At 39.2% G+C, this 57,671-nt stretch carries 46 protein-coding genes, 2 tRNA genes, 2 rRNA genes and 1 pseudogene (1 of these 51 running past the window's edge); 33 read left to right on the top strand and 18 right to left on the bottom strand.

The genetic code is table 11. From position 1 onward, the window contains the following. The 4 genes from BV902_RS00745 to BV902_RS00760 form a co-directional block, all read right to left on the bottom strand. Positions 1 to 1,575: ribosomal RNA gene (locus BV902_RS00745) — 23S ribosomal RNA — on the bottom strand; it reaches 1,307 nt to the left of the window's first position. A gap of 228 nt (positions 1,576 to 1,803) precedes the next feature. Next, positions 1,804 to 1,877 (bottom strand) — tRNA-Ala (locus BV902_RS00750). A gap of 11 nt (positions 1,878 to 1,888) precedes the next feature. Continuing rightward, positions 1,889 to 1,962: transfer RNA gene (locus tag BV902_RS00755), tRNA-Ile, on the bottom strand. 121 nt (positions 1,963 to 2,083) lie between these two features. Continuing rightward, positions 2,084 to 3,613: ribosomal RNA gene (locus BV902_RS00760) — 16S ribosomal RNA — on the bottom strand. The 16S and 23S rRNA genes sit together here with 2 tRNA genes alongside, the layout of an rRNA operon. A gap of 509 nt (positions 3,614 to 4,122) precedes the next feature. On the opposite strand from BV902_RS00760, the gene BV902_RS00765 reads away from it, so the two are divergent. The 7 genes from BV902_RS00765 to BV902_RS00795 all read left to right on the top strand — a co-directional run bounded on the left by BV902_RS00765 (position 4,123) and on the right by BV902_RS00795 (position 14,939). Next, positions 4,123 to 4,401, top strand: a complete 279-nt coding sequence (locus BV902_RS00765; protein ID WP_075990351.1) for a hypothetical protein — start codon at positions 4,123 to 4,125, stop codon at positions 4,399 to 4,401. A 465-nt stretch (positions 4,402 to 4,866) separates the two neighbouring features. Further along, on the top strand, positions 4,867 to 6,051 hold the full coding sequence (locus tag BV902_RS00770; RefSeq protein WP_237241898.1) for a Pycsar system effector family protein: 1,185 nt from the start codon (positions 4,867 to 4,869) through the stop codon (positions 6,049 to 6,051). Between the two features lie 162 nt (positions 6,052 to 6,213). Continuing rightward, on the top strand, positions 6,214 to 8,235 hold the full coding sequence (gene ppk1 / locus BV902_RS00775) for a polyphosphate kinase 1 (RefSeq protein WP_075990352.1): 2,022 nt from the start codon (positions 6,214 to 6,216) through the stop codon (positions 8,233 to 8,235). 119 nt (positions 8,236 to 8,354) lie between these two features. Beyond that, on the top strand, positions 8,355 to 9,251 hold the full coding sequence (locus BV902_RS00780) for a hypothetical protein (protein ID WP_237241900.1): 897 nt from the start codon (positions 8,355 to 8,357) through the stop codon (positions 9,249 to 9,251). Positions 9,252 to 9,253: 2 nt separating this feature from the next. Then, a complete protein-coding gene (locus BV902_RS00785) occupies positions 9,254 to 11,854 on the top strand; it encodes a hypothetical protein (protein WP_083663418.1) in 2,601 nt (866 codons plus the stop codon). Between the two features lie 12 nt (positions 11,855 to 11,866). After that, the gene (locus BV902_RS00790) at positions 11,867 to 14,230 is read left to right on the top strand and encodes a hypothetical protein (protein ID WP_075990354.1); all 2,364 of its coding nucleotides are present in this window, start codon (positions 11,867 to 11,869) and stop codon (positions 14,228 to 14,230) included. 97 nt (positions 14,231 to 14,327) lie between these two features. Then, positions 14,328 to 14,939, top strand: coding sequence for a trimeric intracellular cation channel family protein (locus BV902_RS00795; protein ID WP_075990355.1), 612 nt, complete (start codon positions 14,328 to 14,330; stop codon positions 14,937 to 14,939). A gap of 166 nt (positions 14,940 to 15,105) precedes the next feature. Here BV902_RS00795 and def read toward each other — a convergent pair whose 3' ends face one another. Next, entirely contained in the window at positions 15,106 to 15,687 is a 582-nt protein-coding gene (gene def, locus BV902_RS00800) for a peptide deformylase (protein WP_075990356.1), read from the bottom strand. A gap of 267 nt (positions 15,688 to 15,954) precedes the next feature. Between def and BV902_RS00805 the strand changes: the two genes are divergently transcribed. The 3 genes from BV902_RS00805 to miaA all read left to right on the top strand — a co-directional run bounded on the left by BV902_RS00805 (position 15,955) and on the right by miaA (position 18,867). Next, a complete protein-coding gene (locus tag BV902_RS00805) occupies positions 15,955 to 16,734 on the top strand; it encodes a hypothetical protein (RefSeq protein WP_075990357.1) in 780 nt (259 codons plus the stop codon). A gap of 64 nt (positions 16,735 to 16,798) precedes the next feature. Continuing rightward, complete coding sequence (locus BV902_RS00810) at positions 16,799 to 17,971, top strand: Gfo/Idh/MocA family protein (protein WP_075990358.1); 1,173 nt, start codon at positions 16,799 to 16,801, stop codon at positions 17,969 to 17,971. Beyond that, on the top strand, positions 17,968 to 18,867 hold the full coding sequence (gene miaA / locus BV902_RS00815; RefSeq protein WP_157625814.1) for a tRNA (adenosine(37)-N6)-dimethylallyltransferase MiaA: 900 nt from the start codon (positions 17,968 to 17,970) through the stop codon (positions 18,865 to 18,867). The genes BV902_RS00810 and miaA overlap by 4 nt, the downstream gene beginning before the upstream one ends. A 69-nt stretch (positions 18,868 to 18,936) precedes the next feature. Here miaA and BV902_RS00820 read toward each other — a convergent pair. The 5 genes and pseudogenes from BV902_RS00820 to BV902_RS00840 form a co-directional block, all read right to left on the bottom strand. Continuing rightward, positions 18,937 to 20,489 (bottom strand): annotated as a pseudogene (locus BV902_RS00820) (Rne/Rng family ribonuclease). A 304-nt stretch (positions 20,490 to 20,793) separates the two neighbouring features. Continuing rightward, positions 20,794 to 21,630 carry a tetratricopeptide repeat protein gene (locus BV902_RS00825; RefSeq protein WP_070562796.1) on the bottom strand — a complete coding sequence of 279 codons (837 nt, stop codon included), beginning with the start codon at positions 21,628 to 21,630 and terminating at the stop codon, positions 20,794 to 20,796. Positions 21,631 to 21,648: 18 nt separating this feature from the next. After that, positions 21,649 to 21,933, bottom strand: coding sequence for an HU family DNA-binding protein (locus tag BV902_RS00830; RefSeq protein WP_046673299.1), 285 nt, complete (start codon positions 21,931 to 21,933; stop codon positions 21,649 to 21,651). Between the two features lie 247 nt (positions 21,934 to 22,180). Then, positions 22,181 to 23,227: an 8-amino-7-oxononanoate synthase gene (locus BV902_RS00835; RefSeq protein ID WP_075990360.1), complete on the bottom strand. Its 1,047-nt coding sequence runs from the start codon at positions 23,225 to 23,227 to the stop codon at positions 22,181 to 22,183. 23 nt (positions 23,228 to 23,250) lie between these two features. Continuing rightward, the gene (locus BV902_RS00840; protein ID WP_075990361.1) at positions 23,251 to 24,219 is read right to left on the bottom strand and encodes a D-2-hydroxyacid dehydrogenase family protein; all 969 of its coding nucleotides are present in this window, start codon (positions 24,217 to 24,219) and stop codon (positions 23,251 to 23,253) included. Positions 24,220 to 24,492: 273 nt separating this feature from the next. Between BV902_RS00840 and BV902_RS00845 the strand changes: the two genes are divergently transcribed. From BV902_RS00845 to BV902_RS00860, 4 genes are all read left to right on the top strand, one after another. Continuing rightward, on the top strand, positions 24,493 to 26,640 hold the full coding sequence (locus tag BV902_RS00845; protein WP_075990362.1) for a TonB-dependent receptor: 2,148 nt from the start codon (positions 24,493 to 24,495) through the stop codon (positions 26,638 to 26,640). Between the two features lie 153 nt (positions 26,641 to 26,793). Beyond that, entirely contained in the window at positions 26,794 to 27,408 is a 615-nt protein-coding gene (locus BV902_RS00850) for a tetratricopeptide repeat protein (protein WP_075990363.1), read from the top strand. Positions 27,409 to 27,414: 6 nt separating this feature from the next. Next, positions 27,415 to 28,482 (top strand): sensor histidine kinase, encoded by a 1,068-nt coding sequence (locus BV902_RS00855; RefSeq protein ID WP_075990364.1) that lies wholly within the window; start codon positions 27,415 to 27,417, stop codon positions 28,480 to 28,482. Positions 28,483 to 28,608: 126 nt separating this feature from the next. Further along, a complete protein-coding gene (locus tag BV902_RS00860) occupies positions 28,609 to 29,358 on the top strand; it encodes a LytR/AlgR family response regulator transcription factor (RefSeq protein WP_075994560.1) in 750 nt (249 codons plus the stop codon). A gap of 128 nt (positions 29,359 to 29,486) precedes the next feature. On the opposite strand, the gene BV902_RS00865 is transcribed toward BV902_RS00860, so the two are convergent. The 5 genes from BV902_RS00865 to BV902_RS00885 form a co-directional block, all read right to left on the bottom strand. Next, a complete protein-coding gene (locus BV902_RS00865) occupies positions 29,487 to 29,954 on the bottom strand; it encodes a hypothetical protein (RefSeq protein ID WP_075990365.1) in 468 nt (155 codons plus the stop codon). Positions 29,955 to 29,961: 7 nt separating this feature from the next. Further along, positions 29,962 to 30,438 carry a hypothetical protein gene (locus tag BV902_RS00870; protein WP_075990366.1) on the bottom strand — a complete coding sequence of 159 codons (477 nt, stop codon included), beginning with the start codon at positions 30,436 to 30,438 and terminating at the stop codon, positions 29,962 to 29,964. 132 nt (positions 30,439 to 30,570) lie between these two features. Then, positions 30,571 to 31,701 (bottom strand): SH3 domain-containing protein, encoded by a 1,131-nt coding sequence (locus BV902_RS00875; protein ID WP_075994561.1) that lies wholly within the window; start codon positions 31,699 to 31,701, stop codon positions 30,571 to 30,573. Positions 31,702 to 31,894: 193 nt separating this feature from the next. Next, entirely contained in the window at positions 31,895 to 32,677 is a 783-nt protein-coding gene (locus BV902_RS00880) for a CPBP family intramembrane glutamic endopeptidase (RefSeq protein WP_075990367.1), read from the bottom strand. A 95-nt stretch (positions 32,678 to 32,772) separates the two neighbouring features. Then, positions 32,773 to 33,636 carry a LytTR family DNA-binding domain-containing protein gene (locus BV902_RS00885; RefSeq protein WP_075990368.1) on the bottom strand — a complete coding sequence of 288 codons (864 nt, stop codon included), beginning with the start codon at positions 33,634 to 33,636 and terminating at the stop codon, positions 32,773 to 32,775. 211 nt (positions 33,637 to 33,847) lie between these two features. Between BV902_RS00885 and BV902_RS00890 the strand changes: the two genes are divergently transcribed. The 5 genes from BV902_RS00890 (at position 33,848) to BV902_RS00910 (ending at position 40,323) form a co-directional block, all read left to right on the top strand. After that, positions 33,848 to 35,182 carry an amidohydrolase family protein gene (locus tag BV902_RS00890; RefSeq protein ID WP_075990369.1) on the top strand — a complete coding sequence of 445 codons (1,335 nt, stop codon included), beginning with the start codon at positions 33,848 to 33,850 and terminating at the stop codon, positions 35,180 to 35,182. A gap of 239 nt (positions 35,183 to 35,421) precedes the next feature. Next, positions 35,422 to 36,231 carry a hypothetical protein gene (locus tag BV902_RS00895; RefSeq protein ID WP_075994562.1) on the top strand — a complete coding sequence of 270 codons (810 nt, stop codon included), beginning with the start codon at positions 35,422 to 35,424 and terminating at the stop codon, positions 36,229 to 36,231. Next, a complete protein-coding gene (locus tag BV902_RS00900; protein WP_075990370.1) occupies positions 36,231 to 36,995 on the top strand; it encodes a methyltransferase domain-containing protein in 765 nt (254 codons plus the stop codon). Before BV902_RS00895 ends, BV902_RS00900 begins: the two co-directional genes overlap by 1 nt. A 9-nt stretch (positions 36,996 to 37,004) precedes the next feature. Then, positions 37,005 to 39,155, top strand: coding sequence for a sensor histidine kinase (locus BV902_RS00905; RefSeq protein ID WP_075990371.1), 2,151 nt, complete (start codon positions 37,005 to 37,007; stop codon positions 39,153 to 39,155). A gap of 82 nt (positions 39,156 to 39,237) precedes the next feature. Further along, on the top strand, positions 39,238 to 40,323 hold the full coding sequence (locus BV902_RS00910; protein ID WP_075990372.1) for a hybrid sensor histidine kinase/response regulator: 1,086 nt from the start codon (positions 39,238 to 39,240) through the stop codon (positions 40,321 to 40,323). Positions 40,324 to 40,423: 100 nt separating this feature from the next. Here the strand turns inward: BV902_RS00910 and BV902_RS00915 are convergent, their stop codons facing one another. Beyond that, the gene (locus tag BV902_RS00915) at positions 40,424 to 40,888 is read right to left on the bottom strand and encodes a response regulator (RefSeq protein ID WP_046673283.1); all 465 of its coding nucleotides are present in this window, start codon (positions 40,886 to 40,888) and stop codon (positions 40,424 to 40,426) included. A gap of 1,329 nt (positions 40,889 to 42,217) precedes the next feature. Between BV902_RS00915 and BV902_RS00920 the strand changes: the two genes are divergently transcribed. The 3 genes from BV902_RS00920 (at position 42,218) to BV902_RS00930 (ending at position 44,850) form a co-directional block, all read left to right on the top strand. Next, positions 42,218 to 43,033 (top strand): hypothetical protein, encoded by an 816-nt coding sequence (locus tag BV902_RS00920; protein WP_075990373.1) that lies wholly within the window; start codon positions 42,218 to 42,220, stop codon positions 43,031 to 43,033. 337 nt (positions 43,034 to 43,370) lie between these two features. After that, a complete protein-coding gene (locus BV902_RS00925; RefSeq protein WP_075990374.1) occupies positions 43,371 to 43,556 on the top strand; it encodes a helix-turn-helix domain-containing protein in 186 nt (61 codons plus the stop codon). A gap of 1 nt (position 43,557) precedes the next feature. Then, entirely contained in the window at positions 43,558 to 44,850 is a 1,293-nt protein-coding gene (locus tag BV902_RS00930; protein WP_075990375.1) for a metallophosphoesterase, read from the top strand. 471 nt (positions 44,851 to 45,321) lie between these two features. Here the strand turns inward: BV902_RS00930 and BV902_RS00940 are convergent, their stop codons facing one another. Further along, positions 45,322 to 45,759, bottom strand: a complete 438-nt coding sequence (locus BV902_RS00940) for a hypothetical protein (protein WP_075990377.1) — start codon at positions 45,757 to 45,759, stop codon at positions 45,322 to 45,324. 399 nt (positions 45,760 to 46,158) lie between these two features. On the opposite strand from BV902_RS00940, the gene BV902_RS00945 reads away from it, so the two are divergent. The 5 genes from BV902_RS00945 (at position 46,159) to BV902_RS00965 (ending at position 50,079) form a co-directional block, all read left to right on the top strand. Next, a complete protein-coding gene (locus BV902_RS00945) occupies positions 46,159 to 47,187 on the top strand; it encodes a sensor histidine kinase (protein WP_075990378.1) in 1,029 nt (342 codons plus the stop codon). Then, positions 47,184 to 47,918: a LytR/AlgR family response regulator transcription factor gene (locus BV902_RS00950; protein WP_075990379.1), complete on the top strand. Its 735-nt coding sequence runs from the start codon at positions 47,184 to 47,186 to the stop codon at positions 47,916 to 47,918. Before BV902_RS00945 ends, BV902_RS00950 begins: the two co-directional genes overlap by 4 nt. Before the next feature lie 451 nt (positions 47,919 to 48,369). Further along, positions 48,370 to 48,774, top strand: coding sequence for a hypothetical protein (locus BV902_RS00955; RefSeq protein WP_075990380.1), 405 nt, complete (start codon positions 48,370 to 48,372; stop codon positions 48,772 to 48,774). A gap of 50 nt (positions 48,775 to 48,824) precedes the next feature. Then, on the top strand, positions 48,825 to 49,436 hold the full coding sequence (locus BV902_RS00960) for a carboxypeptidase-like regulatory domain-containing protein (RefSeq protein WP_075990381.1): 612 nt from the start codon (positions 48,825 to 48,827) through the stop codon (positions 49,434 to 49,436). 37 nt (positions 49,437 to 49,473) lie between these two features. Continuing rightward, a complete protein-coding gene (locus BV902_RS00965) occupies positions 49,474 to 50,079 on the top strand; it encodes a hypothetical protein (protein ID WP_157625816.1) in 606 nt (201 codons plus the stop codon). Between the two features lie 285 nt (positions 50,080 to 50,364). On the opposite strand, the gene BV902_RS00970 is transcribed toward BV902_RS00965, so the two are convergent. Further along, positions 50,365 to 50,799 carry a hypothetical protein gene (locus tag BV902_RS00970; protein WP_075990383.1) on the bottom strand — a complete coding sequence of 145 codons (435 nt, stop codon included), beginning with the start codon at positions 50,797 to 50,799 and terminating at the stop codon, positions 50,365 to 50,367. A gap of 312 nt (positions 50,800 to 51,111) precedes the next feature. Here BV902_RS00970 and BV902_RS00975 point away from each other — a divergent pair, with 312 nt between their 5' ends. From BV902_RS00975 to BV902_RS01005, 6 genes are all read left to right on the top strand, one after another. Continuing rightward, complete coding sequence (locus BV902_RS00975; protein WP_075990384.1) at positions 51,112 to 52,245, top strand: tyrosine-type recombinase/integrase; 1,134 nt, start codon at positions 51,112 to 51,114, stop codon at positions 52,243 to 52,245. Between the two features lie 75 nt (positions 52,246 to 52,320). After that, the gene (locus BV902_RS00980; protein WP_075990385.1) at positions 52,321 to 53,403 is read left to right on the top strand and encodes a hypothetical protein; all 1,083 of its coding nucleotides are present in this window, start codon (positions 52,321 to 52,323) and stop codon (positions 53,401 to 53,403) included. A 300-nt stretch (positions 53,404 to 53,703) separates the two neighbouring features. Then, entirely contained in the window at positions 53,704 to 54,288 is a 585-nt protein-coding gene (locus tag BV902_RS00985; RefSeq protein ID WP_075990386.1) for a hypothetical protein, read from the top strand. Between the two features lie 38 nt (positions 54,289 to 54,326). Further along, positions 54,327 to 55,727: a DEAD/DEAH box helicase family protein gene (locus BV902_RS00990; protein WP_075990387.1), complete on the top strand. Its 1,401-nt coding sequence runs from the start codon at positions 54,327 to 54,329 to the stop codon at positions 55,725 to 55,727. An 887-nt stretch (positions 55,728 to 56,614) separates the two neighbouring features. After that, positions 56,615 to 57,082 carry a JAB domain-containing protein gene (locus tag BV902_RS01000; RefSeq protein ID WP_075990389.1) on the top strand — a complete coding sequence of 156 codons (468 nt, stop codon included), beginning with the start codon at positions 56,615 to 56,617 and terminating at the stop codon, positions 57,080 to 57,082. Positions 57,083 to 57,357: 275 nt separating this feature from the next. Continuing rightward, positions 57,358 to 57,630 carry a hypothetical protein gene (locus BV902_RS01005; RefSeq protein WP_157625818.1) on the top strand — a complete coding sequence of 91 codons (273 nt, stop codon included), beginning with the start codon at positions 57,358 to 57,360 and terminating at the stop codon, positions 57,628 to 57,630. Positions 57,631 to 57,671 lie beyond the last annotated feature (41 nt).

Here is a 57,671-nt window from a genome sequence, read left to right on the forward strand (position 1 = left end):
CAGCGCCACCGGAGCTTTGCTGTACTATTGGGGTTCAGCAGGGTCGGCGGATTTGCCTACCGTCCCTATACCTACGCCTTTCAACGAACTATTCCGTCAGTTCGCGGCAGTGTCACTACTCCGTCACCACATCGCAGTTATGAAGAGTACTGGAATATTAACCAGTTGTCCATCGGCTTGCCCCCTTCGGGTGCGCCTTAGGTCCCGACTGACCCTGATCCGATTAACGTTGATCAGGAAACCTTGGTCTTTCGGTGGGCGGGTTTCTCACCCGCCTTATCGTTACTTATGCCTACATTTGCTTTTCCATAACCTCCACAGTTCATTGCCAAACTGCTTCCCCGGCGATGGAATGCTCCCCTACCAGATGCACATCTTTCAGTACAAATCCATAGCTTCGGTACCGTTCTTGATGCCCGTTTATTATCCACGCCCGGCCGCTCGACTAGTGAGCTGTTACGCACTCTTTAAATGAATGGCTGCTTCCAAGCCAACATCCTAGCTGTCTGGGCAACCGGACCTCGTTAGTTCAACTTAGAACGAATTTGGGGACCTTAGCTGATGGTCTGGGTTCTTTCCCTCTCGGCCTTGGACCTTAGCACCCAAAGCCTCACTGCCGGCTATATTTGATAGCATTCGGAGTTCGTCTGGATTTGGTAGGATTTGACTCCCCCGCACCCAATCGGTAGCTCTACCTCTATCAAACTCTACGCCGACGCTGTTCCTAAAAACATTTCGGGGAGTACGAGCTATTTCCCAGTTTGATTGGCCTTTCACCCCTACCCTCAGGTCATCCGGAAACTTTTCAACGTTTATCGGTTCGGTCCTCCATTACATGTTACTGCAACTTCAACCTGCCCAAGGGTAGATCACAAGGTTTCGCGTCTACCTCATCTGACTATGCGCCCTATTAAGACTCGCTTTCGCTTCGGCTGCGTCCCTGAAGGACTTAACCTTGCCAGACAAGAGTAACTCGTAGGCTCATTATGCAAAAGGCACGCTGTCACAGGACCTGCCTGCTCCAACCGCTTGTAAGCACACGGTTTCAGGTTCTTTTCACTCCCCTGTTCGGGGTTCTTTTCACCTTTCCCTCACGGTACTGGTTCACTATCGGTCTCTCAGGAGTATTTAGCCTTACCAGATGGTGCTGGTGGATTCCCACAGGATTTCTCCGGTCCCGCGGTACTCAGGATACCACTATGTCAACATTCTTTACCTGTACGGGGCTCTCACCCTTGTCGCGCAGTTTCCCACCTGCTTCCAGTTCATAGCGCTGTACAATCTCGTGGTCCTACAACCCCGACCATGCCGTAACATGATCGGTTTGGGCTCTTTCCCGTTCGCTCGCCACTACTTGGGAAATCATTGTTATTTTCTTCTCCTACGCCTACTTAGATGTTTCAGTTCAGCGCGTTCGCGTTTTATACGACTATTCTTCAAATAGTCAGGTTGCCCCATTCGGAAATCTCTGGATCAAGTCGCATTTGCCAATCCCCAAAGCTTATCGCAGCTTATCACGTCCTTCTTCGCCTCTGAGAGCCTAGGCATCCCCCGTGTGCCCTTATTTACTTTCTTCACCGGCATAGCCTTTTGCTACTATGCGGCTGCTTTTGATATATATACTCATATGCTAGGTTCGGGATCGTTCGGCATTCACCGAGGGTCTCTCCCTTACTTCAAACACATACACGTATTGTCTCTATACTGTTGTCTTCTCTTGTAATTTTTTTTCTCTTTCAATATGTCAAAGAACTCTTTTTCCGGTATATATGAAGTATATCGCTATATACTTCCCCGGTGATGTGGAGAATAACGGATTCGAACCGTTGACCCCCTGCGTGCAAGGCAGGTGCTCTAGCCAGCTGAGCTAATTCCCCAATCGTTTTCGTAGTCCCGAGCAGATTTGAACTGCTGACCCCTACATTATCAGTGTAGTGCTCTAACCAACTGAGCTACGGGACTAGCTTATCTTGTTCATCTCTTTCTCTCGGTCCTGCTCCTTTCGGGGCGGGCACTTTCTTCTGATGTTTTTTCTTCTTGCAATCATATGTAACGTGACGAGCACCGATCTTCGATACTCTAGAAAGGAGGTATTCCAGCCGCACCTTCCGGTACGGCTACCTTGTTACGACTTAGCCCCAATTATCGGTTTTACCCTAACACGCTCCTTTCGGTAACATGCTTTAGGTACCCCCAACTTTCATGGCTTGACGGGCGGTGTGTACAAGGCCCGGGAACGTATTCACCGCGTCATTGCTGATACGCGATTACTAGCGAATCCAACTTCATGGGGTCGAGTTGCAGACCCCAATCCGAACTGTGAATGGCTTTTAGAGATTAGCATCATATTGCTATGTAGCTGCCCGCTGTACCATCCATTGTAGCACGTGTGTAGCCCCGGACGTAAGGGCCATGATGACTTGACGTCGTCCCCACCTTCCTCTCTGTTTGCACAGGCAGTCTGTTTAGAGTCCCCACCATTACATGCTGGCAACTAAACATAGGGGTTGCGCTCGTTGCGGGACTTAACCCAACACCTCACGGCACGAGCTGACGACAGCCATGCAGCACCTAGTTTCGTGTCCCGAAGGACGAGTGCGTCTCTGCACTCTTCACTAACTTTCAAGCCCGGGTAAGGTTCCTCGCGTATCATCGAATTAAACCACATGCTCCTCCGCTTGTGCGGGCCCCCGTCAATTCCTTTGAGTTTCACCCTTGCGGGCGTACTCCCCAGGTGGATAACTTAACGCTTTCGCTGGGACGCTGGCTGTCTATCGCCAACATCGAGTTATCATCGTTTAGGGCGTGGACTACCAGGGTATCTAATCCTGTTCGATCCCCACGCTTTCGTGCATCAGCGTCAATACCAGCTTAGTGAGCTGCCTTCGCAATCGGAGTTCTAAGACATATCTATGCATTTCACCGCTACTTGTCTTATTCCGCCCACTTCAAATGGATTCAAGCCCATCAGTATCAAAGGCACTGCGATGGTTGAGCCACCGTATTTCACCCCTGACTTAATAGGCCGCCTACGCACCCTTTAAACCCAATAAATCCGGATAACGCTCGGATCCTCCGTATTACCGCGGCTGCTGGCACGGAGTTAGCCGATCCTTATTCTTCCAGTACATTCAGCTCTCTACTCGTAAAGAGGTTTATTCCTGGACAAAAGCAGTTTACAACCCATAGGGCAGTCTTCCTGCACGCGGCATGGCTGGTTCAGGCTTCCGCCCATTGACCAATATTCCTTACTGCTGCCTCCCGTAGGAGTCTGGTCCGTGTCTCAGTACCAGTGTGGGGGATTCTCCTCTCAGAGCCCCTAGACATCGTCGCCTTGGTAAGCCGTTACCCTACCAACTAGCTAATGTCACGCGAGCCCATCTCTATCCTATAAATATTTAATAATTCCTCGATGCCGGGAAATTATATTATGCGGTGTTAATCTCTCTTTCGAGAGGCTATCCCCCTGATAGAGGTAGGTTGCTCACGCGTTACGCACCCGTGCGCCACTCTCACCATCTTCGAGCAAGCTCTCCGATGGATCCCGTCCGACTTGCATGTATTAGGCCTGCCGCTAGCGTTCATCCTGAGCCAGGATCAAACTCTCCATTGTAAAATGAAGTTTTTGATTCCAACTATTTATAATAATCAGAATTCTTTTTTTATATCTCTGATCTTGGATCGAATTGAACGAATTACTTGAATTTGTTCATGACTTTCGTTTGTCTACTCGTCACGCTTACATGATTGTGTTTTCTTAAAGAACTTTGTCGCTTCAACTTCCGTATCCGCTATATTCCGATGGCATTGCGCCGTCTTTATCTTTTTTGTTTTTCCCTTCGTTTCCGTTGGGACTGCAAAGGTAGAAATCTTTTCTGAACTTCCAAAAACTTTTTGAAGTTTTTTTTTCTTTTCTCTTTTTTCGATTTCCGCGTTTAAAATTAAACCGGGCGGGATTTTTGATCCTGCCAGGCTTCTCTTAAACCCTTCTTTTTTCAGGGTTCCTTCTCTCGAAGCAACCGTCCCTCCCTTGCGGAGTGGTGCAAAGATAGGGAGTTTAGGAACAAACTTCCAAGCCTTTTGTTCTTATTTATTTCATTTTTCCCATAACTACCTGTAACGGTGCGAGATTCTTTTTGGTTTCTGACCACAGGCCTGCGTCGAAGGTGGCAAAAAGGGTACTTTCCTAAGATCTGCAGCAGATTTCTGTCCTTGCCTCCCGTGCGGGCTTCCGCTCAGGACACCGGAAAAGGGAAGGGTGCGCAAGAAAGTACTAAGGTCGTACGGGAATGGCAGTGCAGCCCAATACCCGCGACAGAGAGCCAGGCACAGCAGACGGACGGGGACAGGGCGGAAAGATGGCACCGCAAGGATACCGCAGCACAGCTTATAAAAGGATGAAAGCATACAGCACTCCTGATTGACCCTTTTAATAGCTATACTTTCTTACCACTTTACTTAGGGTTTACTTAGGGTTTAGTTAGGGTTTGTTTAGGTTTAGTTTAGGTGATACCTAAATTAAACCTAACTTAAGACTAATCTAACTCTAGACAAAAACTAAACTAAAGGATAAGCAATCCAGAACTCTTCCTCCCTTAGGGAGGAACCATGAGATCTCTCGCATCATAAAACGATCCAAACCCAGTTGGCCTGAGCCTCATGACCTATATTGAAAGACCTTATCCGATTAACGATCTGTTTTAACAATCAACTATCTACTTATATAACAGGCGATTTTACAACTATTGGAATAGCTCTTTTTTCAGTAAATTTGATCTAGGTTAATAAATAACAAAAAAGAAGACCTTATTTTTAAGAAATTAAAGATATTAAATACTTTTATTGCACATAAAACCATATTGGTCCATGATAGATTATGCTCAGCTTTTAAAACAGGTAGAAGAATATGCTGAAACTTATATTACAGAAAATATTTCAGTTTGCCATTGTTTTCACAATACGATACACACACGTTCTGTTGTACGTGCTGCGGAGGAGATTTCATCGCACTATAAACTAGGAGAGGAGGATCACTTTATTGTTATTAGTGCTGCCTACTTTCATGACCTCGGCTACGTAAAATCTGACAATGCTATCGGTCATGAGAAGATAAGTGTCGAAATTGCTTTCAATTTTCTCCAGGATAAAGGAATACCGGAAGCCGTACAGGAAAAAATCAAAGGTTGTATTTTGGCAACAAGAATGCCTCAGGATCCCACAAACCTACTGGAACAAATTCTCTGCGACGCGGACCTATTTCATTTTGGGAATGAGGATTTCGTTAACAGAAACAAACTGATGAAAGCCGAAGCCGAAGCAGTATTAGGGAAGGAGATCGATAAAGACGTATGGCGGGCGGGCACAATCAAACTATTAATGAGCCATCATTACCATACTGAATATGCGCAGCAAAAGCTTAATGCCAAAAAGGAGATGAATCTAAAAGAACTGGAGAAAAAACAGGAGAAATCTATCTCAAAAAATAAAGAAAGCAAAAAAGAAGACAAGAAGGAAAAGGAGAAAGGTAGTAAGCCAGAACGTGGGATAGAAACAATGTTCCGGATTACGTCCTCAAACAATCAGCGATTAAGCGACATGGCAGACAACAAGGCCAACATCTTGTTAACGGTCAATTCTATTATCCTTTCCGTCGTGATTGCTGTCTTATTTCGGAAACTAGATGCCAACGAGCACCTTATTATCCCAACAATTATCTTAACAACGGCCGTGGTAGCAACCATGGTCATGGCAATATTGTCAACAATACCCAAAATTCCCTCTGGTAAATTCTCAAAAGAGGAAATCGAACAAAAATCAGTCAATCTGCTCTTTTTCGGGAACTTTTACAAGATGAAACTCGACGACTACAACGAAGGCATGCAGAAGGTAATGGTCGATTCGGAATTTCTATATGGCATGCTTACCAAGGATGTTTATTCGCAAGGTGTGGTATTAGGCCGAAAATACAAACTCCTACGATACGCATATGGAATTTTTATGTTTGGCCTTGTTATATCGGTTGTTTCTTTTGTCGTCGCAACCATATTTTAATGCGATCCTATAAATACAGCTGAATATGTCAGGATCATATTGTTCAAACTTTCTTTTTTATTTAAAAAGATGCTGCCTTTAAATCAATCATTAGCGACCAATAGACTGCATCATTTATTGATGTTGTTGTAAGCATGTTGCCATAACCATAAATTTATACGGATGAAGAAGAAAGACCTTTATATCAACAGAGACATCAGCTGGCTGTCGTTCAATGATAGGGTACTTGACCAAGCTGGTCGTCAGGAGGTACCTTTATTGGAAAAACTACAGTTTCTCGCTATTTTCTCATCCAATCTGGATGAATTTTATCGGGTTAGAATGCCTGTACTGATGGCTTGGAAAAAAATAATGAAGCAAAATCCCGGACAGCTCATTCCGAACATAGATATTGGGACGTATAAAAAAGCGTCAAAAACCATCAGCAAACAACAGGAAAAATTTGGCCTAATACTAGCTGATATTATCCAAGAATTAGCAAAAGAAAATATATTCTTTATTTACAATCAAGCTATTCCGACCGAAATAAAAGACCTCACAGCCCAGTATTTCTTTACTACAATTGCCTCCTACCTCCAAATTACACCGATTGATGATACTTCTTTTTTCCCGATCAACAATCAGCTCTACTTCGTCGTTACAGACGACAATACTGAACTGGTATTCTTTCTAAATGTCCCTTCAAATCATATTGGCCGCTTTTTCACCTGTGAGATCAATGGCAATAAATATGTCGTGCTCATAGATGATATTATCAAAGCATTTTTTCCTGAAGCCATAAGAAATACATCGTTAAATTTCTATTCCTTTAAAATCACAAGGGATGCGGAATTAAATCTCCAAGATGAATTTGAGGGTGATATTGCCCAAAAAATCGAGATGGAAGTCAATAAACGTGACCTTGGCTATGCAACACGCTTTCTATTCCAGCCAAATCTGCCAAAACAGTTGATAGAAACACTGGCAACATTATTTGATCTACGGAAAAGTAGCATTGTCGAAGGCGGAAACTACCACAATCTCAAGGATCTATTTTCATTTCCGATTAAAATAGCCGAACTTTCTTATCCAAAACAGCTGCAAATTAATAAGAATCAGAATTTTAAGGAATCTATCTTTGACCAAATAGACCGGGAGGATCTGTTGATCTGTACTCCCTATGAATCGTTCGACCCCATACTGCGTTTTTTTAACGAGGCTGCAATAGATCCAACCGTAGACGAGATTTACACGACCTTATACCGTATCGCCGGTGATTCTCATATCGCACAAGCACTCGCTACCGCAGCAAAGAATGGAAAAAGAGTCAATGTATTTGTCGAATTGAAAGCGCGCTTTGATGAAGCAAATAATATACATTGGGCCCGATTGATGAAAGAACAGGGGGTAAAAATTACCTATAGTATCCCCAATTTAAAAGTACACGCCAAAATAGCGCTGGTCAAACGCAAACAAGGTCGTGAAAGTGCATTGCTAGGTACAGGAAATCTAAATGAAAAAACGGCGAAGGTCTACACAGACTATTTCCTCATTACCTCAAATAAGCTATTGACCAACGAATTAAATATGTTATTCGAGTTTTTACCGGCCCGGAGAAAACCCCATAGTCCAAATGAGCTGTCTTTTAGTCATTTACTGATTGCACAGTTCAACCTCAAACATACGTTTTTATCCCTGATCGACCAGGCCATCCAAGCTGCTAAAGCCGGAGAGACAGCTACAATAAAAATTAAATTAAACAATCTTGAAGAAGAATCGTTAATCAATAAATTGTATGAAGCAAGCCGGGCAGGGGTAAAACTGCAGTTATTGGTCAGAGGAATCTGTAGGCTAAAACCACAAGTACCTGGATTGAGCGACAACATTGTCGTGAAACGGATTGTAGGACGATATTTAGAACATGGCAGAATATTTATTTTTCAATATCAAACACAAAGCAGCGTGTATCTGGGTTCTTCGGACTGGATGAACCGCAATATCTACCGACGTATAGAAACTTGCTTTCCGCTGCTGAATCTGACATTAGCCCATCAAATACAGGAACTGTTCGATATTCAGTTTGCGGACGACACCGAAGCAACTTTGCTGGATGAACATGGGCAAAATCAGGCAATAGAAACACAACAGAAGAATGTTTCGCAGCAACAAATCCTTAATTATTTGAAAGGCAAAATGAAACAATAGGACTATTCAGCAGGGCATCTCATAAAAGCATGACCAGCCTGAAAGCCCAACAAAATAATCATTGCACGTAAGCTCATTCAGAAATCTGATGACTTCATCAATTTAAATTTAATCATATAATGATGAAAAACCCGACGATATTGACAACTATGGCATTAGGCTTAGCCTCCGCTATTTTTCTCGCCTGCAACCCGAATAATACAGCCAAGGAAAATAGCAACAAGCTCGCTCATGTTCAAGCTGAAAAACCGCAACAAATACCCTATACATTATCTTCGGGCATAAAAATGAGTTTGCCAGACGAATTGTTAGAAATATCCGGAATAGCCTTCCTCGCGGGACAGGATGACGATATTTATGCCATCCAAGACGAGCAGGGCTTTCTTTATAAATTTAACCAACCGACACAAAAAGTCACGTTCAACCCTTTCGGAAAAGATGGCGACTATGAGGATATCTCGATAAGCAATACACATTTCTTTATCTTAAAGAGCAATGGCAGCATCTATTCCTTTCCGATTGCCGAAAAGGACGATATAAAAAACGTTGTTGAACAGAAAAATTTACTCCCAAAAGGAGAGTACGAGGGACTTTTTGTTGACCGCGAAAGTAACCAGGCATACGTATTATGTAAAGAATGCAAGGTCGATAGAAAACAACCGCAAACCTCTGGCTATGTCTTTTCAATTGACGAGCATGGTCAATTTCAGCCGAAAGGAGAATTTGCCATCCAGCTTGATCAACTTCAGGCATTTAATGCTAAAATTAAGAAAACGTTCAAACCCTCCGCGTTAGCTAAAAAAGCAGACAGTAAGGAATGGTATATCTTATCTTCTGTAGACAAAACCCTTGTGGTCACCGATGAGAATTTTCGTGTAAAATCGCTCTCTCCATTAGATCCGAAGATCTTCCCTCAACCTGAAGGCATTAACTTTGATTCAAAATCCGATCTTTACATCAGCAGCGAAGCCGGTAATCAGGATAAAGGGATCATTTATAAATTTGAACAAAAATAGGCATGCAAAAGGTTGTACCATTCTTTCTTATTTTTCTTGCTAGTCATGTTTATTCACAACAAAAACATACACAGTCACCTGCACACCAGGGCAAGTCCTTTGCTAAAACCGTCATCAAGGACAGTGTAAGTATCGTTGCAAATGCAAAATATGGTAAAGCCAGTAAATTCAAAAAGTTCTTCCTTGGCGAAAACTACCGCAAAGAATGGGCTGCAGAAACCACCTTACCTTTGCTCCAACTTTCAACCTTATACGGGGGACTGCGTCCTGTTAAACAAGGGGGCGGGATGCAATCGGTTTCTCTACGACTTACAGATTCAAGCGGTCGGGAATGGGCACTACGATCAGTCAATAAAAGGACTGAATCCCTCATACCAGAAGAGCTACATGGCACCTTTGTACAGGATGTCTTGGACGATGCCACTAGTGCGCAGCATCCCTATTCCGCGCTTATGATCCCCGCTTTGGCAAATGCCGTGAACGTCCCACATGCCCATCCAATCATCGGTGTTGTTGCACAAGACAGCATATTGGGTGAATACGCTCCGCTTTTTGAGCATACGGTGGCTTTACTAGAAGAACGCGAACCTCTTGGTGATTCAGACAACAGCCCAAAAGCTGTACGAAAACTACAGGAAGATAACGACGATAACTTTAAGGCTAAAGCATATCTCCGTGCAAGAATGCTGGATGTACTGGTAAGCGACTGGGATCGACACGAGGATCAATGGCGTTGGTACAATGAAAATCAGGATAGCACAGATCACGATAAAGACTATATTCCTATTCCCCGCGATCGGGATCAGGCACTGCGTGTCACACAAGGTTTTCTAATGAAAGATATCTATCAGCAATTTGTCAATCCAGTCATGCAAGGTTTCACGACCGGTATTCCCGATATTCGCTATTCTTTGTTTAAATCACGCTTTTTAAATGCTCATCCGAGCAACCAGCTTCCTCACAAGGAATGGACCAAAGAGGTCAAGCAATTTGTAGCACGTCTCACAGATTCGGTATTATGGGAGTCGGTACATAGCCTGCCGCAATCGTCCATTGCTATTCGTGGAGAGCAAATTTTTAAAACACTTCAAAGCCGTCGTGATGCACTGCCCATGGCGATGGAAGAGTATTACAATTTCATTAATAACATTGTCGATATTCATCTCAGCGACAAAAACGAAAAAGTAGAAATATACAGCACAGCGAATAAAAACTTAAAAGTCAAAGTTTCGAAGATCAATAAAGATGGTAAAGTCACCAAGGCATTGATGGACAAAACCTATAAAGATTCCCTGACAAAAGAAATTCGCCTCTATCTGGCTGAAGGAAAAGACTCTGTTGTCATCGATAACGCAAATTCTCCTATAAAACTCCGAATTATTGGCGATAACACGCCAAAGACTTATGTTATCAACCAAAGCAAATCGAAAATACAGCTTTACGAAAACACCAAAAATTCCACTTTACTGGCTGAAAAGAACAAAATAAAGCTTCATTATGCACAAGATAGTACCAACACGCAATTTGTTCCTGTAAACCTGTACAATACCTGGCTTCCCCTGGTGACTGCGGGTTATAATGCTGATGACGGTTTTTCGCTGGGGCTAGGGGCTGCTTATACACATCAGCGTGGATTTAGAAAAAGTCCTTTTACCTATAAGCAACAACTTACTGTAGCAACAGCCTTCCGGACCGGAGCTTATAAAATTCACTATAGAGGCGAATGGATAGCTGTTGTCGGGGATGCGGATCTTGTTGTCGATGCGCTAGCAAAAGCTCCTGACAACACGCAGAATTTTTTCGGCGTAGGTAATAACTCGCTCTTCTTAAAGGAACAGTATGGTGCAAAATATTACAGAAGTAGATTCAATATTTTCAATGTCAATCCACAGTTAAGGTGGAAACCTTCAGCTACATTAAACTTTGCCGTAGGTCCGCATATCCAATTTTACCACTTAGATCCGATTGAAAATGAAGATCGATTTATTTTAAATCCCCAAGCTTTACATTCTTACGATAGTTTATCGATTACCAAAGACAAAGCTTTTGCAGGTATCAATGCCTTTTTAACACAAGACTCCCGTAATCGAAAGATTAACCCAAGTAAAGGGCTATATATTGAAGCCGCTTTGAATTCTTATTTTGGACTCAATCAGTACTCAAAAAACTCAGCGCAGTTAAGTGCTGCAATGACGGGTTACTTTAGCGCTTTCAATGAAGGCATTATATTCGCCAATAGAACAGGAGGGGGCACCGTTGTTGGGAACCCTACATTTTATCAATATCTATTTCTAGGCGGCCATGAAAATCTCAGGGGATTTCGCCAGTATCGATTTGCAGGTCAACAGATGCTTTACAATAACCTAGAGGCTCGTGTCAAAGTAATTGATGTCAAAAGCTATGTTCTTCCAGGTGAATTTGGACTAATGGGTATGTATGATGTTGGAAAAGTGTGGGCAAAGGGCTATAACAGCGATAAGTTTCATCAAGGTGTGGGTGGAGGCATTTATTACATCGTCGCCAATGCACTTCCTTTGCATTTTGTCATGACGAAATCCAATGAAGGCTGGTATCCCTATTTCAGCACAGGCTTCCGCTTTTAAAATTTTCGATCCATGGAGATAAAGAAAGTACAACTCACAACGGCGAAAATGGCCAATACGTATGCAAATGGCAGGCTAGACTTTGAACCATTTTTCAAATACCTGGAATCTTTTATTGAAAATGGCATTTCATCCGATGATATGATTCCTTTGTATGCGCTGGAACGCATCAAAGAAATAGAGCATCTCAACGGTAAACTCTGCAAGCACAACCTCAATGCCTATAAAGATATTCTGCAATTGATTTATAGCCTCTCCGTATCGTTGGTTGACACTGCTCCAAAAAGGTACTGGGCACTCACAACAGCCCTAGCAGAAGAAGCCTTCTATGGAACGGAAGCCTTTTTCGACCTAACTAGCCATCAGCTTGTGGAGCAAGAAATTCAAGGGAAGATGCGTACCGGAAGCCTTCTTACTAATCAAGAAAAGCTCTTTTATACCCTCATTTTCGAGCGTCTGTATGGCTTTTCTTCCAATGAAAACAGCAGCATTGTTTATCATCAACTCAATGATCAGGGGGAGATCGTGGATTATTACGATTTGGACATCGATTTCAAATTTGTTGAGATAAAGGCAAAAAAAACACTGCCTGCGCTTGATATCGGTCGTTTATCGGAAAATCCTAGTGATTCGCTTTTTGATTGGAATACCGTTATCAATACCGTTAAACTGGAAGATTTTGAGTTATCGGGCTTTAGTATTGTAACTTTCAGAAAGACCAGTACGGAACATACTTTACGCCGCATTCAGTCCATTCTCTTGGACCTTCCTACATACAATTATCACCTCTTCTTCGCTGATTTAGAAAAAATCATCACACCGCTATTAAAAGGAGCTGATACCGTATTTAGTCTATTTCCGTTATTCCAATTAAATGGGGTACCATTTTTCGATTATTCAATCACCAATAAGAGCATCTTGATTGCGGAAGCGTATACCGCAAATAAAACCTTCAAGATCAATCCTGAACTTGCGGGCTACCTAAAACATCCGCATGTTATATTTTATACCAATAATGCGACAAATGGCCTCCGAAATACCACATCCATTTTCGACGAGCGGATTGGTCGCTCGGGGGTAACGACCTATCTGTGTATTCCACTTATCCATAATCATTCCCTCTCAGGCATATTGGAAATATACAGCTATGAACAAGATCAGCTCGACAATGAGACAATGCAAGCCTTAAGTTCTTTGGTTCCGCTTTTATCACAATTATCTCAGGATATCACGCTAGAATTTAAAAAACGTATCGACGATATCATCATCAACCGGTTTACGACCATACAGCCCTCGGTTCAGTGGAAATTTAACCATATCGCAGCCCAGTACATTCAGGAACTGGAAAACGACAGTCGGGATGCGCATATCAAAGCGGTTGTATTTGAAGAAGTCTATCCGCTCTATGGTGCTGTCGATGTAAAAGACTCCACGATCATACGAAACGCCTCCATTCTGAAAGACTTTAGCTTCAAGGTCAAACAGCTCGCAATGCTTATTGATGAGCTCTCTTTAGATGGAAAGCACAAGTTGATTATGACTTTTTCAGCACGTGTTGATCAAATTACAGAATCTCTTGATCATATTTCTTTTGATGAGTCGATGGTCAAGATCATTGAGTTTTTTAGGAAAGACGTACAGCCATTTTTAGAAGAAGCCAGAAAGCAATTTCCGTCAAAAATAGAGGTGATTGAACATTATGCGAAGCATTTTTTCACCAATCGAGAAACCGGTGAATTTTATAGGAATGAATTTGAAACTTCTTTACGCCAGATCAATCAATTGATCGGTAAGGAACTAGACCATTTCAATAGCTTTATCCAGGGGAATTACCCATCGTATTTTCAAAAATTCAGGACAGACGGTATTGAATATGATATTTATATCGGCGAATCCATTACACCACAACAACCATTTAGCTACGAATTTATCAATGTATTTAGGCGTCAGCAAATTATTTCTATGGCTAGAATTGCGCTGAAAGCTTACCATACAAAGGATATTCTGCCTTTGGCTTTAGAAACAACACAATTGATTTTTATCAATCCACATAGCATTGATATCAGCTTCCGGGAAGATGAACGGAGATTTGATGTAGAGGGATCACTCAATATCCGTTATGAAATAATCAAAAAAAGGATAGACAAAATTCGGATAAAGCGAACCAAAGAACGACTTACTCAGGTCAATAAAATTGCTATCGTCTATTTATCGGATGAAATCCTGGAGGACCTTATGTTGAGTATAAAGGCAATCTACGACATGGGCATCATTGAGCATACCATCGAACATTTAAAATTGGAGGATGTACAGGGAATCGCGGGTTTGAAAGCTATTCGCCTTTCGGTGAATTTAAACTATCAAGATTTCTCCTAAATTTGTCCAATAAAGGGAAGTTTATCCCCATTGGTGTTAAGCGATATGGGCTACCGTCAACTGGAGATTTTAATATAATGATTTAAAAAGGATTACCATGATTACTGATGCCAACTATTTTTATCTAAGCGATTTGCTTGGCACCTTATTTTTTGCAATATCAGGCACGCTGTCGGCAAAACGTAAAGATATTGATATTTTTGGGGCAGCCTTTTTAGGCTTTGTGACAGCCATTGGCGGTGGATCGATGCGGGATGTATTTTTGAATCTGCGCCCAGTATGGGTCAATGATAGCAATTACCTCATTGCTATTTTCCTCGGAATTTTAATTGCCATTGTCTTCAACAAACAGTTGTATGGTTATTATCGCACGCTGACACTTTTTGATGCCATCGGAATTAGCTTTTTTACTATCCTAGGGGTACAAAAATCACTCAATTACGAAAGCAATACCTATGCTGCCATTATCTTTGGAATGTTCACCGCGGTATGTGGGGGGATGACGCGCGATGTCTTACTCAACGAAACCCCCTTAATCTTTAAAAAAGAAGTATATGCTACGGCCTGTTTAGGTGGAGGTCTCACATATATCTTGCTGGTGCATCTCGATTTTGATCTTTCTTGGGCAGCCTTTATTGGGGCTGCTGTTGTATTTTTAATACGAATGACAGCCGTTAAATATCGTCTATATTTACCTCGGTTGGATTGAGGAATGTTCTTCTTCGCGCATGAAATTTCTATAACACGCTCTACTGGATGACCGATTCGATCTCAAAAATAGATTAAAAGGATGGATCAGTAGGTAGAACACTGATATTCTTGATCTCCAACCAATTTTATGCCGAAGAAGCCGCAAAAAAAAGCGTTAGTATGAACTAACGCTTTTTCTTTTGCTGTGGAAATTTCATTTTATAACCAACGCGAATATTTCCTTTCGCGATAGCATCTAATCGCCCCTTAAGCATCGTTTTCTTCAAGGCACTCAATTTGTCGGTAAATAGTTTACCTTCAATATGATCATATTCGTGTTGTACCACACGGGCAGCCAAACCTGTTAAGTCTACTTCATGTTCTTCAAAGTTCTCATCCAAGTAATTGATGCGAATATTTCTGTGACGCAATACGTCCTCATTAATATCTGGGATACTCAGGCATCCTTCACCGAAAGCCCATTTCTCACCAGACTCTTCAACCATGATGGGATTGATGAAAACTTTTTTGAACGATTGGAGTACATCTTTGTTTTCTTCATCATCTTCTGCGAAAGGAGTTGCGTCGATAACGAACATCCGTATAGGCAAACCAACCTGTGGAGCTGCCAAACCAACACCATGAGCTGCATACATGGTATCGAACATATCATCAATCAATTTCTTTAAATCTGGATAGTCTTCATCTATTTCCTCAGCGACCTTTCTTAATACAGGATCGCCATACGCCACTATCGGAAGTTTCATATGTATTATAATTATTTATAAGTGCCGATACTCATTGCTATACCTGAGTTCGTTACACGTTGTTTGCTTTTAAAGATCACTAGGCACCTGTTGTAATTTTAGCACGATTTTATTTCAGATCATGTCAGGCTAATTGCTCAGCCTGAGTCATTGTACTATTTTAACAAGGATACCCTGTAGCACCATTATATTTTTCGGTACAAAGGTACGGATAATTATTAAAAGTGAATATTTCGTCAAAACTTCCATAAAAGTTACTTTTGTTTTATGGATCCTTCGTTTTTAAATTTGTCAACGCAGTTCAAGCTTAGGCTAGAGCAGGCCCTTGAAGTCCCATTAGGGCTTTGCCAGGATGATGGATTTATACAAATATACTCTCCGGAATTAGCAATTAACATTTTACTATACCCTCATAACAAATCCGTTAGACGTGATACTTCCGACCCTTGCATTCATATCGATGAGGACCGATTAATAACAAAGTTTGATTTGATCGTCAGACGCATTGTTGCTAGAACAAAAAATGACAAACGCATTTACGCACGCAATACTGTAGTCGCCCGGATCGACAAAAGAACGAGTTTACAGTTCCTCGTGGAACATCATTTACAAACCGCTCTTCCCGGCAAGTATCGTTATGGCCTTTATGAACAGGGAGAGCTTGTCGCGGTCGCGGTATTCTCTGGAGGACGCCGAATGCTGGATAAAGATGAAAACTATCGCTCATTTGAATTATTACGCTTTTGTAATAAAACAGGTATTAATGTTATAGGAGGCCTAAGCAAATTAATTAAAGCCTTTTGTAGCGATTTCTCGCCAGGAGACATTATGACTTTCACCGATCGTGACTGGAGCCAACACTCTTCGCTCGAAAAAATTGGGTTTGTTGCCAAAGAAATTACGACACCGATTAACTTTTGGATCACGGGAACAAAGCGGTATACCTATCGAAATACAGATGAATTAAAAGCGCTTAGGGAGCAGTTCCCTCATGGCTTTCCCAAAGAAAATATGGGTAGCATCAAGATGATTTTATACATAAAATAAGCTAAATTGTGTATATTGTACACTGTAAAAGTTTGAAAAATAAATAATCAAAAATAATAACGTTATGAAGAGAAAACTTCGCATGGGTATGGTTGGAGGCGGAAACGACGCCTTTATTGGCGCTGTACACCGTATTGCTGCTTTTATGGATGGCAAGATTGAACTGGTTTGTGGTGCATTTAGTATTGATCCACAGATTTCAAAACAATCTGGAGAAGACTTATTTGTAGCTCCTGAGCGTGTCTATCTAAACTATGAAGAGATGATCGAAAAAGAATCTTTGCTTCCCGAAGGCGAACGCATGGATTTTGTAACGATCGTAACACCCAATTTTTTACATTTTGCTCCCGCTAAATTAGCGCTAGAAAAAGGTTTTGATGTTGTCGTTGAAAAACCAATGACAGTATCTGTTGAAGAAGCAAAAGAATTACAAGAAACCGTAGAACGTACTGGTCGTACGCTGTGCCTTACCCATACGTATTCAGGCTACCCAATGGTTAAACAAGCCAAAGCAATGGTCAAAGAAGGTCACTTCGGTAAGATCAGAAAGATTGTTGTTGAGTATCCACAAGGTTGGTTAAGTCGTTTAACGGAACGCGAGGGTAATGCTGGAGCCGCTTGGCGTGCAGATCCGAAACGCTCGGGTAAATCGTTGGTTATGGGTGATATCGGTACCCATGCTGCGCATTTAGCGGAATATGTGTCGGGCTTAAAAATCCAAGAACTATGTGCAGACCTAACAACATTTGTTGAAGGCCGTCTATTGGATGACGATGGGTCGGTGCTTTTGCGTTTCGAAAATGGTGCTAAAGGTGTATTGATGGCTTCGCAAATTTCAGCCGGAGAAGAAAATGCTGTTCGTATACGTATCTATGGTGAAAAAGGTGGATTGGAATGGGCGAATGAGGATCCGAACAATTTAATTATCAAAATGCTTGATCAGCCTCGTCAGCTTTATCGCACAGGCAATGCTTACGCAGCGCCTTATACGTTGAGTTCGTTTGCAACACATAATACCCGTGTACCAGCGGGTCACCCTGAAGGGCTATTAGAATCATTTGCAAATATCTACCGTAATTTTGCGGCAACAGTTACAGCAAAACGTGAAGGAAAAACTCCTACAGCTGAACAACAGGATTTTCCAACAGTTTACGATGGCGTAAGAGGCATGGCTTTTATCGATACTGTCGTAAAAAATAACGAAGGAACAGAAAAATGGACTAAATTTGTTCTGTGATAGACAGATTAAAATATACACTTTCTCTTTTGGAACAGCAAACCGTTCCAAAAGAGAAAGTTATCGTTATCTTAGGGCCTACAGCTTCTGGAAAAACGAAACTGGCCGTCCAACTGGCCCAACACATTGATGCTGAAATCATCAGTGCTGATTCCCGCCAAATCTATCGAAGGATGGACATCGGTACGGGAAAAGACCTATCGGAATACCAAGATATTCCCTATCATCTTATCGACATTCATGAACCGGGAAAACGCTACAATCTCGGAAATTTTATTGCTGACTTCCGTCAAGCCCAACAATCCATTCTAGAAAAGGGAAAACATACCATCTTATGTGGTGGTACAGGTTTATATATTCAAAGTGTAATCCAAGAAAATCCCTATGCGCTGATCCCATCAATCGAAGGCTTCAAGGAATCATTACTTGCATATCCAGAGACGGAGCTGTTAGCGCGTCTTCAGGAATATACGCTACCTGTGAACTTTCAAATCGATCTTTCGACCAAAAAACGTATAATCCGGGCAATAGAAATATTAGCGTTTTTAGAGAATCATCCCGATCACATCGTCCAGCAACAAGCAGTAGATAGCATTGTTATCGGATTAAATCCCCCGTTGGAAATCAGACGCGAACACATTAGTCAAAGATTAAAACAACGATTGAATGAAGGCTTCTTAGAAGAAGTGTGCGGGCTCTTGACAGAAGGTATTACACACGAGCAACTTCAATACTATGGTTTGGAGTATAAATATGCGTCACTCCATCTCCTTGGACAGCTCGATTATCCTGCTTTTACCACAAAACTGGAGACAGAAATACATCGCTATGCCAAAAGACAAATGACTTACTTCCGCAAAATGGAAAAAGACGGCATAATTATCCATTGGGTATAAACAATACAATGATATAAAAACAAAAAAGGGTTAGTATCACTACTAACCCTTTTCGTTAATCTCTTTCTATTATAACTTGATTTCTTCATCCTTCGCATTGAAGAAATGGAATTCAGTTAGATAATATGACGTCATTGGATTTACTTTAATCCATTTTCCGTACTTCATGAACCATTTCATTCTTTTAGAAATCAAACCAGACTTAATGTAGGCGTCTATATAAGGGTGAACACATAAGGTCACCTTCTTTTCGTTCTGTTCTTGAAGAATAAAGCTCAAATTATTTTCAATATCATCCATGAGAACAATACTTGATCGGATTTCACCTGTACCATCACAAGCCGGACATTTTTCGTTTGTGACGATATTCATTTCAGGTCTAACGCGCTGACGTGTAATTTGAACCAATCCAAATTTACTTGGAGGCAAAATTGTATGTCTCGCTCTATCCGCTACCATACATTCTTTTAAGAACGTATACAACTCTTTTCGATGATTGGGTTTATGCATATCGATAAAATCGATGACTACAATTCCGCCCATATCACGCAAACGCAGCTGACGCGCAATTTCTTTTGCTGCTTCCATATTGACCAGCAATGCATTGTCTTCCTGATTCTCCTTATTAGCAGAACGGTTACCACTGTTGACATCAATGACATGCAAGGCTTCGGTATGCTCTATAACGAGGTACGCACCGCCCGGCAATGTTACAGTTTTGCCAAAAGCTGCCTTGATTTGCTTTTCAACTCCGAAATGATCAAAAATTGGCTCTTTATGTTTATAAAGTTTGACAATTTTCTCCAAGTCTGGAGATATATCGTGTATATATGATTTTGTTTCTTCGAAGATCGAAGGATCATTAACATAAATATGCGAAAACTCGTCTGTCAAAATATCTCGTAGAATAGTGGATGCACGATCCATTTCGCCAAGAACCTTTTGAGGCGGTTCAGCATTACGAAGACGTTTGGTAAATAGCTCCCATTTTGAGATCAGGTCCAATAAGTCACGTTGTAGTTCTTCAACACCCTTACCCTCGGAAACTGTGCGAATGATAACACCAAAATTAGCTGGCTTAATTCCTTCGACAATCTTTTTTAGGCGATTGCGTTCATTACTACCTTTGATACGCTTGGAAATGGAAACAGTACTTGAGAAAGGTACCAAAACGACAAAACGACCCGCTATTGAAAGGTCTGAACTCAGACGCGGTCCTTTTGTTGAAATGGGTTCTTTGGCGATTTGTACTGGCACGAGCATATTTTTGCTCAAGACATCAGAGATCTTACCAGCTTTATCGATATCCTTTTCAAGTTTTAAACTATTGAGCAGTTTCTCTTGATAACTGCCATTCTTCACTATACGCGTAAGCTTTAGCAAAGATTGAACTTGAGGACCCAGATCTAAATAATGTAGAAAAGCATCCTTTTCGTAGCTACATCCACGAAAGCTGCATTAAGCCCAGGCATAATTCGCTTAATACGTCCGAGATAGATATCTCCAACGGCGAAGTTATTATTTGCGGGCTCGCGGTTAAGTTCAACAAGCTGCTTATCTTGTAGTAAAGCAATAGTTACCCCTTTATCAGGAGTTGAATCGATAATTAATTCCTTTACCAAAAGCTACTCATTTTTGATACCTATGCAATATCCTATCGCAATCTTGGGTATCCGATTAAACATTTAAAGAACGTTGTTACGAAAAAAACAATCTACATCCCCTTCACAGACATGTAGATCGTTTCGTAAAGCTATCTCAGCAAAATGGGCCAAGATGTTTAAAAGCTTATCACAAGACTATTTTTTCTTGTGTCTATTTTTTCTTAAACGTTTTTTACGTTTGTGAGTAGCCATCTTGTGTCTTTTTCTTTTTTTTCCGCTTGGCATAGCTAAATTTTTTAATGATTATAAAATAATAAATTAATTACTTGCTCAATTCCGCGATCTTTCGATCGATGAATTGTGATAGGGAAGGATCGGCTGCCAGTTCCTTACTTTTTTGAAAAGCTGTAACGGCTTCCTTTTTCATCCCAATATTTTCATAGCCTGTGGCTAAGTAAAAGTATGACTCAGCATCGGGTTTTTGATCGATAACGGTCTTAAAACGCTCGATGGCTTTGTCAAACTGACGGGATTGTAATGAAAACAATCCCAAAGTTTTGTTTGCTTCTAAGTTTTTAGGATCGGCAGCAACGACTTCTCGCAATAAGGCAATACCTGCCATAGGGTTGTTCGTTCCTGATACCATTGCGGCACCCAATCCTGTTTTTGCATCCAAACTACTTGTATTCGCTTTTAACGCAGCCTCATATGCATGAATAGCATTTTGATTCAACGCTTGGGCTAAAGTAGAATCCTGCAAATTTGTATAAGCGGCACGATAAGCATTACCTGCTTTCAACCAATATTCAAACTTCGGTGAAACCTTTGCCATTTCCTCATAGATGAAAGCCTGAGGGGCTGGTTTTGCGACATCATCCCACTTATTTGCCAACTGTTGCAACAGCTTTATCTTATCCTCTCCAGAAGCTTTTGCAACTTGGCCCTCAATATCGGAAATTTCTTTGACTAAACTAGCATCTAAACCTTGTTTTGTCATCGAAGATATATTTTCCAAATTTACTTCATTGGAAGGCTTCGACTCAGATGCTGCAGCAGTTTGTTTTTCTTTGTTCACCAAACCTTTAATAGGCTGTGCTAAAAGCACAGCAACCAAGGCTACTACTGATCCTATTACTATTATCTGTTTGGTTTTTGCCATTTTAATCTATTTTAAAGATTATTTATTGCCATTCTTTACTTTCTCTACGAAAATTTTAGCTGGCTTGAAACTAGGAACAAAGTGTTCAGGGATAATGATTGCTGTATTTTTTGAAATGTTTCTTGCAGTCTTCTCAGCTCTTTTTTTGACTACGAAGCTACCAAAACCTCTTACATATACATTTTCTCCTCCGATCATTGCGTTTTTGACAACTTTAAAGAACGCCTCTACGGTTTCTTGAACATCTACCTTCTCTAAGCCAGTTTTGGTAGAGATTTCTGCAATAATTTCTGCTTTAGTCATATCTATTTTACTGTAATTATTTATTTTTCAACCCTTAAGCCAACTAATGTTTGGGGATGCAAAAGTATTGTTTTAAAATGAGTAATGGAAATTATTTAAATACTTTTTTGATAAATAAGCTTCCAAAAGCCAAACATTTACAATCAATTAACGAGACATTCCGTCCAACCAACCATTAAATAGACATCAAAAATAAAAACAATTATCTAATTTACAAGATGTTGACTTATTACTTGTCATATAAAAATCAATATATGCCAATGACATGACTTAGCTGGTCCAAATCTGCTTTGGTATGGTGCGCGTTTACCACAATCCGATTTAATAGGGGGTCTGTAGCGAGGGGATAAGGAAAACTTGAAACCAGTATTCCAGCATTCATCAGCCTCGCATAAAGGCCCGTATCCGTTGAAGAAAAGACCGGAAAATCAGCAACAGCGTTTAATCCAGACTCCATATGTGCTTTGAAGGAATCAATATTATATTGCAGTTTTTCGAACTGCTGTAGATAGATCTGCTCTCCATGAACAAATGCATATAAGCCCGCTGGTGAACTTGGAGAAGCCCCTGTATAAAAGTTTGATCGCTTGAGATACTTGATCCGTTCCCCATCGGCCAAAATCAATCCAGCATCTGTTGCCAGGCCTTTTGCCAAGGATGCGACGACGATCAGTTCGATATTAGTTTGCTGAAAACTACTTTTATCCAATGAAATGCTATTCTTGCGCAAAACTCCTATTCCGTGAGAATCGTCCAAGAGCAGTATAATCTTTTTGTCCGGATCAATACGATTGAAAACAGTGAAATCGTACAATTCTGGCCGCATATTGTCCAAGCTGTTGCTAACGATGATAAATGATGTTTGGGCTGAATGATTGATATACTCGATCGTTGCATTGGCCCACTCAACAAAATGCCCAGTTGCGACGGGCTTCTTATCTAGCCATAAAGAAGGGTGACAAGCGGGAGCATACAATACTTCTCCTTCGGTCGCCAAGGTTCTTACAAGAAATTGTGTTGCCAGATAACCACTTGAGAGCAACAGGCTTGCTTCAAAACCAAAACGCTTTGCTGCATATTCTTCGGCTTGATCAAATATGGCCTGTTGCACATTATTATTTCGGGAAGTGCCGTTGTTGATACCATACCGCTGTATACCTTCTATGAAAATAGAAGCATATGCTTTATCTGTTGCCAGCCCTAGATAGGAAGTTCCACCAAAAAAAAGATATTCCTTACCGCCGACCACAATAACGCGACCTGTTGGTTGTTCTAAATGCGTAAAATTATTCATCTATGTATAGCCGATTCATTTAATTAGTGGGTCAATACTTCAGGGTTAGCGATATGCTGTGGATCGCCCCCGGAAAAGGCTACAATATTCTCAAAAGCAAGTCTAAATAATTGTTCGTAACCATTTTTCTCCACATAACCAATATGTGGCGTACAAAGTACATTTGGCAGCTGCAATAATGGATAGTTCGGGTCAAAGATTGGTTCGGACTCATAGACATCTACCGCAGCCATCCCTGGAACACCTGTCTCGAGCGCGGTCAATAGTGCCCCCTCTTCAACCAACTCAGCACGAGAGGTGTTGACAAAAAGCGCTGTCGGCTTCATAGACCGGAGATCTTCGAGCTTTACGATACCTCGCGTCTCAGGCACTAACCTAAGATGTAGAGTAACAACATCTGAAAAATGAAAAAAATCGGATTTATTGGCAGCAGCTAAAAAACCATCTCTTACAGCTTCTTCTCGGGAATTTTCGCTTCCCCAAACAATTACTTGGGCACCAAAAGCACGTGCATATTGCGCTATTCGCTTCCCTATTTTTCCATAGCTCCATACCCCTATTGTTTTCCCGGCGACACAATCTCCTATATTCGTTTGCCATAGGCCTTTGTCCATATCTGAAAGAGCCTTAGGTAAACCACGGAGGGCATTCATGATCAAAAGCCAGGTCAATTCAGCCGGAGCAACAGGAGAGCCCATACTTTCAGCAACAGCCACATGGAAACGGCTACAAACAGCCAAATCCAAATGGTTTGAAATTTTGCCCGTCTGGCTAATTAGCTTTAGCTTGGGAAGCTGAGACAACAGGTCTTCTGTAATCCGCGTCCGTTCTCTGATGAGCACTAGCGCTTCCGTATCGCTCAATTTTTCGGCCAGTAAAGCCGGATCTGAATAGGACTGTTTCAATATTTGGACATCGTGACCATCAAGAATTTTGAAACAGTCCAACTTTCGGACAGCGTCTTGATAGTCATCTAAAATGGTTATTCGCATTTTTCCTGACTTAATTTTAAACTCTTATTTTCAATATCAAACGAGAGTAAAATGACTTTTATATCCGCTATAAGTACGTCGCATATAAAAGCAATTTTTCGCATTCTCCACTTTCCATTGCGGAACTTAATTATGGAGGAAATTTTGTTTTTCGATATCAATTTACAGCATAAAGTTGGAATCCTGCAATTCGTCATGATATTTTGACATTCCATCCACTCTTTTTCACAGGACCACTTACAGCCGCTGATATTTGAATAAAATTAAAGAAAAATGAAGCTGTTATTAACCTTACTATTTTTAAGTATTACCATCGTATCTGCGCAGTCCATCTTGAGAGGGAAAGTGCTGGGCAAAAACGGCAAACCTATATATTTAGCCAATGTTTATATTGAAGGCACCTATGATGGTGGCACCACCGATTCCCTTGGAAATTTCGTGTTTGAGACCAGTGAACAAGGTACTAAAATCATTAAAGCGTCTGTCGTGGGCCTCCCAACATATAACAGGCCTATCCAGCTACCTCAAAAAGAATTGCTGATTATTCAAATGCAAGAAAGCGAGAATCGCTTACAGGAAGTCACGATTCAGGCAGGGGTTCTACAAGCCAATAGCTCCGGAAAAAACACGGTAATGAGTCCATTGGATATTGTCACTACAGCAGGCAGCATGGGAAACATCATCAGCGCACTGGCAACATTGCCCGGAGCACAGGTTGGGGGCGAGAACGGACGTCTTATGGTTCACGGTGGAGATGCTTCCGAAACACAGACCTACATCAATGGAATCAGAGTAGCCCAACCTTACACCGCAACACCAAACGAAGTTCCTGTAAGGGGCAGGTTTTCGCCCATGCTCTTTAAAGGCGTGAATTTCTCTACAGGCGGCTATTCTGCAGAATTTGGTAATGCGCTGTCCAGCATTCTAGCGCTAAACACCGAAAATACCATAGAGCAGTCCAAAACAGAGCTTTCGCTATCTTCTGTTGGATTAGGGCTAGGACATACCTTACAATGGGGCAAAAACTCTCTTACCTTCAACAGCAGCTATACAAACTTAAAACCCTATTCCAAAATTATTACACCAGATATAAAATGGACGAAACCCTATGAAAACGCTTCTGGAGAAATGATCTATCGCCATCAGTTTAAAGAAGGTTTTCTAAATATTTATGGGGCTTACAATTTTGAAAATATGGGACTTTACCAAGCGGACATCAATTATGAGCAACCCGTAACATTGAAAAAGAAATCCAACAATGCCTACGCCAACATCAGCTACAGTCAGAATTTGGGGAACCGATGGACACTCCAGTCTGGTATTGGCCTAGGTTACCTGACCGATAAGCTGCATTACGATGACGTTTACCTCCTTAATGAAGAAAAGAGTCTTCACTTAAAAGGAACGCTAAGTAAGATCTGGAACAATAAGATTAAAAGTATCGGAGGAATAGAATATTTCGACACGAATTATCAAGAAGAATATCACCGACAAACCCTTGGCTATAGCTATGGTTATCATAGCAAGATGACCGCTGTATTTACGGAAACTACCTTCGGCATCCTCCCGAACTTAATAGGGAAGATCGGCTTACGAGAAACTTCCTCCAATTTGCAGGCGAAGAGCACGTTAGAACCGAGGGCTTCGCTGGGCTATGCATTAAATAAATATACGCAGCTATCACTTGCTTATGGGAACTTCCATCAGCAGACGCCAACACCGCTGTTAAAATATGCTCCACAACTTGACTGGATGGAGGCCAATCATTATATCGCAAATTATTTCTATTCGCGTGGCGGGCACTTACTTCGCTTAGAAGCCTATCACAAAGAATATAACAAGTTGGCAAAATACAACAGTATAACTCCAAAATATGACAGCCAATATGACAATAACGGAAGCGGTAAGGTCAAAGGCTTTGACTTATTTTATAAAAACAGCAGCAGCATCAAAAACCTCCAATACTGGATTTCATATTCCTATACGGACAGTAAGAGAAATGAAGCGAATTATCCGACGACAGTCACTCCCCCTTATGTTTACAAACACAGTTTCTATATCGTTGGAAAATACTGGCTATCAAGCCTACGTTCACAGCTCAGTTTGACAAATTCGTTTGTATCCGGCAGAAATTACAATGATCCCAACCAAACAGTATTCATGAATGGCCATACAAAAGGTTACAATAGTCTGTCTATGAGTTGGTCGTTTCTTTACAGCCAGCAAAAAATTATCCATTTCTCCGTCAGTAATGTTCTTGGCGCTAGTCCAATTTATGGGTATCAATATGCAGACCGGCCAAATTCACAAGGAATCTACGACCGTAGACCGATTGTCCCTACTGCCAAACGCTTTGTATTTCTAGGCTATTTTTGGACAATCAGTAAAAATGAAAAAGATAATCAATTGGACAATCTATAATAAACATCAACTCATCATCGAAATACGTCGGTCCATCCAAAATTATTTCTGTTTGTAGAGAAGTATTACCAACTTCAATATCATTCAATATCAGATACATCAAACACAACAACAATAACTTAGAAAAATATTTACTACTAAAAACGAAAGATCATGAAATCATTTATTATCGCCCTCATCTGCCTTATAAGCGGCAGCACATTTGCACAAAGCAATTTTGAAAAAAGTATGGGACAAGCCATGAGCCTATGGCAATCGGGTGAGACGCAGAAAGCGGCCGCTCTTTTAGAACGTATTTCACAGGCAGAAAAGGACAATTGGATTCCTGCCTATTATCAGGCCATGGTACTGACAACAGCATCCTTCAGGGAGAAAAATAAAGAGACACAGACAAAATATATACAGTCTGCAGAAGAAATACTAAACAATAGCGCCCAGGACAATAATTCAGAATGGCTTGTGCTGAGAGCGATGAACCAAACGGCATTGATGATTACAGATCCGATGACAAAAGCCAAAGAGCTTTCACCTAAGATTATAGGTCTATATAAAAAAGCCATCACCCTTGCGCCAAATAATCCACGAGCGGTATTGGGATTAGCGGAATTCCAAATAAACGCAAAAAAATATTTCAATCAGGATACCAGCAAAGAATGTGAGGATGTCAAGAAAGCACTATCTTTATTCGGTGAAGAGAAAACTACTACACCATTCGCACCCTCATGGGGCAAAGATCGGGCAGAACAGTTGATAAAAGAATGCAAATAACATTTTGTGAAGAAAGCACCATTTAAAGCTATTATACAAGCATTACTTGCAAGCTTGGTCATAACCATCTATTTTGTGGTTGTGGCCAAACTTGACCACAATGATGTCCCTTGGATATCCATCATCTTTCATCCTAATATGGTCAGAGGTTTACTATACGGATTTTTTCTCTTTCTAGGTCATAGCTATCTATCGAAATGGGTCGGGAGCAAATACCCAAGCAGTAAAGATTTTGGGAAAAAGATGATTGTTTTTTACAGTGTCAGTTTCTTCTTGACCATACTGGTCGTTTTTATTGTCAATGCATTTTTTTCCGGACTGTTTAACCCCGGTATTACCCAAAATTTCCCACAACGTTTCCACCAGTTTATTCACCAACAACGTATTGCATATTATTTTCAAACTGCGATGATATCTTGGTGCATTTCGATGATTTTTTTTGGATTCTATTTCTATAAAAGATTCAAAGATTATCAAATCAAAGAATCTCATCAGGAAAAACAGCAAATAACAGCACAATTTGAGTCGCTCAAAAATCAACTCGATCCACATTTTTTGTTCAACAGCCTGAATGTATTGAATGGATTAATTGAAGAAAGCCCCAAAAAGGCCAGTATGTTTACCACGGATCTTTCTAAGATATATCGCTATGTATTGGAGCAAAAAGACAAAAGCCTCGTCTCTTTACAGGATGAGCTTACTTTTTCAAAGGCCTATTTAAACCTCTTGAGTCTACGCTTCGAAACCGGTATACAGATCGATTTACAGATCAATGCGGAACAACATACTGGTTTTATATTACCCCTTTCCCTTCAATTACTGATCGAAAATGCAATCAAACACAATATTATTTCGGTTAAGAAGCCTCTTTTATTGAAGATTTATAGAAAAAATAATTACCTCTATGTTGAAAACACTCTTCAAAAGAAGAAAGTGCTCCATGATCATTCGGGAATCGGTCTGAAAAATATTCAGGAACGTTATGCTATACTGTCCAATCTATCTGTGCATCTTCAGGAAACTGATATTTTATTTTCTGTTGGACTGCCCATTATCAATGAAATAGTCTCTTAAAAGCAACCTGTTCTTAAATAAACATGCGAGGCCTAATAGCAGCAAAAAACAATAGCTAAGGCGCAACGATGCTCAATAAATTAACAATACAACGGTCTGATGATCGATAAGCATGCAAAAAAAGCAATGAAAATAGTAATTATAGAAGACGAACTCCCATCGGCGAGATTGCTCCGAAGAAAACTTGAGGATCTTGGTTATACAGTATCTGCTGTACTGCAGACTGTGGAAGAATCTATCGAATGGTTTATGTCAAATACTGAACCTGATCTACTGTTCTTGGATATTCAGCTTGCCGATGGGATTTCATTTGACATCCTTGAGCAGGTGAAGCCTAATTCGGCCATTATTTTTACCACCGCATACGATGAATATATGTTGCGGGCATTTAAACAAAATAGCATCGATTACCTCCTTAAGCCGATTGAAGATGAAGAGCTGAAAAATGCTATTGAAAAATTCCGTCAATTAAGACACCCAAAGCCACAGCTCGATCTGGCATCTTTTGAAGCTTTATTTAGAAACACCGTCCAAACATATAAGGAACGCTTTACCATCAAAATAGGCCAAAACCTAAAAGTAGTGACCACCCAGCAAATCGAATGTATTTACAGCGAAAACAAGGGCACTTACCTTTATACCAATGAAAAGGGAAACTATCTTTTGGACCAAACATTGGATGCGCTGATGCCACAACTATCTCCTAAGGATTTCTTTAGGATCAACCGAAGCACTATAGTTCAATTTGATGCCATCAAGAATATTGCTGTACACTCTAACGCCCGGTTAAAAATATACCTTAAGCATTATGAATCGGATGAGCTTATTGTTTCACGGGAGAAAGTCACGGCTTTCAAAAATTGGCTTGACAATTAGTCTAGTCGTTCCTTAAAAGTACTTTAGCACAATTACTTTACAAGCGAAATAGACTATCATAAAAAATGGTCCTGTCAAGTTTAGCTTTTGGAAGGTAAATCAAGCGAAGGGTGATTCATGAATCTAAGCTACATATTGATTCGATAATTTAGCGGAATACTAAATCGAAGAGACACCGCGAACCCCTTTATCGGATTGTAATCTTTTTTTTCATTGATGGAAAATCCATAACCAAAGTCGATATCCACCAATGTGGCCAAACTCACTCCAACTTTGGGCGTAAAGGTATACGGAGTAAGCTCCGCACGAACAAAGGGAGTTAAGACATATGTTTGAGGATAATACGTTACTGCAGCCTCAGGTATCACGGCAAACTTCTTTTGTGTCCAAGTAAAGTTGGCTGTGGCATCTGCTCGGAGAATATGATCTTCTATAAAAGGGAATGCGAAATAAGCACCCGTTTTTATTATATTCCCTTTTTGAAACTGGTAGCTTAACGTCGGACCGATTAAGTGGTCTTGCGCTTTCAGGTTGCTAACTATAGCTAACAACACAACAAGTGACCCCAGGAGTTTATAAATCGTCTTACTGCGCATTTTTCAATTAATAAATATGAAAATTGAGCGGAATATTTACCCCTACTGAAACGGTAATTCCGTCAATCGGCTTAAAATTTTTCTTAGTATTGTAATCAAATCCATAACCTATTCCCAGATCCACAATAGAGAATAGACTGGCACCAACTTTTGGCGTTATGGTATAAGGTGTTAACTCTGCTTTTACAAAAGGAAAAACAACAAAATCATTTAGATAATAGGTAAACCCCAGCTCTGGAATAACAGTCGTTTTACCTTGCATCCAGCTGAAATTGGCTCCGGCATCAATTTTCATATATTGAAAATCATTAGGTGCAAATAACCCCCAGCCCGAAACTTTCAGGAAATTACCACTTTGATACTGATACCCTACTGACGGACCCCAAATCCATTTATTATGCTGTTTCCATGGCTTATCTTGTGCCATAGACAACGTGGAAAAGAGAAGAAGGATAGTAAATAACGATAATATTCTTAGTTTCATCCAGCTAAATTACAAACTATAATCTATTTTATGGAATACAACAGGTGCATGCCAGAATAGTTTTACTTAAAACAGAAAAACAATAAATATATACGCCCGCAGTAAACCAATAAAAGTATGGTTTGTGCCTGTTTAATGGGATAATATCTTGATTCTGATAAATTGTGATCTTTCGTTCAGCGATCCTTCTTCACCCCAGTAACCGTCTACATGGTTGGCAGCAGTATAGATACAACCGTCCTTGCCCCAGAACATTAACTCTTCTTTCCAGGTTGGCATCCACTCTTTAAAACTGATAAAAACGAAAGGAGTCACCTTTCCCTGTTTCACGTGGAAGAGCTGCAGGTCGCCCGTCGATTCATAGGGGTCGGCGTGCAAGGTCATTAGGTATTTTTTATCGGCAGAGAAGAATGGATAATCCCCACATTCCACAATAAGATGACCATCCTGTTTATCAAAAAGCCGCACATCAGCACTTTCCCAATAATTCCCATCAACAGCAAAAGCATTTAAAAAATCGTAATGCCCTTTATAAGAATAGCTGGCTTCTAATTCATTATCGATATCCTTATCCTTAAATGTTAGCTTTTTCCCATTTGTCAACGGCAATTCCAAAATCTTTCCATTTTTCGGATAAGACAGGGTATCCTTGATCAAGTAGTTTTTAGCCGTATTCCGAGCGGCTAAGAACGTTTGCTCATCAATCAATTCTAGCTGGAGATACTTATCTAAAGAATGCCCATTTTCGTAATGCATTTCTTTACCATTTATCGTCAATGAAACGATTGAATTTAAATCTTTGGGTGAGATTGTAATTTTATCTTGTTTCCCCAGCTTGGACTTCGCTACATAGACCTTTTCCCATCGCGTTACATCACCTTTTTCGCCATTGTTCCCGCTATAATCGCGCTGGATACGATCCATAACGGCAATCCATTCTCCTTCTTCACCGATCACATCGAGCTTGGTACCATAGGGATATCTTCCTAATAGCGGGGCAGCCTTATCCGCGCCTTGTCTAAGCTCGGCTCCAGCTCGATCAACAACATAGGTATTTTTTAAAACCTTCGTCTTGTCAAAGTCAATTGGCAAAGGAGGAAATTTAGCAGCAGCCATCGTATCCTTCACAGCGACTGTTTTAAGTTCAGCAGAATCCTTTAAATCCGAACCGTTGACTTTTGTATTGTGTCCACAGCTCAAGATTCCCATGGATAATGTCGCTCCTAGGAATAAAGATAGGGGTGAAAATAGCGGTCTATTCATAAAGGTCAAGGTAGCGATTCCCATGCCAAAAAAAAATACTGGTTTTCAGGGGTTCTTCGAGAACCAATACTATTATCAATAAGGTTCATAGTTTTAGCAACCTAAGATCTAACGCTCATTCCAAATGTGGACGAGATCATTTGAAGAACACATATCTACAGCTATGAAGATTCATTAAAAAAACGCCGGATTTCTAATCTTTTAGCCACAAATTTTTCCTTTCAATTTGTAGACCGCCATTTGACTTCCTTGAATGGACAATGGTCATTATGATTGCTACAATGATGGTCAAGAAGCGAAAAAAATTGCTCCATCCATTTCCCGCAGCATTGTCCGAAACATCAAAAATCATCCAAGCCGAATTCATCAAAACATGAAGTGTTACCGGTATCCAAAGGTTAAACTTCCACTCAGCATACAACCACGAAAATAGGATAGAGCCGAAGAAAGTCATACCGAAAATCAGGACCAATTCTCCCAAATCCTGACTCTGATAAAGATGTAGTAAAGCAAACAGGAGTGATGTAGCTAAAATGGATGGAATAAAACCTAGTCGGGTATAGCGAAAAACTAAACCAAAAAAATAGGCACGAAAGATCATTTCTTCAAAGAATCCTGATGACACACTATTTATTAATAGTGTGTTTGGATCTATTTTCCGATTTAAGGTAAAAACAAAGGCATAACCCAAGAACATCGGTAAAGTAGCTATTATTCCAAAAGAAAGCCCCTGTAAAAAATTGCCTTTCAACCCAAATTTTTCCAAGAATTCATTCTGCCCTTTCGGTTTAAGCAGCATTGCCCCAAAAAGCAACGGTACAAGGCTAATTGAATAGGTCAGTACATGCCCCAAAAATCTACTTTGGACATAGTTGATTATCATGGATTGAAGGGGCGCAAAAAACAAATAATCGAGGATAAAATATATTCCGAAGAAGAGAAATAATACCAGCAGGTTTAAACTTTTTGTGTTCATCTTTTTTTTGAACAAAATTATGCTACCCAAGACGGGTATACAAAGTTATGTGGCGTATGGCAAGATTTAGGGACGATTGACCAAAACGTGGGTGGTCAGTCCGACAAATAGGGTCTAACTGATTCTATAGCAGACCTCGAAATAACAGCACAATCTTCAGTATCTGCAAAACGTAACAAAAAACCTTGAGCATTCCCTTCCTTTACAAGGATTTTTTCAAAATTGACAAGAAAGGACCGATGACATCGGTGAATAGACATTGTATTCAACAGTTCAGATAAGCGGCTCAACGTAATTCGTACCATCTGCTTCTTTACCATACCATCCTTCCTAAAGTAGATCATGCAATAATTATCCATCGATTTTGCAAAAATAAAATCGCTTGGCAGCAACTTTAACGGTTGATTACCATTGGGAATATCGACCAGGGCCAAATGGCAGTCATTCGCTTGGCTCAATATCATAGCCGGCTTTATTGAAAGACTTTCCATCGACGAGTTATCCTTTTCATGATTCGAATGACGCCTATCAACTCGAAGCAAAAAATAAATCGCTGCAATAGGGCTATAAAGTGAAAGCGTGTAACATCCGATATAGGGCAGGTTATTCCACTGCAACGGGGCCTGATTGATGAACCAACCATGATAGACGAAATTTAAAAAACTTGATAATAGGAACACAAGAAAAATACGAAATAGTTCTATCGCAACTGTTCCTCTTTTTTTACGCAAGACGATAGAAATTAAGGCATATGCAATGGATAAAATGGCCCCGTATCCGGATAACAAGCTAAATTTATAGGCATTCTCAAAATTATACGTTCCAAATGGCTGAAAAACCAGTAGGAATACATAAGCTGATAAGCCAAGTAAGAAGGCATAAGTGAGCAACTCTCTTATGGAGACAATTTTGGGGATAACGATATTTAAATAATTTAGAATAGATTTTTTACATATCATGATTGGATAAATTTAGCATTTTTCTTGTGATTAACAGCGTACATTACACAAAGACTTCTTCAAAAAAGGCTGGCAGAGCAAAAATTTATAGTGAAGAAATTGAAATATATTGAATTTATAATTTAACTTAGAAGATATTTTTTCAAGCACATTAGTTAGCTTGAATTAAAATTGATTTGTCATATTATATTTTAACGTAATTCTCAAAGCTATGCGTTTAGGTCAACTACTTACTTTATTTCTTTGTTCGGCTTTTGTACATGTTATCCAAGCACAGGAAAGCCAAGTTTTAATAGAAAATGTCAAACTGCTCGACTATACAACTCAAACCTTAACTCCACCAAAACATGTTTTAATAAACGGAAATACAATTCAGACCATCAGTACATCCCCTATTGACGCACAAGGAAAGAATATCGTCAGAATTGACGCTAAAGGCAAAACACTGATACCTGGATTGATTGATGTACATGTCCATTTGGTATTTGGAGCTTTGACAATGCCTCAAATGATGACAAATGACCTATCCGAGGAATTCTTGATCAAGACGGTGGGGCTATCGGCTCAACAGATGTTAATGCGGGGTTTTACAAGTGTACGTGATGTCGGTGGCCCCATATTTCCATTAAAAGCAGCGATCGACAAGGGCAAGCTTTTAGGGCCTAGAATCTGGCCTTCTGGTGCCGTTGTAAGCCAAACTGCAGGCCACGGAGATTTTCGGACACCGGAGGAAAAATCGCGTCGTTTTTTCGGCGTTGTCTCTCGTGCGGAGCGATATGGAGCAACCTTCATCGCCGATGGTCGTGATGAGGTCTTGACTGCAGTAAGAGAGAATCTAAGATTCGGGGCAAGTCAAATTAAACTCATGGCAGGCGGAGGAACTTCTTCAGCATATGATCCTGTGGATGTCACCCAATATACACTAGACGAAATGAAAGCAGCAGTAGATGCAGCCGAAGACTGGGGAACCTATGTCACCGTACATGCGTATACGCCAAGAGCAATTCGAAGAGCGATCGAAGCTGGCGTAAAATGTATAGAGCATGGACAATTGCTCGATGAAGAAACTTTACAGCTAATTGCAGAAAAAAATATCTGGCTTAGTTTACAGAATCTTGTGGAAGATACACCCGATATGGATCCACAACGAAGAATCAAGCGTAAGCCTGTCATTGAAGGTCAGGAAAAAGTATGGCCTATGGCTAAGAAATATGGGGTAAAACTAGCTTGGGGTACAGATTTCCTTTTTGAGCCGGACCTGAATAAATTGCAGAATACTTTTATTTTGCGCCTTCAAAAGTGGTTTACAAATGCCGAAATCATTAAAATGATTACCCAAGACAATGGCGAGCTTCTGCAGCTTTCGGGTTTAAGAAGTCCTTATCCTGGCAAGCTGGGAACAGTAGAAGAAGGAGCGTTGGCAGATCTAATCCTTGTAGACGGAGATCCTCTTAAGAATTTAAAACTATTGGCAGATCCTGAAAAAAACTTTCTGTTAATCATGAAAGATGGTCAGATTCATAAAAATAGCCTCCAGAAACGTTAATATTTCCAAGGTCAAATTTATTGTAAATCGAAAATACAGCATATTAAATTGATAAAATGTATTTTCGATGACATCAGTTAAAAGGGGCTATTTGGGCCCTTAAAGGTGAAAAAGGAATCAAACAATTTTTACCATCACTAGGTGCAGGCGGTTGCATTACGGTATAATTTATTTGAAGAGTAAACACCTTTGCATTTAATTGATTAGTTTTGCGTTTAAACGATAAATCAAAGCATTCGGTGGCATTATTATTCAACGACGGGCGTCCAGTAGTAAGACTCAGAGCATTTCGGGCTATCGACGATCCCCAAACCTGTGAACGTTTCATAGAAGGACACGCACACGTGTTAACTGCTATAGGCGTAAAGAAAGTAACTTCTTCCAAAAATGACTGGATGTACAATCCCGCATCATTCGTATTGATCGTAGAATCCCTTGATGGCGATAAAGTCTATGGTGGAGTACGTATACACGTATCTGGAGGGAGCGAACCACTTCCCATTGAACAGGCCACGGGAGCGATGGATGCTAAAATCTTAGACCTTGTTTATGATTATGCGCAACAGGGGACAGGTGAAGGTTGTGGCCTTTGGAACTCTAGGGAGATTGCTGGATATGGCATTGGCAGCATATTTTTGACGAGAGCTGGTGCCGCCATCAGTACACAGGTTGGCATTAAATCACTCTTTGCTTTATGTGCTCCTTACACCGTGAAATTAGCAGAAAGTGTTGGCTACCGCATTGATACAAGTGTTGGAAATAATGGCACATTCTATTATCCGAAGCTGGATCTACTGGCTACCGTAATGATTATGCGCAATCTAGACACCTTGACCGAAGCCGATCAGGAAAACAAAGATGCAATTTTGTCGCTTCGTAATAATTCCAATATTGTCCGCATAGAAACTTTACGGAATAAGGAGATTGAAATTCATTATCAAATCGATATTCCGAATCTCAATCAATGGGATTTAAATGAAATTATTAAAAATCTGAAACATACATCATTAGATCATAAATCAGATGATCGTAATTTAAATATCTTATAATGGACACTAAACATTATGGTGCCGGCTATTTAATGGATACCGGTGATTTTCTTAAACAATTAAAAATACATTCATATACTCCTTTTAATACGATTAAAGAGGGGGTTGTCGTCGATCTTGGCTGTGGAACTGGAATGGATGCCATCAATTTGGCTAATATACTGGGCCATAATGTACTTGTCGTTGGATTGGATCATGATAAGGCCTTAATCGAGCATGCCAAAACAAGCAGTTTAGAGGTAAAGAACGTCGACTTTGTTCAGGGTGAAGTTTATCAACTTAGCTTTACAGATAATTCCATTTCTGGCATTAGAATGGAGCGCGTTGTACAACATCTGCTGGAAGCGCCAAAAATGTTTGCTGAGGTTCACCGTGTTTTGCGTGAAGGTCAACCCTTAGTGATCGTTGAGACCATTTGGAATAGCCTGACATTTTACAGCAAGCATGTTGACATTGAGGCTAAGATATGTCATTATTTGACCGAAGAAAAAGTCAACAATGGCTGGGCTGGGAATAAATTAACTTCAGACCTATTGACTCAAGGCTTTAAACAAGTTCAATTGCAAACATTCTGTATGGTAGCCCGTTCGAAAGAAGAGGCCAACCGCTATCTTTTCTTAGATAAAATTCTTTTGGAGATGGTCGAAAAAGAGAAGTTAAGTATAGCTGAAATGGAGGAATTTCAAAATACATTGGATCAAGCTGATGAAGCGGGTTGTTTCCTTGTTTCTATGAATTTAGTTATTGCCGAAGCAAAAAAATAGCATATAGTGATGAAATGCTGGCTTAACTTGATCTTCTTATTTATTTTTACGTGCAGTTCAACTTGTTTTGGAGAGGTTATTATCGATAAACCGACACAACGTGTCTTGATCGGATACGGCCTGGAGCGTTATACCGGGAAAGGAGAGCCTAACTTTGCAGATACTTCGGCCTCCTCCTTTCAATCGTTAGAAAGCAAGGTCCCCAATTTGGGCATATCACCCGCTGACATCTGGTTTCGATTGCCCGTAACAAACAAGGGCAAAGAAAAGCTTGAACTCTTGCTCGAAATCGCCTATCCCCTCTTGGATGAGGTCGAACTTTTTGTACCGTCATCAAACGGGCATTATAACTCGATCAAGCTGGGCGAACATCAATCTTTTTCGGCGAGAAAATATAAGGTCCCTAATTATGCATTCGACATTCAATTACCTGGAAATGAGAAAACCATCTTTTTTCTTCGCATAAAAAGTACAGAACAGATTATTCTCCCGATCTATTTAAGTAACGAGCGCAGTTTCTTAAAAGAGATGAATGATGACAGTTTGTTAAGCGGCATCTATATTGGTATTGTCGGCATTATGGCGATATACAATTTATTCCTGTTTTTTTCTGTCCGTGAAAGAGGCTATCTGTATTATGTCCTTTATGTTCTTTGTGCAGGAATAACACAAATGGGTATTAAAGGTTACAGTTTTCAATATTTGTGGCCAAATTGGACTTATTTTGCAACAAAGGGTCCTATTATTTTTGGTTGTTTATCAGGCTTATGCGCCCTGCTTTTTGCAGATTCATTTCTTCAATTACCGAAAAATGCTCCTCGGTCAAGACGTGTGATTACTGTTTTTATCATTCTTTTTGTCATTGGCAGCCTTCTTACACTGCTCAACCTGACACAACCAGCGTTCATGGTTATGCAGCTAACAACAGGAGCGGGGTCTTTATTTGTCCTTTACTTATCCTATCGTGTGATGCTAAATGGTTATAAACCGGCTAAATATTTTGTTTACGGTTGGACAATTTTATTATTAGGTTCTGTCGTGTTTTTATTGAAAGACTATGGCATCTTAAAATATAACGATTTTACGAGCAATGCTGTACAAATTGCATCTGTTGTGGAGATGGCCTTACTGTCCTTCGGTCTAGCTTACAGTATCAATATTTTAAAAGAAGAAAAAGAAGCATCACAAGTCAGAGAATTAGCAATCTCATTAGAAAACGAGAAGTTAATACGTGAACAAAATATTGTATTGGAACAAAAAGTAGATGAGCGGACACGTGAATTAACAGAATCTAATGAGTCTCTACAAACCACTCTTACTCACTTAAAGGAAACGCAATCTCAACTTGTCGAAGCCGAGAAGATGGCCTCTCTTGGTCAATTGACTGCTGGTGTTGCGCATGAGATCAACAACCCAATCAACTTTGTTACGTCTAATGTCGCCCCGTTAAAACGTGATATTAAGATGATTTGGGAAACGTTGGAGGAAGTAGAGCGTATCGCTTTTAAAGAGGGGCTATCCGATACTGAAAAGCAATCTCAGATCAAAAAATTCAAAGATGACCAGGATATCGATTATCTGAAAACAGAGGTAGATTTTCTATTAAAGGGGATGCATGATGGGGCCCATCGGACTGCCGAAATAGTAAAGAGTTTGCGGATCTTCTCGCGCGTAGACGAGGATACATTAAAATTTGCCGATTTAAATGAGGGGCTGGAGTCAACAATGGTTATCCTCAATAGTTTATTAAATAACACGATTGAAGTTGATAAGATCTATGGCGATATGCCAAAGGTAGAATGTCATGCAGGCAAACTTAATCAAGTCTTTTTGAATATTGTGACAAATGCTATTTACGCCGTAAATAAAAAGTTTAATCACGATGTTGGTGGTAAAATATGTATTGAGACCGGAGTTAAGGAGGATAATACAGCTGTGTTTATCAAAATCGCAGACAATGGCATCGGTATTCCAAAAGAAATCCATGAACGGATATTTGAACCATTTTTTACAACGAAAGACGTTGGCGAAGGTACTGGTTTGGGAATGTCCATTGCCTATAATACCATTGCGAAACATCATGGGAAGATTATTGTAGATTCAGAAGTGGGACAGGGCACAAGTTTTACACTCCTCATTCCAATTCAACAAAACAATTAATACCGCTATAAACTGAAAATAGTTCAATTAACTATTATTTTTTCATATCTTTTGTAAGGGAATAAAACCATATAATAAAATTATGCAGAGGGAGCTTGAAATATTATATATCGATGACGAAGTAAACAATTTGGTTAGCTTTAAAGCGAACTTTAGATACGATTACGCTATCCATACAGCATCCAATACGAGTGAGGCCGAAACGATCCTTCATGCTCATCCTGATATCCGTATTATCTTCTGTGACCAACGTATGCCGGATGAGATGGGCATCGATTTTTTGCACCGCATTAAAAAAGATTTTCCAAAACCAATCCGTATTCTTTTAACGGCTTATGCCAATATGGAAACTGTAATTGATGCAGTTAACAAGGGTCATATTTTTAGGTTTGTCCGAAAACCCTGGATGAATGAAGAAATCGTTTCCGCTATAGAAGAAGCAAATAAATTTTATGTTGCAAACTCTATGCTAGAAGTTAAGAATCAAGAGCTGCAAAAAGCTTATGATGAATTAGATAAATTCGCATATAGTGTTAGTCATGATCTTCGTGATCCATTGACAGGGGTTCTTTCTGCGGTGAAACTTGGGTTAGAATTTGACAGCATAGACCGTATTCATGAGTTGTTATCACTAATGGATAGTTCATTGGTCAGCTTAGATGCTTATATTGACAGTCTGCGAGACTATTATCTCTTACGAAGAGGCGAACTTATGTTGTCAGCCATAAATTTCGAAGAGCTCTTTGATAATATCCGTCAGTTTTACAGTATGTACACGCAAAATAAAGATGTTGCCTTTGAAATCTCAGTGGATCAAAAAGAGATCTTTAGCGGCGATAAAGCACTTCTAGAACTAATTTTGCATAATCTTCTTTCTAATGCGTTTAAATACCAACGTAAAGGGCAGGAAAACCAGTACGTCAAACTCTCCGTATTCGTATCAGAACGTAAAGCTAAAATTATTGTGAGTGACAACGGAATAGGCATATCGCCAGAGTATGTTGAAGATATCTTTAAATTATTCTTTAGAGCAAGTGATCAAGCTAAGGGCATGGGATTTGGGCTCTATAATGTTCAGAACGCACTCTTAAAACTACAGGGAAAAATTGAAGTGCAATCACAGCCAAATCAGGGCACAACCTTTACAGTCATCATACCGAGCAAATAAGACCTCTCACTTTCGGCAATCCTATGCGATTGCAGCGAAGAGTATTACAAAGCAAACAGACATTTTAAATAAAAGTCGACTTTCCTAAAATTATAATCTTTTAGGAAAGTAGCTTTTGCCGCAGCAGAAACTCCAACTGATCATTTGAAGTCTCAAGTTGAGAATTAGTCTCCACAATCTTTTGACGCTCAGCATAGACATCATAAGCGCGTTGAATCGTTTGATCGAGCTCCTCTTCACTCCACGGCTTATTGAGGTAATGAAAGATCTTTCCTTTATTGACAGCATCAACGACAGCTGCCATATCTGTATACCCTGTCAAAAGGATACGCATTGGGGCTGCATTGATCTTAATAATCTCTTCCAAAAACTCTACACCGGTCATTTCCGGCATCCGTTGATCAGTAATGATAATATGTATTTGGTTGTTTTTGACAATATCGATTGCATCGGCACCACTAATTGCCGTGAACACTTTATACTTTAGTCGAAATGTCGCTTTAAAAGAAAACAGATTGTTTTCTTCGTCGTCAACGTACAATATCGAAATCTTCTTGTCTTCCATAAGCTTATCGTCTGAAATACAAATTTACGTAATAAATTCGCTGAATTAATAACAGATTAAAGAGTTTTATGTTTTCCTAGCAGAAATAATACCTGATCTCTGATAAAATAATGGATTAGTTATCCGAAAATTATAGCAGCCGACGCCGGAAAAACGATTTAAGGTTAATAACTGCCCGAAGACAATCCCTAACTTAGATTAGCGAAAAAAAGCCATCCTACATTTGTAAAACGGCTTTTTTAGATAGTGACCCCGCTGAGGCTCGAACTCAGGACCCACAGAATAAGAGTCTACAGGTCTTTAATCGTCAACAAGGATAAAAATCTTCGATTAGCGAATGCTAAAGGCAATTTACAATTTTCTGAGATTCAAAATTAACGGCTGTTACGTATTTGTTACGGCTATAAAATTTCTATTGACACACTCGATGTTACGGTCCCCCAAATAATCTAGTAATGGTGTTGAGGCCTCAACAGTTTGTCGTTTTGAACTTCTCAAATTGAAAAATTACTATCTTTAAATAACCCTTGCAGATTCTCTTTGAATAATGGGATTACCTTTTAATATTGCCTTTACTGGACGTCCATCCGAAGACGGGCGTTTATCGTTTTACAACAAAGATGTCGTTTCGTTAAACAGGAAAAATGTTGACCGCTAATCTTTTTAAGCTCGGTCGCCCCACAATCTCTCCTGCTGATTCGGACGTACTTTCTGATCTAAGAAGCCGGATGGCCGAAGCCCGGAAAAAGAACATTAATTTGGTCAATCGTTAAGGTATTTGTTGGTAAGAAGAAAAATGGCGGAAGTTATTGTAAAGTATAATTTGCCCAAGACCATATTAATGCTCTCGATAACAATTTAGCAAAAAAACATATACCGCTATAAATCTAAGGGCTAAAATAATTATCGGTAATCATTAATAAAATTACAGATATTATTAAAAAACCTAATTGTAAGCAACCTGATTTCTTCAAGTTCGGTACATGGTTGTTCTCTACTGAACAATGCTCAAATAATTATTTAAATAATATGTTTTGCACCAAAGTTTCCTACTATCTTCTCTATTATTTTATCATCTCATGAAATATTGAAATCGGATTGTTTAGAGATTCTTTGTCATAGCTTTTCTAGATCTGTATAACATACTATGTAACATTAGCTTACAAAATCATAATTTATATTATTAAAATTATAACTGCTGTTTTTTTTGGCACTTCATTAGCATAGCGAAATTTGAAGGGAGCTATTATTCCCTAAATCGCGCTTTAAGTGCAACGCTCAGACCTTATTAATAGAGCATACTAATTATAAACTTTTAAAACAGGAGTTATGAAAACTAAGAAATTTAAAGAAATCAAACCGGTTCTGTCAGCATTATTATTTATTGTCATAGGCACGACCCTTGCGGTAAGCTGTAGCAAAAGCGACGAAGGCAGCGATCCGGTTGGCCCACCGGTCATCACGGCTGAGGTAGACAACCGGACAGGAACTGTTACCTATCATCATTCAGCAGAAAATACGCTATCTACCCTTGAGCCCGGACCGGACGGAGAAGATGTAAGCTGGGATTTCTCCCAATTTAAGTCAGCAACAACAACTACCGTCACCGTTTATGGATGTCCGGGAAACAGCAATTGTTCCGATTTTACAGCAGCCAACAGGTTAACCCTTACCGCAAAGGGCAATGTGGACCAGAGTTTTGCATATAGCATTTATACCAACAGTGAAATGCAGCGGATCGGGGTCAAAGGGATATCGGGAAGTACGCAAAGCAAGACGGTCTACTCCAATCCGATGACCGTCGTAAAATATCCAATTAGCTATGGGCTGTCGTTTGAGGATAGCTTTGAGGCACAGAGTACAGGCATACTGGCGGAAAAAGGAACCTTCAAATCTACCGTGGATGCCTACGGTACGCTCAAAACTCCAATGGGAACATTTAACAATACGCTGCGTACAAAGGGTGAACTAAAATTCACCACGAGGACTGCCGCGGGAACACCATTGGTGGTAGAATCCGTATCCTATACCTGGCGCTCACCGGACCATGGGGGTACCACATTATTGCTCATTACTTTCAATACGATCAATACGAACGGAACCATATCCCGTACCCGTAGCCTTACTTATGGAGAGGTTAAATAAGAAAATAATGTTGATTAATACTAAAGGATATGAAAACGTATAGGATAACCATAGGTTTCATAAGATCCTTATTATTTCTGGGTATATTATTTTCCGTTATGGTATTTGGCAAGAGCCAAGATCCCATCGTAGGAGAGTCTGACACCTATTATTTTATTTCAGGGCAAAGGAAATGACAACAGATAAGAGTACATCTCGATTACAGACCACATTTCCCCTTACACCCCCTCTAAACCCAAAGTGCAAACTCCATATGCAATAGGATTCGATCTTCGATCATATGGTAGATTAATATGAATCAGCCAAATGATTATGAATATTACAACTGTCAACACATATGAAAAATCTTAGATTAACATCAGTATTTGTCATTGAAAAGATAGGTTTAACTCCTGCCAATCTGTCTATATTGAAGACGGGCAAAGCTAAAGCATTAAAAATTGCCACACTGGAATCCTTGTGTGAAGCTCTAGACTGCCAGTCGGCAGACCTGTTGGAATTCAGAAAAGACAAAACCGGATAGTATGAAAGCAAAAATCAATAAGAAAGTAAAGCGAATACTGAAATGGACCTTAATCATTTTCTTGGCTTACTTCATAGCTACTTCACTTTACTATGGCGAAGGTTCATTTGATGAAAGGACGGGATTCAGTACCTTCTATTGGTCAGGCTTGGATGATCTGCGAAGAGCGGATAAGGCTTCGGGGCTTTTGGTCAATGAACAGTATCCGACCTTTCTGGATGGCACCGACGGCCCTTATGTTTTTGGTGACAAATATTATGTCGTGACGGCTGATAACGAAATAGTAGAAGGAAATGTAGATAGTTCCGGTTTGATCATAGTTAATACAGGTATAGAGGAGTTTCCGAGCTTTTCCGTAAATCTGCGAAGCAGTTATGCCACGGAAACGTATGATTATAAGATGCCCGAAAAACTAATTGCTATTTCCGATATGGAGGGGAATCTCACAGGATTTTACAGTTTTCTGCTCGCCAACAACGTGATCGACAAGAAGGGCGATTGGATTTTTGGAAGAGGGGCTTTGGTTCTAAACGGAGATTTCTTTGATCGCGGCACCCAGGTTACCCCTCTGCTTTGGTTTATCTATCACCTCGACAATCAGGCGCCGCAAAGTGGTGGCAAGGTTCATTTTATACTGGGAAACCATGAAATTAAAAATTTGAGCGGAGATGCCTCCGACGGTTCTTTTAAATATATTGAAATTGCAAAAAGAATCAGCGGGGAAAAGCAATGGGACAAAGCGATAAGATATCTATATAGTGAAAAATCGGAAATGGGGAAATGGCTTCGATCAAAAAATATCTGTGAAAAGATCGGTAGTCATGTTTTTGTACACGGAGGATTGAACAGGCTGCATTTACGGGAGCGTTTCTCCCTTGAGGAAATGAACATGATTGCCAGAAAATACATGGGAAAAAATACTTCCGCCCTTGCAGGCATGAACAAGCGGGACGAAATAATAACCAATACCATAAACAGCCCTTACTGGGACAGGAGGCTCAATCTGGATTGGAAAATTAAATGGACGTACAAGCTCAACGGAATCAAGGTTCTAGAGACTACAGAAAAAGACCTTGACCAAATTCTGGATTTTTATGGCGCGGAGAAAATTATTATAGGACACTCCATCGTACATGATATTTCTACCGGATACAACAATAAAGTGATAAAAATTGATGTGGAGCACGGAGAGGAACTATCTAGCGGAAAAACACGAGGATTGTTGATTCAGAATAATAACTACTACAAAATTAAGGATCTTGATGCTATGAAATCATGGAGCACGATTATGTGAGCTGGAAAAGAAATAAAACAAGAATTATTTTTAACAGATCGGGTAGATCAGCCCCCCTGTTTTGGTCGGTTAGTAAGGTATGCATGGTTTTAATTTTACGTTGGTAGGGAGAATCAGGAACCGAGATCAATTGTACCTCCGATCTCATAAAATTGGGCCAGATCTTGATAAAGCGCGTGCCGACAATAAAGCTGTCATTGATCAGGATATCTCATTGTTCAGGAAGGATTAAGGTTTTCCAAAAGAGATATCTAGGCAAGATGGTTCTCATTTATTTATTCTTTTACAGTGTATTCTGTTTTGATATAGAAAAAAAGATCAAGAAAATTAAAAGACGACATGTTACGTGGGAAAACAATTTCGTTAGCAGCGAACTGTTGAATAGTGGAAAAATAAAAGGATTATGGGTGCTCATAATCCTTTTCGGAAATAGAATTAAATTTCGCTCGCCGATGAACTTTTATACTAATCTTATTTTAGTTTAATACCAATGACATTTTCTGAAACTTCTTCAATTGCGTCTTTGGGGATTATTTTGCTATTTTTCAAGATTTGATCTAACAGATCTTCCGAGGTTGTGGTGTGCAGCACTGTAATCTTTGACACACCTTTTTCAAATTTTCCGGACACGGACGTAATGCCCTTGAAGGTTTCTATATCATCCTGTAGTTCCTGAAGATATGCATAATCAATTCCAGAAATACGAATTACGGTTTTTTGTCCTGATTTGTTTTCTTTATTCAATAGCTTGCCTATTTTTCCTGCGGTTTTTCCCGCACGTTCGGTTTGATTTGAAGCCCTTTCTGTTTTGTTAAGAATTTTGTCCACTTTGTCCAATAGACCTTGTGCTTTGACCATCGGAAGGCTCAGGCTCAAGCCCGCCGCTAATAACCATTTTATTGTCTTCATAATAAATAATTTTTATTTTGTCTACTCTGGCATCAGTTTTCGACATATCTGTATCATATACCTACCTATTGGAATATGAATAGTACAAAGTTGACCTTCGTGGGAATAGATGCAAAATTAATTCAATGCAATATCAGTTATTTTAAATGTTTTTTAATCGTTATTCAACATTGCGTTTTGGCAATTAAACTGATGGTTCGGAGCAAGAAATGAAGAATATCATGTGTAATATATTCCGAGTATTAAGATGTGTGAAGGATTCCATCGGTGCCAAGCGATCGAATGTGGTCATAATAACCAATTTTCAAAATATTTAAAGAAAGGGATCTTACATTGATTGGAGTATTGGGTCCATTGAAAAATATTGAATTTTAATTGTGTAAAGTTTAAATTTATACAATGATAAAATTAGGGCATCGAGATTTCTCGTTGATCCAGATTCAATGGGTCAGCTGGGTTTTTGTTGTTTTTCTTACGTTTACGTCCTATTTGATTACGGACTATCCCTTAACGGCAAGGGCAATATATTCGACCATAAATAATGTCCTGTGCAGCGCAGTGATTATTTATGGAAATATGTTGGTTCTGATGCCGAGATTCTACCGGCTGAATAAGATCAAAGCCTATGTTGTGGTCGTGGTGGTCTTTTTGTCATTAATCTGTTTCTACAGGGTGAAGTTCAGGACCTATATGATGCATGTTTTTTTTCCAAATGTAGTCGACCAGAGCTCTGTCACCCAAGTTTATACGGTCATAGCCATTTCATGTATAATGACTTTTTTTCTAAGTTTTTTGCTCAAATTGGCCCTGGATTATTTTATGGTTCGAAAGGAACAGGAACTGTTGAAACAACACACGGCGGAAATTGAGCTCGACCTGTTGAAATCCCAGGTGCAGCCACATTTTCTGTTCAACACGCTCAACAACATTTATTATGTTGCGCAGATCCAGTCCCCCGAAACGGCTCAGCTAGTGGCAAAGTTGTCCAACATCATGCGCTATTTCGTAGATGAGGCTCCCCAAAAAGAGATCCAACTGTCGACTGAAATCCAATTTATACGGGATTACATTGATCTGGAACAGATGCGCTTACGTTATCCGATGGATATCGATATCCGGATCGATGGGAATATTGAATCCGTGAGGATGCCGCCGATGCTTATCATACCACTAGTGGAGAATGTCTTTAAGCACGGTATTGATAAACGATGTGCAAACAATTTTTTATACCTATGCCTGAAGGTGCAGGACGATCAGCTCCGTGTTGAGGTATCCAACCGAATTGCCGACACACATTTGCCTCCTTCAAGGCGGGGCGGCTTAGAAAATCTGACATCGCGGCTCACCTTTCTTTACGGCGTAAAATATAGATTCGACAGAATCGAACAAAACAACGATTTCCTGATAAACCTGACTATACCCTTATGAATACGATAGATAGAAATACCATAAGCTGTATGATTGTGGATGATGAGCCAAATGCCGTAAAGCTGCTGGAAAATTATATTCAGAAAATGCCGTTTTTGGTTCTAGAACAAAAATGCTATGATGCCTTTGAAGCCATTGCCTATCTGAAACAGGGATCAGTAGACCTTATTTTTATGGATATCAACATGCCGCAGATGTCCGGGCTCGATTTAGCGGCACAACTGCCGAAGGATCAGTCGATCATTTTTACCACGGCTTATTCTTCCTATGCCTTGGAAGGATACGAATACAACGCGGTAGACTATCTGCTCAAACCAATCACGTTTAAACGGTTTATCCAGTCGATCGACAAATTCCGTAATCGTTACCTCACTACCGATCCGGCTATTGCTCCTCGGCCAAAGGAGAATGTTCCGGGAAACTGCATCTTTGTCAAGTCCGGTAAACAATACGTTAAGTTACAGTACAATGAAATCTTATATTTTGAGGCCAGCAAGGAATATGTTATTGTTGTCGGTGCCAATATGCAAACCTTGGTCTATAAGCGAATGAAGCAACTGGAGGCACAGCTTCCGCCCAATTTTATTCGTATCCACAACTCCTTTATCGTCAATATCAGTAATCTGGACCGTGTGGTCGACAACCATGCAGTGTTCGGACAAGTTAAGTTGCCCATCAGTAGCAGTTATAGAGAACGATTCTTAAACCTGATCGAGAAGAACACCCTGTAATCAATTTCCGCTCGATATTTGGCCCATGGCGTCAGATTTATCTATGTCTAATTTTCAGTAGGAATTTATCGCGCAAACAGTTTTAAGACTGTTTGCGTATACATACGGTATTCAGTATTGAACAAAAGCCTTTTCGTATTGAATATTTTCTGCAATCCATTGAATATTTTTTCGTGATTGATGATATAGTCTGACTTTTATGCCTGTACTTTAGCTCCCTGCATGTTATGGTAAATGGGGTGTATGTTTCAAAATTATAGTCCTCATCTGTATGTAGCGCGAGCATAGACCGATAAATTTTTGATTATGAGAACATTGAAAATTCTAACACTTTTTTTCCCTAATTTTTATAACGTTTGCCCTCATTTCAAGCTGTAGCAAGAGAGAGGATAAGGATACAGGAAATCCGGAAGGGAATTATATCAAGCTGACCATCGACGGTGAAGAGATTATGATGACGCATCTGGCCGTTATGGCCGAAAAGGAGAACAAGACCTGGAATCTGAACGCACTATCCGGCGGCGGGGGCAGCTCATTAACAGGAAGAACGAGTATGACGATCAATATCCGCGACAAGGACGGTGTACTTAAAGAAAAAACCTACAAACTGGATGATGGAAGCGCGGATATAATGGCCACTTTCACCGAGTATCTAAACGAAAAACCGGATACCTACCATTGGTCGGCAACTACGGCATCGGCCCTTTCTGGCGATGAGCTAACGGTAACGTTCTCGTCTTTGAAAAATGATGTTGCGAGAGGCACTTTCTCGGGGCAATTGCGCGTAACTAGTGCAGGGGATCTGAAAACTTTCAGGAAAGTTACCAAAGGTGAGTTTACTCTGTCAATGAAATAGAACATAGCTCGGACACTGTATTCCATCCTAAAACGATAAATGACTTATAAATGAAACGCATTGAATTATACTATTCCAAGAAATTGTTCATAGTGAGCAATTACAGGAAGCCGCTTGCATTTGCAATACAAGTTGGTAATGCAATAAAAATTACATTGGCTTGTATATTTCTATTTTCCGCATTCTCTTTGAGCGCACAGTTGAGTGTTCCGCCAAAAGCTGCTTTCGACCCTTTAGAGGCGAAAGAATTACTTGCCCCCGGAAGCAGTTCTATTAAAGGCATAGCCTATACCCGAACAAAGAACGGCTTTGGTATAACTGGCACCAAGACTTCTATCACTAGGGAAACAGTATATCTACTTCCCTTTACCAAACATCTGGCCGAGTGGGATGCCCAAAATTCGAAAGTGTTTAAGAGCAGGAATAAAAAATATGTGCTCTCTGATGAATGCCTCCAATATCATCTTTCAACCACTACTGATGAATATGGCAATTTCGAATTCAAGAACTTAAAACCGGGCAAATATCTATTGCAGACCAAATACTACATGACACATACCTATGACGGTGTCGATGTAGGGACAAAAGGATATTTTATGAATAAAACGGTGGAGATAAAAAAGGAAAACGAGGTGCTGGACGTAAAATTTGCCAATTGGTAATCTGTACTGCAACGAATGTCAAGTAAAACTAAAGGATATGAAAACGTATAAATTATACAGCTGTCTTATGAAGGCCTTATTATTTCTGGGTATATTATTTTCAATTATAGGATGCGGCAAGAGCCAAGACCCCATCGGCGAGGATGATATGTATTATTTCAGGGCAAAGATAAACGGTAAAGCTGTCAATTTTGCTCATACTGCCCTTTTTGATGGCGGCGGGAACGACGACAGGTGGGAACTCATCTATATTTCAGGCTACATTTCCCCTTACGATCCCTCTAAACCCATAGAACAGGATCCGCATGTAATAGGATTCGATTTCCAGAACGAAGGGGGTACTTTTCGCCAAGGGACGTACACGCAAAAAGGAGGCGCAGGGAATGGTCTCGATGACAGTAGACCTGAAAGCTACAGTATTGACATGGAATACCTTATTCAAACATCCAATGGTACGGTTCAATACGATACTGGCGATCTGGAAGATTTGACAATACAGATCCTTGAACTCAGTAAAACAGGGGGGATAAAGGGTACATTTAAGGGGACACTAACACACATGAGAAATCCAAGCGATAGAATGGTAGTTACCGAAGGAGAGTTCTATCTCCCTTATAAAAAATTGGTCCATCCTTATAAATAACGGATGTTCCATTATATGTAAATAAGCCAAACAAAAAAAAATAATAAATCGGTTTAAAGTTTACGCTAAGAAATTTTACTTTCCAGTGGCCAGCTTTGACAATGGCCCCTGGAACGTTGCCAATCTAAAGACAATCTGACATTCTTATTCCCGATAACCTAAAAAAAGTACATGTTATATAGAACGGAATCTACCTCAACCTTCCTTTACTATTTTCTTCTTCAACGACCGGAATCGTTCCATACCGCACATCTGGAACAGTAGGTTTTACATATTGTCCTTCTTTTAAACCAGCAGCCTTATTGAAACACTTTCCCTTTTGAAAAAATCAATTAGGTGATTACGAACTGCTCGATGATTGGCAGCCGAACCGTCTCGCCCATCATCTTTTTCCTGTTGGATATAATTGTTACAAAATTTGATGAAATCGATTTCTTCATCTTTGTTTTTCAGGTAATCTCGTAGTGATTCGGCTGTAAAAAAATCCAGCTTTCCTTCAAGTTCACCGATCGTCTTTCGGTAATCTTTTAATTGCTTTTCAACTAACTCATTGATGAAAGGATCTTTAATTCTATAATCCTTTGTCAGCTGCTTATTGACGACATAATGATTTGTGTCAATAAATTTTCTTTCTCCTTTGTGATAGACGCAGATCTTAACGTTAAAAGTGCCATCTGATTTCTTGTGGTGTTCATAAACTTTCGCGCTTACGGTTGCCATAATCTTTTTCTTTAGCACGTAAAAAATCCCGTTACATATTTGTTACATTTTTACGTGAAGTTCAACAAAAAACTATGCAAAACACGCCGTTTTGAAGGATTCAAAACGCATGGGGTAGAAGTCCCTAAACTACCCTAATAAACGAAAAAAAAAGCCGATTTACGCAAGTAAAAACGGCTTTTTTCTAAGGTGACCCCGCTGAGGCTCGAACTCAGGACCCACAGATTAAGAGTGTACCGCCTATACCCACTAGAGCACGTTTAAAAGCGCTTTTTTCCATTTTTCGTCTTGCTGAGACAAAAGTGAGACACAATGAGTGATTATTCAGTCAAAATCAAAAGATCAGATGATTTAAAAAAAAGAGTATTTATTTCAATTTGCCTAAATGGGAAAAGAACAAAGGAATACACAGGACTAAAAATAGGCTTAGATATTAAACCTAATTATGCTACATCGGTTTATGAAAGAGATAAACAACTACAAGTATTAGAGTATGAATTTAGGAAGGCTATTGACATTGGAAATTATCCGCCAACTTCTGAAATTAACCACACATTTGTTGAAGAAGAGGTATCTATAAGAAAAGCATTTCAGAGCGCCTTAAATCAAAAATTAATTTCGAATTTAAATACTCGTTATAAACAGAACTTGACAAAAGTTCACTCCGCATTTATCATTTACCTTGGGGAAGAAAATTTAGATAATCCAATCTCCACTTTGAATGTACAAGAGGTTCAGAATTTCCTCAATCAATTTCAAAGTTCAAATACCTATTATATGGACAAAAGAAGAGATCTAGGAGTTTTATTGTCCAAAATCAACAACCTGTATGATTTAAATATTAATCTGATTAAGAAAACAGAAAGAAGAAAACCTAAGAGTGTTTTACATCAGACCTACGATGAAAAACAAATCCATTTAGTATTGAACTATTTAAAAAAAGCACACGAAAATCTTTACTTATGTTGCTTGCTTAGTTATGGTTGCTTTCTGAGACCACATTTTGAAGTTCGTAAGCTAAAGGGACGACATTTTAAAAATGATTTCAGTGAAATCCACCTCTCAGGAGAAGAAAACAAAAGTGGGAGAGTTCGGGTCACACCTATACCCAAATATGTCAAAGAAGCCATAATAGAAAGAGCTAGGAAACTTTTACCTAATCAAAACCTATTCACAGGAACTGCAGATTATTTTAATGAAAATTATTTTAGCAAAGCTTGGTCGAGGCAGGCAAAGAAAATGAGAGAATTGGGTTTATTAAACGAAAACCAAACTATTTACTCATTTAGACACACCGCTGCCATAAACGTCTATAAGAAGACAAAAGACCTTCATATACTCCAACAGCTATTAGGCCACTCTGATATGATTGTAACGCTTAAATACCTCCGTGGATTAGGTGTTCATAATGCGGATGAACTAAAGCATGTGATGCCAGAATTGTAATGAGAATTTGAGAATTCATTTCGTTAATTATCCCCCCTCTAATAGAATAAGTTAACATTATTTGATATTAGCCCGATGGTAAATCCACGGGCTTTTATATTTTTGGGAAAAGAATATAATTATATGGCATTATACCCAACACCAGTTAAGATCAATTTGAAATTCAATATTAATTTAGAAAGCATAAGGCCATATTATAATCTTAAAGAAAACTTGAAAGTAATCCATGGGAAGGTCGATGACCATATAGAAATTGACCACAATTTTTTTGTATTCGGATCAGACTACGAAATATTTAATATTGCAGGATTGTATTTTCGTCCTAAAGAAAAAGAAGACCATTCTACAGATGAGGAAGTAATAATAACAAAAACTGCAGAGGAAATGCTTGGTATAGCTTATCTATTTTGTCAAAACGAATGGAATACCTATTATAAGTACATCTTTAATTCATATCAGACAGATACCAAGATAAGCGGGGGATCAGAGAATTACATCTCTAAAGAGCTTATCGAACTAAGCGAGATCATAAAACTATTCGAAATGCTCCAAGATATAGAGCATGCAGATACTCGATTAAGGTTGAAAGATAGTAATAACAAAGTTGCTAAAAACTCAATTATTGAATTGCCACCCGACGAAAGATTATTAGTCATCGAAACTCTTTTGGCAAAAAGAATAAAATCTTGGGAGAGGAAAAACTTAACGGCAAAAGATATTGAAATTTTTCAGAAGAGTATCGGAAAAAAGTTTGTTTACAAGGATGATATACCAATAGCAAATGTCTTAAAGAAGATGAACACTATCACCTCGCAGGGTATTATGTGTCTGAATGATATCTATAAAAAGCCAGTGAGTACCCGATTGGAATATTTTAAAAGTCTATACCAATATCTCATTGATAAATGGTCGTGGGATGAAAGAGCTTCTCCTCTGAATAAATTTAATTCATTAATTGCAAAGACCATCAATAAATATATTGATGATAAAAGTCAGCTATATAAGAATATTTTCAATATAGGGTTAAACAAATATAAACTCCAAACGATATTTGCGGTGTTAAGAATACTAAATCTAATACCAAAAAAAGATAGCTACGATGTATCAAAGCCATTTGATCCCAAAGAAGACTATATAAAAGACCTACTTAAAAAGTAAAAAACCATCCAAAATTTTTTCCATCTCATTTTCAGAAGGGGGTAAGCTTCAAAATTAATAAAGCTTACCCCTTGGGATATTAATAACAATTTGCCGGCGTTCGCAAAAAGGCTGATAAAAATATCATCCGAAAGCGGACAATAGTTCTTTGAAATATGGATATCTATGAGATATCGAAAACTTTAAAAAAGTGCAAATATTCGATATGCAAGGAAATACTTCCACAAATCAAATATTTGAGAATACAAATTGATTGGCTTTCCAAGCTCGAGATTGGGGGCCTAATAAAACATAATCCACATGAGTGATAAACAAAAAAAAGATTTAGACGACAAGGTCGTTAGGAATCAAAATAATCAAACAGACGATAAAAAGGAAATTATCATCAAACAATCCCTAAACGGAGTAACATTTTTAACAGACTACGATAAACAAGCAATGAACAATCTAATGAACGATAGCAGTAATCAAACAGATATGAACAAGTTAAAAGCATTACGTGCAAACTTATTAAAGAGCGGGAAAGAAAAAAGTCCTCAAGAGATCGTTTATAAAATAGAAAACTTCTTTATTGATGATGATCCTTTTGGTATCATATTAATGGATGATCTTAAAAAAGTTATTGAGGAGACAAATGACAGTGGCTTCGAGGGATTAGTGTTATTCTTTAAATATGTCGGAGAGAAAAGGAGGTTCCAGCTTTCTGCTACATTAAAAGATAAAATGGGCAAACCTTACTATTGGGCTATCGTAAAGGATGGGATGTGTGACATCGGTTTCAAAATCCCAATTTTCACTGGAATCGATCGCATTCTTAAAAGCCGTGAGAAAGTGGCAATGTACATTACAATGGAAGAAATTTTAGATAAACTTCAAGACAATTAATAAAAGGGGCATTAGCCCCTTTATGTAAATATTACATAATGGATATAAGAAATATTATAATTAAAGAAAACCAGTTCTTAGGAGACAAATTCAGCTTGCTTCCATCGAACTCAATTATTAGAAAAAATATTACGGGAATTGGTGCTACAACATTAGAAATTCAAAGTCAAAGAAATTCTATTATTGTTTTACCTAATTTACCTGTTATTTATCAAAAAGCATCAAAACATGATGGAGTATTAGGAGTGCATGGTGACACAACTATTCTAGAGATTATAAACTATCTGTCAGACACAAGACTACCTTTCAAAAAGATTTTGATTACTCCTGAATCCTTTCACAAAATGATCACAGCGTTTGAAAATCAAAAAATCAATTTTAGAAATGATTACTTTTTACTGTTTGACGAATGTGATAAAATATGCAAGGATATTAACTATAGGCAAGCCATTACCTTGCCAATGACCTATTTTTTTGGTTTTGCCAATAAGGCTTTTATTTCAGCTACTGCAATGATTCCAAGTGACCCTAGATTTGAACAACAGAACTTCCAATTGATAAATGTCGAACCAGACTACCAGATTAAAACTCGAATAAAGCTGTACAAAACAAATAACGCTTGCTATACTTTCGAGTATCTTGTTGGTAAGAATTTGAGAAATCGGACATACTTTATTTTCTGCAATTCTGTTAATCTAATCACACATATAATTAACAAGAAAGGAATAGGTTCAGACAGTTCAATTTTTTGTGGTGAAACTAGCGCTGACCGAATAAAGAGCCGTGCATTTAAACATGTTGGATCTAAGCTTGATGAAAGCAAATTTTCAACTTACAACTTCTTAACCAGTCGTTTTTATTCTGCATTGGATATTGATTTTGATAAGGATGTTGAGATTTTCATAATTTCCGACCTTGGCATTTCAGAATATACTATCATTGATCCCAAAACAGATACTATACAAATAATAGGGCGGTTTAGAAACAAGAAAATAAAAAAGAACGTCTCAATTATAGCCACCGAAGACCCAGACTTGATTTCGCTAAGTCGTGAAACTTGTTATAAAATTATTGAAACAAACAAATCAACTTATGATACGATACGAACTTTTGCAGAAACTCTACCTTCTGGTGAGACACAGGAAATTTTAAGGGAACTAAATAATCTGCTTGATTATAATCGATTCATATATAAAAATGGTTCTTTAAATTATTTTGCCGTTGATAATTATATTTATAAACACGATTTATCAGGACTATATAAGGATTTTTCCAAATTAAAGGAATTGTATGGGAACTTACGAATAGACAATACAACAATTTATTTTTTCGAAATCGAAGAGTTCAGTGAGATTAATGCCAAAATTCCGAGTTCTTCTGAAAAACTGCTATTAATTAAAGGAAAAAAAATTCACAACCATTGTCCACGAAATCATTAATATATTAGATTCACTAAAAAAGACCAATCAGCTGGATATTACTCCATTCGAAGAAGTCAAATCAGATTTAAAAAAAGCCCATTATGAAATAGTAAAAGCATATGAATTGCTTGATCCTGAGGTCCTAAAGCTAGTTGCAAACCCGAACGAATTAAAAAAAGAGCTATATAAGGTAATTAACTCCAAGGTGCCAACTAATTTTCCTTTTCTAAGGGATCTACAGTCAGAATTTATAATAGGTGAAAAACTAGAGTTGATTGATATTGAACAAAAGTTCAAAGAGTGTATAGATAAGCATAAATTAGAAATAAAACCTAAACTAAAGGAATTGCAAAAGTATATACAACTTAAACGATGTAAAATAAATAAGTCCAATTGGGGCTATCGGGTCGCTGATTATATAAATTTAAATAATTAAATCATTGCAGTAAAAAATAACCCTTAAGGGTTAAATAAAAATGCAACATATAAAAAAATGTAAAACAGGATTTCAAAAATTTCTAATCCATACGGAGGATGAAATTTTTGAGCCTGTTTTTTGCTTTGCAGGTGTCTTGAAAGCTGGTAATATAATAATCTGATCCCATCCGAAAAATATCACTTTTTCAATTAGAGGGTATTTCTAGTCTAGAGATGCTGTCTGCTTTATTTCGCTATATATCAAATAATTATATCGATCTATTTTTTAATCTAAGTCGCAAACACCTATATACCTACCTTTTATAAATGCCCCCTTTCTAATAGAATAATGCACTGTTTGGTAAATAATCCGAAGTTAATGCACAGCCATTGAATCTAATATATGTGTTTTACGCACTACAGGTGTAAATGATCATCCCCCGACGTCAACCTACTTGGAAATCATTTATTAAAAACACAATCAAACCATGAAAAATCTACTAAATGTTTCAGAAATTCGGGTCGAGTTCGTTCCCGAATTTAAAATTTCAGAATGTCCATTAATTACCAATTCACAACAAGCCTACAAAATATTGATGCAGGTCTGGGACAGATCAGTTATGAGCTTTTTAGAAGAGTTTAAAGTTATCTTGCTTAACAATGCGAACAAGGTACTAGGAATTATAGACCTAGCAAGAGGAGGCAAGGATTTCGTTCCAGTGGATATGAAAGTTATCTTTTCCATTGCGCTGAAAGCATCTGCTTCTAAAATAATACTGGCACACAATCATCCATCGGAGCAATTACAACCAAGTTCTGCCGATAGAGCAATCACAAAGAAAGCAATTGAAGCAGGCAAGTTCTTAGATATCGAAATCTGCGACCATCTGATAGTAACGCCTGACAAATACCTCAGTTTAAAAGATGAAGGATATTTTGACATTGATAATCAATAATTATTTATCTTTGTATTGTATTAAAATATTGAAGAAATAAAGCGTTAGCTTGAAGTTCTTGTGAAAGAGAAAACCTAGGAAATTTTCAATTGCACAACAAGAGCGGATAAGGTGACGTTCTACGCTATATGTAAGCGTGGGACGTGCCTATCTGTTTGTTTGTGCAGGGTTCTCCTAGGTACCTCTCTCAGCAATCAGCTCTAGGTTACGTCCCACGCTTTTTTATTATTAACCCATCGGAATCGGGACTTTCGATCCAAACACTTATTGAACTTATGAAAAGGTTATTAACGCTATGCGGGGTTATTCTACTGCTTGCATTGTCCTCTTGCGCTTCCAAAGTATACTATACCATTGGGATGAGTGAAAATGATTTCCTAAAACAGAATAGAAAAAAGGTTACAAGCATCAAACATACTCGTAACTACACCATTTATCTGCAAGGTGATGGATATCAAGGTTCGTGGTATTTCTATTTTATCAATGGTGTTCTAGATGAAGTTAATCAAGGCCGACGAGGTTCTGACTTTATCATTGAAAACCGTTAGTAAACTCGAATCGATAACATGCATATAATAATATTATTGAT

Source organism: Sphingobacterium sp. B29, assembly GCF_001952815.1.
Classification (GTDB): Bacteria; Bacteroidota; Bacteroidia; order Sphingobacteriales; family Sphingobacteriaceae; genus Sphingobacterium; species Sphingobacterium siyangense.

What these genes read in the sequence shown, in the direction of transcription:
- BV902_RS00910 (WP_075990372.1), top strand. Translation starts at nt 39,238, where the DNA reads ATGCAGAGGGAGCTTGAAATATTATATATCGATGACGAAGTAAACAAT.
- BV902_RS00825 (WP_070562796.1), bottom strand. Translation starts at nt 21,630, where the DNA reads ATGGCAAAAACCAAACAGATAATAGTAATAGGATCAGTAGTAGCCTTG.
- BV902_RS01000 (WP_075990389.1), top strand. Translation starts at nt 56,615, where the DNA reads ATGAAAAATCTACTAAATGTTTCAGAAATTCGGGTCGAGTTCGTTCCC.
- BV902_RS00875 (WP_075994561.1), bottom strand. Translation starts at nt 31,701, where the DNA reads ATGAATAGACCGCTATTTTCACCCCTATCTTTATTCCTAGGAGCGACA.
- BV902_RS00950 (WP_075990379.1), top strand. Translation starts at nt 47,184, where the DNA reads ATGAATACGATAGATAGAAATACCATAAGCTGTATGATTGTGGATGAT.
- BV902_RS00965 (WP_157625816.1), top strand. Translation starts at nt 49,474, where the DNA reads ATGAAAACGTATAAATTATACAGCTGTCTTATGAAGGCCTTATTATTT.
- BV902_RS00860 (WP_075994560.1), top strand. Translation starts at nt 28,609, where the DNA reads ATGAAAATAGTAATTATAGAAGACGAACTCCCATCGGCGAGATTGCTC.
- BV902_RS00795 (WP_075990355.1), top strand. Translation starts at nt 14,328, where the DNA reads ATGATTACTGATGCCAACTATTTTTATCTAAGCGATTTGCTTGGCACC.
- BV902_RS00780 (WP_237241900.1), top strand. Translation starts at nt 8,355, where the DNA reads ATGATGAAAAACCCGACGATATTGACAACTATGGCATTAGGCTTAGCC.
- BV902_RS00805 (WP_075990357.1), top strand. Translation starts at nt 15,955, where the DNA reads ATGGATCCTTCGTTTTTAAATTTGTCAACGCAGTTCAAGCTTAGGCTA.
- BV902_RS00790 (WP_075990354.1), top strand. Translation starts at nt 11,867, where the DNA reads ATGGAGATAAAGAAAGTACAACTCACAACGGCGAAAATGGCCAATACG.
- BV902_RS00955 (WP_075990380.1), top strand. Translation starts at nt 48,370, where the DNA reads ATGATGACGCATCTGGCCGTTATGGCCGAAAAGGAGAACAAGACCTGG.
- BV902_RS00900 (WP_075990370.1), top strand. Translation starts at nt 36,231, where the DNA reads ATGGACACTAAACATTATGGTGCCGGCTATTTAATGGATACCGGTGAT.
- BV902_RS00850 (WP_075990363.1), top strand. Translation starts at nt 26,794, where the DNA reads ATGAAATCATTTATTATCGCCCTCATCTGCCTTATAAGCGGCAGCACA.
- BV902_RS00810 (WP_075990358.1), top strand. Translation starts at nt 16,799, where the DNA reads ATGAAGAGAAAACTTCGCATGGGTATGGTTGGAGGCGGAAACGACGCC.
- BV902_RS00960 (WP_075990381.1), top strand. Translation starts at nt 48,825, where the DNA reads ATGAAACGCATTGAATTATACTATTCCAAGAAATTGTTCATAGTGAGC.
- BV902_RS00915 (WP_046673283.1), bottom strand. Translation starts at nt 40,888, where the DNA reads ATGGAAGACAAGAAGATTTCGATATTGTACGTTGACGACGAAGAAAAC.
- BV902_RS00880 (WP_075990367.1), bottom strand. Translation starts at nt 32,677, where the DNA reads ATGAACACAAAAAGTTTAAACCTGCTGGTATTATTTCTCTTCTTCGGA.
- BV902_RS00865 (WP_075990365.1), bottom strand. Translation starts at nt 29,954, where the DNA reads ATGCGCAGTAAGACGATTTATAAACTCCTGGGGTCACTTGTTGTGTTG.
- BV902_RS00930 (WP_075990375.1), top strand. Translation starts at nt 43,558, where the DNA reads ATGAAAGCAAAAATCAATAAGAAAGTAAAGCGAATACTGAAATGGACC.
- BV902_RS00830 (WP_046673299.1), bottom strand. Translation starts at nt 21,933, where the DNA reads ATGACTAAAGCAGAAATTATTGCAGAAATCTCTACCAAAACTGGCTTA.
- BV902_RS00845 (WP_075990362.1), top strand. Translation starts at nt 24,493, where the DNA reads ATGAAGCTGTTATTAACCTTACTATTTTTAAGTATTACCATCGTATCT.
- BV902_RS00990 (WP_075990387.1), top strand. Translation starts at nt 54,327, where the DNA reads ATGGATATAAGAAATATTATAATTAAAGAAAACCAGTTCTTAGGAGAC.
- BV902_RS00980 (WP_075990385.1), top strand. Translation starts at nt 52,321, where the DNA reads ATGGTAAATCCACGGGCTTTTATATTTTTGGGAAAAGAATATAATTAT.
- BV902_RS00785 (WP_083663418.1), top strand. Translation starts at nt 9,254, where the DNA reads ATGCAAAAGGTTGTACCATTCTTTCTTATTTTTCTTGCTAGTCATGTT.
- BV902_RS00985 (WP_075990386.1), top strand. Translation starts at nt 53,704, where the DNA reads ATGAGTGATAAACAAAAAAAAGATTTAGACGACAAGGTCGTTAGGAAT.
- BV902_RS00925 (WP_075990374.1), top strand. Translation starts at nt 43,371, where the DNA reads ATGAAAAATCTTAGATTAACATCAGTATTTGTCATTGAAAAGATAGGT.
- BV902_RS00940 (WP_075990377.1), bottom strand. Translation starts at nt 45,759, where the DNA reads ATGAAGACAATAAAATGGTTATTAGCGGCGGGCTTGAGCCTGAGCCTT.
- BV902_RS00975 (WP_075990384.1), top strand. Translation starts at nt 51,112, where the DNA reads ATGAGTGATTATTCAGTCAAAATCAAAAGATCAGATGATTTAAAAAAA.
- BV902_RS00890 (WP_075990369.1), top strand. Translation starts at nt 33,848, where the DNA reads ATGCGTTTAGGTCAACTACTTACTTTATTTCTTTGTTCGGCTTTTGTA.
- BV902_RS00905 (WP_075990371.1), top strand. Translation starts at nt 37,005, where the DNA reads ATGAAATGCTGGCTTAACTTGATCTTCTTATTTATTTTTACGTGCAGT.
- BV902_RS01005 (WP_157625818.1), top strand. Translation starts at nt 57,358, where the DNA reads ATGAAAAGGTTATTAACGCTATGCGGGGTTATTCTACTGCTTGCATTG.
- BV902_RS00840 (WP_075990361.1), bottom strand. Translation starts at nt 24,219, where the DNA reads ATGCGAATAACCATTTTAGATGACTATCAAGACGCTGTCCGAAAGTTG.
- BV902_RS00945 (WP_075990378.1), top strand. Translation starts at nt 46,159, where the DNA reads ATGATAAAATTAGGGCATCGAGATTTCTCGTTGATCCAGATTCAATGG.
- BV902_RS00885 (WP_075990368.1), bottom strand. Translation starts at nt 33,636, where the DNA reads ATGATATGTAAAAAATCTATTCTAAATTATTTAAATATCGTTATCCCC.
- def (WP_075990356.1), bottom strand. Translation starts at nt 15,687, where the DNA reads ATGAAACTTCCGATAGTGGCGTATGGCGATCCTGTATTAAGAAAGGTC.
- BV902_RS00870 (WP_075990366.1), bottom strand. Translation starts at nt 30,438, where the DNA reads ATGAAACTAAGAATATTATCGTTATTTACTATCCTTCTTCTCTTTTCC.
- BV902_RS00970 (WP_075990383.1), bottom strand. Translation starts at nt 50,799, where the DNA reads ATGGCAACCGTAAGCGCGAAAGTTTATGAACACCACAAGAAATCAGAT.
- BV902_RS00770 (WP_237241898.1), top strand. Translation starts at nt 4,867, where the DNA reads ATGATAGATTATGCTCAGCTTTTAAAACAGGTAGAAGAATATGCTGAA.
- BV902_RS00920 (WP_075990373.1), top strand. Translation starts at nt 42,218, where the DNA reads ATGAAAACTAAGAAATTTAAAGAAATCAAACCGGTTCTGTCAGCATTA.
- BV902_RS00835 (WP_075990360.1), bottom strand. Translation starts at nt 23,227, where the DNA reads ATGAATAATTTTACGCATTTAGAACAACCAACAGGTCGCGTTATTGTG.
- ppk1 (WP_075990352.1), top strand. Translation starts at nt 6,214, where the DNA reads ATGAAGAAGAAAGACCTTTATATCAACAGAGACATCAGCTGGCTGTCG.